The organism is Virgibacillus sp. GM2-2 (genome assembly GCF_055329585.1).
In genome coordinates, this window is record NZ_JBUZWC010000004.1 from 173,015 (window position 1) to 230,685 (window position 57,671).

59 protein-coding genes and 1 riboswitch (2 of these 60 running past the window's edge) are annotated in these 57,671 nt (G+C 37.0%); of the genes, 3 read left to right on the forward strand and 56 right to left on the reverse strand.

The features are described from left to right. From whiA to uvrB, 20 genes are all read right to left on the reverse strand, one after another. Window positions 1–313 carry the beginning of a DNA-binding protein WhiA gene (gene whiA / locus ACY9Z2_RS07310; RefSeq protein WP_463608962.1) on the reverse strand. 629 nt of this gene lie to the left of the window's left edge, so only the first 313 of its 942 coding nucleotides appear in the window; its start codon is at window positions 311–313; its stop codon lies beyond the left edge, outside the window. Window positions 314–330: 17 nt separating this feature from the next. Beyond that, entirely contained in the window at window positions 331–1,311 is a 981-nt protein-coding gene (locus tag ACY9Z2_RS07315) for a gluconeogenesis factor YvcK family protein (protein ID WP_463608963.1), read from the reverse strand. Further along, window positions 1,311–2,201: an RNase adapter RapZ gene (rapZ, locus tag ACY9Z2_RS07320; protein ID WP_463608964.1), complete on the reverse strand. Its 891-nt coding sequence runs from the start codon at window positions 2,199–2,201 to the stop codon at window positions 1,311–1,313. The genes ACY9Z2_RS07315 and rapZ overlap by 1 nt, the downstream gene beginning before the upstream one ends. 12 nt (window positions 2,202–2,213) lie before the next feature. Then, a complete protein-coding gene (locus ACY9Z2_RS07325) occupies window positions 2,214–2,687 on the reverse strand; it encodes an NUDIX hydrolase (RefSeq protein ID WP_463608965.1) in 474 nt (157 codons plus the stop codon). Window positions 2,688–3,396: 709 nt separating this feature from the next. Further along, on the reverse strand, window positions 3,397–4,347 hold the full coding sequence (gene trxB, locus ACY9Z2_RS07330) for a thioredoxin-disulfide reductase (protein ID WP_463608966.1): 951 nt from the start codon (window positions 4,345–4,347) through the stop codon (window positions 3,397–3,399). 227 nt (window positions 4,348–4,574) lie between these two features. Beyond that, a complete protein-coding gene (locus ACY9Z2_RS07335; protein ID WP_463608967.1) occupies window positions 4,575–5,594 on the reverse strand; it encodes a tetratricopeptide repeat protein in 1,020 nt (339 codons plus the stop codon). Between the two features lie 287 nt (window positions 5,595–5,881). Further along, on the reverse strand, window positions 5,882–7,543 hold the full coding sequence (locus tag ACY9Z2_RS07340) for a glycerol-3-phosphate dehydrogenase/oxidase (RefSeq protein ID WP_463608968.1): 1,662 nt from the start codon (window positions 7,541–7,543) through the stop codon (window positions 5,882–5,884). 201 nt (window positions 7,544–7,744) lie between these two features. After that, window positions 7,745–9,238: a glycerol kinase GlpK gene (glpK, locus tag ACY9Z2_RS07345; protein ID WP_463608969.1), complete on the reverse strand. Its 1,494-nt coding sequence runs from the start codon at window positions 9,236–9,238 to the stop codon at window positions 7,745–7,747. A 12-nt stretch (window positions 9,239–9,250) separates the two neighbouring features. Then, complete coding sequence (locus tag ACY9Z2_RS07350; protein WP_463608970.1) at window positions 9,251–9,790, reverse strand: glycerol-3-phosphate responsive antiterminator; 540 nt, start codon at window positions 9,788–9,790, stop codon at window positions 9,251–9,253. A 372-nt stretch (window positions 9,791–10,162) separates the two neighbouring features. Further along, window positions 10,163–10,681: an acyltransferase gene (locus ACY9Z2_RS07355; RefSeq protein ID WP_463608971.1), complete on the reverse strand. Its 519-nt coding sequence runs from the start codon at window positions 10,679–10,681 to the stop codon at window positions 10,163–10,165. Between the two features lie 3 nt (window positions 10,682–10,684). Beyond that, entirely contained in the window at window positions 10,685–11,320 is a 636-nt protein-coding gene (ppaX, locus tag ACY9Z2_RS07360) for a pyrophosphatase PpaX (RefSeq protein ID WP_463608972.1), read from the reverse strand. After that, window positions 11,295–12,254: a nucleoside recognition domain-containing protein gene (locus ACY9Z2_RS07365; protein WP_463608973.1), complete on the reverse strand. Its 960-nt coding sequence runs from the start codon at window positions 12,252–12,254 to the stop codon at window positions 11,295–11,297. The genes ppaX and ACY9Z2_RS07365 overlap by 26 nt, the downstream gene beginning before the upstream one ends. Window positions 12,255–12,792: 538 nt before the next feature. Beyond that, window positions 12,793–13,641 carry a prolipoprotein diacylglyceryl transferase gene (lgt, locus tag ACY9Z2_RS07370; RefSeq protein ID WP_463608974.1) on the reverse strand — a complete coding sequence of 283 codons (849 nt, stop codon included), beginning with the start codon at window positions 13,639–13,641 and terminating at the stop codon, window positions 12,793–12,795. An 18-nt stretch (window positions 13,642–13,659) separates the two neighbouring features. After that, complete coding sequence (hprK, locus tag ACY9Z2_RS07375) at window positions 13,660–14,589, reverse strand: HPr(Ser) kinase/phosphatase (RefSeq protein ID WP_463608975.1); 930 nt, start codon at window positions 14,587–14,589, stop codon at window positions 13,660–13,662. 241 nt (window positions 14,590–14,830) lie between these two features. Continuing rightward, the gene (locus tag ACY9Z2_RS07380) at window positions 14,831–15,190 is read right to left on the reverse strand and encodes a phage holin family protein (protein WP_463608976.1); all 360 of its coding nucleotides are present in this window, start codon (window positions 15,188–15,190) and stop codon (window positions 14,831–14,833) included. Continuing rightward, window positions 15,190–15,384 (reverse strand): PspC domain-containing protein, encoded by a 195-nt coding sequence (locus tag ACY9Z2_RS07385; protein ID WP_463608977.1) that lies wholly within the window; start codon window positions 15,382–15,384, stop codon window positions 15,190–15,192. Before ACY9Z2_RS07385 ends, ACY9Z2_RS07380 begins: the two co-directional genes overlap by 1 nt. A 26-nt stretch (window positions 15,385–15,410) precedes the next feature. Continuing rightward, on the reverse strand, window positions 15,411–16,079 hold the full coding sequence (gene bshB2 / locus ACY9Z2_RS07390; RefSeq protein ID WP_463609030.1) for a bacillithiol biosynthesis deacetylase BshB2: 669 nt from the start codon (window positions 16,077–16,079) through the stop codon (window positions 15,411–15,413). A gap of 26 nt (window positions 16,080–16,105) precedes the next feature. Further along, a complete protein-coding gene (locus ACY9Z2_RS07395) occupies window positions 16,106–16,459 on the reverse strand; it encodes a YojF family protein (protein WP_463608978.1) in 354 nt (117 codons plus the stop codon). A gap of 345 nt (window positions 16,460–16,804) precedes the next feature. Beyond that, entirely contained in the window at window positions 16,805–19,684 is a 2,880-nt protein-coding gene (gene uvrA / locus ACY9Z2_RS07400) for an excinuclease ABC subunit UvrA (protein WP_463608979.1), read from the reverse strand. 7 nt (window positions 19,685–19,691) lie between these two features. Next, the gene (gene uvrB, locus ACY9Z2_RS07405; protein ID WP_463608980.1) at window positions 19,692–21,674 is read right to left on the reverse strand and encodes an excinuclease ABC subunit UvrB; all 1,983 of its coding nucleotides are present in this window, start codon (window positions 21,672–21,674) and stop codon (window positions 19,692–19,694) included. Between the two features lie 238 nt (window positions 21,675–21,912). On the opposite strand from uvrB, the gene ACY9Z2_RS07410 reads away from it, so the two are divergent. Further along, window positions 21,913–22,668 carry a FixH family protein gene (locus tag ACY9Z2_RS07410; RefSeq protein WP_463608981.1) on the forward strand — a complete coding sequence of 252 codons (756 nt, stop codon included), beginning with the start codon at window positions 21,913–21,915 and terminating at the stop codon, window positions 22,666–22,668. A 20-nt stretch (window positions 22,669–22,688) separates the two neighbouring features. Here the strand turns inward: ACY9Z2_RS07410 and ACY9Z2_RS07415 are convergent, their stop codons facing one another. From ACY9Z2_RS07415 to ACY9Z2_RS07555, 29 genes are all read right to left on the reverse strand, one after another. Further along, complete coding sequence (locus ACY9Z2_RS07415) at window positions 22,689–23,891, reverse strand: PDZ domain-containing protein (protein ID WP_463608982.1); 1,203 nt, start codon at window positions 23,889–23,891, stop codon at window positions 22,689–22,691. Window positions 23,892–24,045: 154 nt separating this feature from the next. Further along, window positions 24,046–25,509: a S41 family peptidase gene (locus ACY9Z2_RS07420; RefSeq protein WP_463608983.1), complete on the reverse strand. Its 1,464-nt coding sequence runs from the start codon at window positions 25,507–25,509 to the stop codon at window positions 24,046–24,048. Window positions 25,510–25,843: 334 nt separating this feature from the next. Further along, window positions 25,844–27,199 carry a murein hydrolase activator EnvC family protein gene (locus ACY9Z2_RS07425; protein ID WP_463608984.1) on the reverse strand — a complete coding sequence of 452 codons (1,356 nt, stop codon included), beginning with the start codon at window positions 27,197–27,199 and terminating at the stop codon, window positions 25,844–25,846. A 42-nt stretch (window positions 27,200–27,241) separates the two neighbouring features. Next, complete coding sequence (gene ftsX / locus ACY9Z2_RS07430; protein ID WP_463608985.1) at window positions 27,242–28,135, reverse strand: permease-like cell division protein FtsX; 894 nt, start codon at window positions 28,133–28,135, stop codon at window positions 27,242–27,244. After that, complete coding sequence (gene ftsE, locus ACY9Z2_RS07435; RefSeq protein WP_463608986.1) at window positions 28,125–28,811, reverse strand: cell division ATP-binding protein FtsE; 687 nt, start codon at window positions 28,809–28,811, stop codon at window positions 28,125–28,127. The genes ftsX and ftsE overlap by 11 nt, the downstream gene beginning before the upstream one ends. A 295-nt stretch (window positions 28,812–29,106) precedes the next feature. After that, window positions 29,107–30,201 carry a C39 family peptidase gene (locus ACY9Z2_RS07440; protein ID WP_463608987.1) on the reverse strand — a complete coding sequence of 365 codons (1,095 nt, stop codon included), beginning with the start codon at window positions 30,199–30,201 and terminating at the stop codon, window positions 29,107–29,109. Window positions 30,202–30,257: 56 nt separating this feature from the next. After that, on the reverse strand, window positions 30,258–32,171 hold the full coding sequence (gene asnB, locus ACY9Z2_RS07445) for an asparagine synthase (glutamine-hydrolyzing) (protein ID WP_463608988.1): 1,914 nt from the start codon (window positions 32,169–32,171) through the stop codon (window positions 30,258–30,260). Window positions 32,172–32,428: 257 nt separating this feature from the next. Beyond that, entirely contained in the window at window positions 32,429–32,761 is a 333-nt protein-coding gene (gene cccB, locus ACY9Z2_RS07450; RefSeq protein WP_463608989.1) for a cytochrome c551, read from the reverse strand. 27 nt (window positions 32,762–32,788) lie between these two features. After that, a protein-coding gene (gene prfB / locus ACY9Z2_RS07455; protein WP_463608990.1) for a peptide chain release factor 2 occupies window positions 32,789–33,890 on the reverse strand; the annotation gives its coding sequence in 2 pieces (ribosomal slippage) (window positions 32,789–33,817 and window positions 33,819–33,890; 1,101 coding nt in all). Window positions 33,891–34,041: 151 nt separating this feature from the next. Further along, on the reverse strand, window positions 34,042–36,552 hold the full coding sequence (gene secA, locus ACY9Z2_RS07460) for a preprotein translocase subunit SecA (RefSeq protein ID WP_463608991.1): 2,511 nt from the start codon (window positions 36,550–36,552) through the stop codon (window positions 34,042–34,044). A 255-nt stretch (window positions 36,553–36,807) separates the two neighbouring features. Further along, window positions 36,808–36,975 (reverse strand): hypothetical protein, encoded by a 168-nt coding sequence (locus ACY9Z2_RS07465; protein ID WP_463608992.1) that lies wholly within the window; start codon window positions 36,973–36,975, stop codon window positions 36,808–36,810. A gap of 281 nt (window positions 36,976–37,256) precedes the next feature. Continuing rightward, window positions 37,257–37,808 carry a ribosome hibernation-promoting factor, HPF/YfiA family gene (gene hpf, locus ACY9Z2_RS07470; protein WP_463608993.1) on the reverse strand — a complete coding sequence of 184 codons (552 nt, stop codon included), beginning with the start codon at window positions 37,806–37,808 and terminating at the stop codon, window positions 37,257–37,259. 179 nt (window positions 37,809–37,987) lie between these two features. After that, complete coding sequence (fliT, locus tag ACY9Z2_RS07475) at window positions 37,988–38,341, reverse strand: flagellar protein FliT (protein ID WP_463608994.1); 354 nt, start codon at window positions 38,339–38,341, stop codon at window positions 37,988–37,990. After that, window positions 38,341–38,742, reverse strand: coding sequence for a flagellar export chaperone FliS (gene fliS / locus ACY9Z2_RS07480; protein ID WP_463608995.1), 402 nt, complete (start codon window positions 38,740–38,742; stop codon window positions 38,341–38,343). Before fliS ends, fliT begins: the two co-directional genes overlap by 1 nt. A 34-nt stretch (window positions 38,743–38,776) precedes the next feature. Next, window positions 38,777–40,300 (reverse strand): flagellar hook-associated protein 2, encoded by a 1,524-nt coding sequence (locus tag ACY9Z2_RS07485; RefSeq protein ID WP_463608996.1) that lies wholly within the window; start codon window positions 40,298–40,300, stop codon window positions 38,777–38,779. 15 nt (window positions 40,301–40,315) lie between these two features. Then, a complete protein-coding gene (gene flaG, locus ACY9Z2_RS07490) occupies window positions 40,316–40,681 on the reverse strand; it encodes a flagellar protein FlaG (RefSeq protein ID WP_463608997.1) in 366 nt (121 codons plus the stop codon). A 63-nt stretch (window positions 40,682–40,744) separates the two neighbouring features. Continuing rightward, window positions 40,745–40,975 (reverse strand): carbon storage regulator CsrA, encoded by a 231-nt coding sequence (csrA, locus tag ACY9Z2_RS07495; RefSeq protein ID WP_463608998.1) that lies wholly within the window; start codon window positions 40,973–40,975, stop codon window positions 40,745–40,747. A 3-nt stretch (window positions 40,976–40,978) separates the two neighbouring features. Next, on the reverse strand, window positions 40,979–41,476 hold the full coding sequence (gene fliW / locus ACY9Z2_RS07500; protein ID WP_463608999.1) for a flagellar assembly protein FliW: 498 nt from the start codon (window positions 41,474–41,476) through the stop codon (window positions 40,979–40,981). A 362-nt stretch (window positions 41,477–41,838) separates the two neighbouring features. Beyond that, entirely contained in the window at window positions 41,839–42,417 is a 579-nt protein-coding gene (locus ACY9Z2_RS07505) for a DUF6470 family protein (RefSeq protein WP_463609000.1), read from the reverse strand. 72 nt (window positions 42,418–42,489) lie between these two features. Then, window positions 42,490–43,374 carry a flagellar hook-associated protein FlgL gene (flgL, locus tag ACY9Z2_RS07510; RefSeq protein WP_463609001.1) on the reverse strand — a complete coding sequence of 295 codons (885 nt, stop codon included), beginning with the start codon at window positions 43,372–43,374 and terminating at the stop codon, window positions 42,490–42,492. Window positions 43,375–43,382: 8 nt separating this feature from the next. Next, window positions 43,383–44,966 (reverse strand): flagellar hook-associated protein FlgK, encoded by a 1,584-nt coding sequence (flgK, locus tag ACY9Z2_RS07515; protein ID WP_463609002.1) that lies wholly within the window; start codon window positions 44,964–44,966, stop codon window positions 43,383–43,385. A gap of 28 nt (window positions 44,967–44,994) precedes the next feature. Beyond that, entirely contained in the window at window positions 44,995–45,483 is a 489-nt protein-coding gene (locus ACY9Z2_RS07520) for a flagellar protein FlgN (protein WP_463609003.1), read from the reverse strand. A gap of 22 nt (window positions 45,484–45,505) precedes the next feature. Continuing rightward, window positions 45,506–45,772: a flagellar biosynthesis anti-sigma factor FlgM gene (gene flgM / locus ACY9Z2_RS07525; protein WP_463609004.1), complete on the reverse strand. Its 267-nt coding sequence runs from the start codon at window positions 45,770–45,772 to the stop codon at window positions 45,506–45,508. Between the two features lie 88 nt (window positions 45,773–45,860). Continuing rightward, the gene (locus ACY9Z2_RS07530) at window positions 45,861–46,283 is read right to left on the reverse strand and encodes a TIGR03826 family flagellar region protein (RefSeq protein WP_463609005.1); all 423 of its coding nucleotides are present in this window, start codon (window positions 46,281–46,283) and stop codon (window positions 45,861–45,863) included. A 41-nt stretch (window positions 46,284–46,324) separates the two neighbouring features. Beyond that, the gene (locus tag ACY9Z2_RS07535; RefSeq protein WP_463609006.1) at window positions 46,325–47,005 is read right to left on the reverse strand and encodes a ComF family protein; all 681 of its coding nucleotides are present in this window, start codon (window positions 47,003–47,005) and stop codon (window positions 46,325–46,327) included. Between the two features lie 3 nt (window positions 47,006–47,008). Beyond that, entirely contained in the window at window positions 47,009–48,412 is a 1,404-nt protein-coding gene (locus ACY9Z2_RS07540) for an ATP-dependent helicase ComFA (protein WP_491737602.1), read from the reverse strand. Between the two features lie 54 nt (window positions 48,413–48,466). After that, a complete protein-coding gene (locus ACY9Z2_RS07545; protein WP_463609008.1) occupies window positions 48,467–49,309 on the reverse strand; it encodes a DegV family protein in 843 nt (280 codons plus the stop codon). A 255-nt stretch (window positions 49,310–49,564) separates the two neighbouring features. Then, the gene (locus ACY9Z2_RS07550; RefSeq protein WP_463609031.1) at window positions 49,565–50,257 is read right to left on the reverse strand and encodes a response regulator; all 693 of its coding nucleotides are present in this window, start codon (window positions 50,255–50,257) and stop codon (window positions 49,565–49,567) included. Between the two features lie 232 nt (window positions 50,258–50,489). Continuing rightward, a complete protein-coding gene (locus ACY9Z2_RS07555) occupies window positions 50,490–51,629 on the reverse strand; it encodes a sensor histidine kinase (protein ID WP_463609009.1) in 1,140 nt (379 codons plus the stop codon). Between the two features lie 184 nt (window positions 51,630–51,813). Here ACY9Z2_RS07555 and ACY9Z2_RS07560 point away from each other — a divergent pair, with 184 nt between their 5' ends. Further along, on the forward strand, window positions 51,814–52,449 hold the full coding sequence (locus ACY9Z2_RS07560; RefSeq protein WP_463609010.1) for a YigZ family protein: 636 nt from the start codon (window positions 51,814–51,816) through the stop codon (window positions 52,447–52,449). 313 nt (window positions 52,450–52,762) lie between these two features. On the opposite strand, the gene nagB is transcribed toward ACY9Z2_RS07560, so the two are convergent. Next, window positions 52,763–53,494 carry a glucosamine-6-phosphate deaminase gene (gene nagB, locus ACY9Z2_RS07565; protein ID WP_463609011.1) on the reverse strand — a complete coding sequence of 244 codons (732 nt, stop codon included), beginning with the start codon at window positions 53,492–53,494 and terminating at the stop codon, window positions 52,763–52,765. Then, complete coding sequence (nagA, locus tag ACY9Z2_RS07570) at window positions 53,494–54,678, reverse strand: N-acetylglucosamine-6-phosphate deacetylase (protein WP_463609012.1); 1,185 nt, start codon at window positions 54,676–54,678, stop codon at window positions 53,494–53,496. Before nagA ends, nagB begins: the two co-directional genes overlap by 1 nt. Before the next feature lie 133 nt (window positions 54,679–54,811). Here nagA and ACY9Z2_RS07575 point away from each other — a divergent pair, with 133 nt between their 5' ends. Further along, window positions 54,812–55,540: a GntR family transcriptional regulator gene (locus ACY9Z2_RS07575; protein WP_463609013.1), complete on the forward strand. Its 729-nt coding sequence runs from the start codon at window positions 54,812–54,814 to the stop codon at window positions 55,538–55,540. A 36-nt stretch (window positions 55,541–55,576) separates the two neighbouring features. Here the strand turns inward: ACY9Z2_RS07575 and ACY9Z2_RS07580 are convergent, their stop codons facing one another. The 5 genes from ACY9Z2_RS07580 to tapA all read right to left on the reverse strand — a co-directional run. Then, complete coding sequence (locus tag ACY9Z2_RS07580; RefSeq protein WP_463609014.1) at window positions 55,577–56,092, reverse strand: VanZ family protein; 516 nt, start codon at window positions 56,090–56,092, stop codon at window positions 55,577–55,579. 81 nt (window positions 56,093–56,173) lie between these two features. Next, entirely contained in the window at window positions 56,174–56,503 is a 330-nt protein-coding gene (locus ACY9Z2_RS07585) for a helix-turn-helix domain-containing protein (RefSeq protein ID WP_463609015.1), read from the reverse strand. A 68-nt stretch (window positions 56,504–56,571) separates the two neighbouring features. Further along, window positions 56,572–56,712, reverse strand: coding sequence for an anti-repressor SinI family protein (locus tag ACY9Z2_RS07590; RefSeq protein WP_463609016.1), 141 nt, complete (start codon window positions 56,710–56,712; stop codon window positions 56,572–56,574). Window positions 56,713–56,733: 21 nt separating this feature from the next. Continuing rightward, window positions 56,734–56,818, reverse strand: a riboswitch (cyclic di-GMP riboswitch). 124 nt (window positions 56,819–56,942) lie between these two features. Then, the gene (locus tag ACY9Z2_RS07595; RefSeq protein ID WP_463609017.1) at window positions 56,943–57,548 is read right to left on the reverse strand and encodes an LPxTATN C-terminal sorting signal domain; all 606 of its coding nucleotides are present in this window, start codon (window positions 57,546–57,548) and stop codon (window positions 56,943–56,945) included. Next, window positions 57,538–57,671: the final stretch of an amyloid fiber anchoring/assembly protein TapA gene (tapA, locus tag ACY9Z2_RS07600; protein ID WP_463609018.1), read on the reverse strand. Its footprint extends 808 nt past the window's final position; the window shows 134 of its 942 coding nt (coding positions 809–942); its start codon lies beyond the right edge, outside the window; it ends in the stop codon at window positions 57,538–57,540. The genes ACY9Z2_RS07595 and tapA overlap by 11 nt, the downstream gene beginning before the upstream one ends.

A 57,671-nucleotide genomic window follows, 5' to 3' on the forward strand; every position in this document is an offset into this window, starting at 1 on the left:
CTTGCAAAATTCCTAGATCCGACAAAAGCTCTCGGACATCTTCCTTTAATCGAACGATATATACATTATTCTTTTTAAGTTTCATTTTACGCCTAACCAATAGTTCTACCGGCATATTGTATTGTTTCTTAATCAGCGTATAGATTCTACGTGCAATTGCAGCATTTTCCGTTTGTACATCTAGTAAGTATTCCTGTCTTGAAACAGAAATAGCTCCATTCATTCGTATTAATGCAGACAATTCTGCAAATGTGCAACAAGAATCGATTTCGATTGATGTTAATTCTTTTTTTATTTCAGATGCAAAAGACAACCCCTTCACCTCCCCGATTAACCATTTGACGGGCGTTGCTTCGTTTCATTCAAAAGAGAAAATAGTAAATCAGCAATTTTATGTGTATCGTGCCTAATCGTTGTTTGATCGTAGTTAATGATATCACCTTCAATAATGCGAATACCCATCTCAAGAAGTTTGTCGATATCATAGACTACTGGTTCTGCGTTTTCTTCCGCGTATAAATCGCGAACCTGTTTGGTAATTGGTTCATTGTGAACGATAATAGAGTCCATGCAACCATCACCAACATGATCGATTATTGCCTGAACATGCTCAGAAGCTGTGTAACCCGTCGTTTCTCCTGCTTGAGTCATGACATTACATACATAAACCACTTTACCTTTTGATGAGCGAATCGCATCATCAATTTTAGGAATGATTAGATTGGGAAGTATGCTCGTATACAGACTACCTGGTGAAACCACGATTAGATCCGCCTTTCGAATAGCTTCAATAGCATTTGGCAGAGGATTAATTGCATCTGGTGTTAGAAAAACTCGTTTAATTCGTTTGTTAGCAAGCGGGATACTGGATTCCCCAATAATTATCGATCCATCTTCCATTTCGGCATGCAGGGTCATATTTTCATTAGAGATCGGATACACTTTACCTTTCACATTAAACACGCGACAAATCTCTTTTATCCCGGTATAAAAATCCCCTGTTATCGATGTCATTGCTGCAAGTAATAGGTTTCCCATAGAATGCCCAATAAGACCATTACCATTTGCAAAACGATGCTGAAATAACTCCAGTAGCATTGGTTCCGCATCTGATAGTGCAGCAATTACATTTCGGATATCCCCAGGTGCAGGCATAGCCATTTCATTTCGAATTCTACCCGTACTTCCGCCATCATCGGAAACAGTAACTAATGCAGTTAAATGAATCGGTAAATGCTTCAAGCCTCTTAATAAGACAGGCATACCTGTCCCACCACCGATAACTACTACTCTCGGTTGATTTTCTTCCATTACGAAGATTTTCCCTTTCGTTTATCAATATCACGATGGCTGATATGTGTAATATAGTTAGATGAAAGCTGTTTGGCAAAATGTTCAGCAAGTGCAACAGAGCGATGTTGACCACCAGTACAGCCAATCGCAACAACTAATTGTGACTTTCCTTCTTTTTTATACTGAGGAAGCATGAATTGTAGCAAATCAAGTACCTTCTCATTGAACTTTTGCGTATCTGACCACTTAAATACATAGGAAGATACTTCAGGGTTTAAGCCCGTCAATGGCTGCATGTGTGAAACATAATGTGGGTTTGGTAGGAAACGGACATCAAATACTAAGTCTGCATCAATTGGAAGTCCATATTTAAAACCAAATGAAACCATGTGCACAGAAAAAATCTCTTGCTTATCATCTGTATATGCTTTCAAGATTTTTTCACGTAACTCACGCGGCTTTAAGTTAGTTGTATCGATTATTCGTTGGGCTCTTCCACGCAATTCATCAAGTACAACCCGTTCCTGTTGGATTCCCTCTAACGGCAAACCACCTACAGCTAACGGATGAGATCGTCTTGTTTCCTTGTATCTTGTAACAAGCTCCTCATTTTTTGCATCTAAAAATAAAATATGTTCATGTAACCATTCTTCTTCACCAAGAACGTCTAATGCTTCAAATAATGAGTCGAAAAATTCGCGTCCACGCAAATCCATCACCAACGCTACTTTTCGAATCGTATTTGTAGCATCACGCATTAACTCAAGGAATTTAGGTAGCAAGGCTGGAGGAAGGTTATCGACACAGTAATAGCCCAAATCTTCAAAGCTTTGTACAGCTACAGTTTTACCTGCACCTGACATTCCTGTAATGATTACAAGCTTTGTTTCTTGTTCTTGTTTTAGCATTTTGTAACCCCCTTAAAGTGTGGCTGAATCAAATCGCATGTTTAATAACTTATACTCTTTTGTGTAGGAAAAAGAACCGTATAAGACATCGTCTTTTGCTAAAACATGCTCATATATTTTTCTGTCTCCTTCTGCCATTGGTAAATCCTTAATTTTATCACGATCAACCCATTCAAGAATTCCTTCATCACAATAATCCGTTAGAATTCCATCGTATTCCGTGCAAATAAACGTAAACATCATCCATTCTTGAACAATTTCTTGTTCGTCATGAATAGTGAATGTAAATGCGCCAGCTAGCTTAGGATCAAGTAATTTCAAGTTTGTTTCTTCCCGGTATTCGCGAAGTACGGATTCCTTGATGGACTCTCCTATTTCCATTTTCCCACCTGGAATAGCGTACCAATCACGTCTCGGTTTTTTAAGTAACAACACTTTATCGTGTTGTATCAATATACAATTCGTTACACGTTGCAATATTAACACCTCTCTTAAGAGGAAGATTTTATATATTGAAGCTCATTAATTGTTGCTAAAATTTATAATAACTGAAGGCAGCTACAGAAAAACACTACGCTAGGCTTCTAGCGTGCTTGCACTAAGCCTTGCTGAATGCAGTAATCGGACCCACGATTCCTTATCTGTGAAAAATACGGGCAAATGTGGCAGTTTGCGGACTGAGGATACCTTATTTAGGTTAAAATAGGTAGAAATCATGCTTTTTTCACTGAATAAGACATCCTGTGTCCGTTAATCTTCAAAATCGCGCCTAAAAAGGCAAATAAGGAATCCTCTGTCCGCTACTGAGCGTGTAGGACAAATATAATGTAAAGCAATGTTTATATTGAGCAGTGAAGCATTTTTCTTACTCCACAGTTTACTCATTTTTTACCATAAGCATCTAATCAGTGATTCTCATACATTACTACTATTATACAATGAAAAAAATCAAACCAACAAGGATATGTTTTGCTTTTGGGATCCTAGTTGGTTCGACATGTTAGGACAAGCTTTTTGGAGCGTATTATAAACAAAAAAAGATGCACAGGTGCAGTTCACCTGTGCATAAAACTAATTTATCTATTAAAAGGGGGTCAATTAGTTAATTATATTGTACCCCAAAATTGTTGCGAACGTGTTACAACAGCGTTAAAAAGTAATTACTTTCTGCAAATGTTTCTTTACACTGAGTGAATTAGTTAGCAGACTTCATTTTTTCTAATAAATTTTCGATATAGCTTTGTGCAGATTGTGCTGCGATACTGCCATCCCCGGTTGCCGTCACAATTTGTCGAAGTTCTTTATCGCGAATATCTCCAGCGGCAAATACTCCCGGTACACTTGTTTCCATATTTTCATTTGTTGGAATGTATCCCTCATCATTTGTGATACCAAGCGTTTTAAAAGGCTCGCTTAACGGAACCATCCCTATATAGATAAATACACCCTCAGCATCAAATTCTTTTTTCTCACCTGTATTACGATTTTCAAGTGTAACACTACTTACTTTACCGTCAGGACCATTAATTGTATTCACAACTGTATCCCAGATAAACTCGATTTTATCGTTATCAAATGCACGTTGCTGAAGGATTTTCTGTGCACGTAGTTCATCACGACGGTGGATGATCGTTACTTTTTTTGCAAAACGTGTAAGGTAAACTCCTTCTTCCACTGCTGAGTCTCCACCACCAATAACCACTAATTCTTTCTCTTTAAAGAATGCTCCATCACAAACAGCACAGTATGAAACGCCACGGCCACCTAATTCTTCCTCACCACTAATGCCAAGCTTTTTGTATTGTGCTCCAGTCGTGATGATTAGTGCACGCGTTTTATATTCGTGTTTACCAGCTTTAACTAGCTTATAATCACCGTGATCTTCTACTTCCTTAATATCACCGTATGCATACTCAGCACCGAACTTCTTTGCGTGTTCAAACATCTTATTCGATAAATCAGGTCCCAAAATGTGTTCATAACCAGGATAGTTTTCTACATCCTCTGTATTAGCCATTTGACCACCTGGTATACCTCGTTCAATCATCAACGTATCTAAGTCTGCTCGTGATGCATAGACTGCAGCAGTCATACCTGCAGGTCCTGCTCCCGCGATAATTACATCAAAAATTCGATCCTCGGACATTACTAACCGCCCCTTTATTTACAATAATATTATTTTAGAGAATGTTCAAAAAGTCCAGTAAAAATGACACTTCGAATTTCTTTGTTAGCTAGCTTTTCCGTTCCTCACGTATTAATAACATACGTTCTGGTACTCAAAGCTACGCTGCCTCGAACTTCTCGGTCCTTTTTATCCTCCTTTTTGAACACACACTTTAACTTAAACCATATATATAGTATAAGATGTATTTAGGTTCGTCTAATGTTCTGCTCATTTAAGGGATGGTTTTCTTTACTCAACAATGGATGACGTTTACATCCTTCACTCCATAATTTAGCTGAAAGTTCTATTTCACCAATGTAATAAGCAGCAATACTAAACCAACGATAATACGATGGATGCCCTTTTAAGACACCTTTTGACAGCGCCTTAAATCGATTAAATGCTTCAAGGTAATATTCTGTACGCGCTAACGTCATTGCGATTTTCAATTTTTGTTGTTCATGAATAGAATACACATTTAATAGTGCATTTATGTGGGCCATGTATTGTTTATCGCCACGTTCATAATAAAAAATAGCCAAGTTAATATGAGAACACAATTCATTTGGATTTTCTTTTAAGGTATCTAATTCCATTGTTATTGCGTCATCCTGAAAGGAATTGAAGAACAATACTTGTGTGTAATCATGTTTAATCATTTTTTGGTCTGGAAACAATGCCATCATTTCTTCTAATAAGGGTAATGCTTTTTCCCATTCCATATATTCCATATGGTTAAACACGGTTTCTTGGTAAATTAGAAGCTCGTCTTCCTCTTCCATATTCCAATCGTCTTCTTCGATGTCGTCAATATCAAGCATTTCTAATAGTGTACTTGCTTCTTCTTGAAATTCACCATCAGGCTCACACGTTAAATAAGACTCTGCATATTTTTTTGCATCATTTAATAAACCTAGATGAGCATAATTATTTGCTAACAAATAATAACAGTCCGCATATTTATCACCAGTCGATTGAAGCACCTTTGTCAACAATTGGTTTGCTGCATGATAGGCTCCAATTTCCGTATATACAATAGATAATTGACATTGATACAATGGCTCAGTTGGCGCAAATTCTATCGCTTTTTTCATCCATTTAACAGCAACGTCAAATTTTCTTTTTTGAAAGGATTCTACACCCTTCGTAAAATAAAAATCACCTTCTGGAATAAAAGGGACAACATTGTTTATTAATTTATTTTGTTTCTTTTTCACGTCTTGCATGGTTATCCCCCTACTGTCAATACATACCGAACAAAGTATACCATACTTGGAACTAGATTTATAGATGGATAATCTATGGATAAAAACTAGTTCAATAAGAAAAGCGCAAGCGCCCGTTTAGAAGCGGACGCATAAGCAAGGGACCGTAGAACGCATGGTTTTAGCGTTCGAAGTGTCCATTGCTTATGACGGCAGCTTCTGGGCGCTAGAGCTAGACAGCTTTTCGTTTATACTTTCTTTGCTCTAAAAAAAGCTTTATCCGGTGTTAATTGGATAAAGCTTTTTACTTAATTCACCGGATTAACTGCTTCAACTAATAACTGATCTAATTCTTCGGTATATGCCTGTTTTTGTTCAATTGACCATTCCAAGCTATCCGTCATATAGTCGATTACAGAATCTTTGTGCGTCCGAACCCAATCTATATCAAAATATAAAGCTCCTGTCCGACGGATGAAAAAATCAACTGGCTTATACACCAACTCCTGTTCCATCCCGTACAATAACTCCGCGAAAACTAGAGGATCAATTCCAGCAAGCTTTGCTTCTTCTTGTTTGTTTTTATAGTTGGAGAATAACACGTCTATGTTTGCTCCATATTTTTGAACAAGTCTCTCTGCTGATTTTTCTTCAATTCCTTGATTAATTGCCTCCGTGACTTTATTCGTTTTAAATTCGGTGAAGCCTTTTGACCCGCCTACTTCTCCGCCCGAAATCGGTAAATTTTTTGTTAGTGAGTGGGTAAAGATAATCTGTTTTTCTTTTTTCAATTGATCAGCCACTGTATTCACTGCATGTTCTGCCATTTTTCGGTACCCTGTTAGTTTTCCTCCAGCCATTGAAATTAGGCCAGAATCAGAAATAAAAATCTCATCCTTACGAGAAATCTCGTCTGGACTTTTCCCTTCTTCTGAAATTAATGGTCGTAACCCAGCCCAGCTTGATTCAACATCGTTTTTATTGATAGCAAGCGTTGGAAACATGTAGTTAATTGCCTCCAGTAAGTAATCCCGGTCTTCTTCCGTCATAGTAGGATGTTCAATATTCCCCTCATACGTTGTATCAGTAGTGCCTACATACGTCTTGTCATCTCGTGGAATGGCAAAAATCATTCGGCCATCAGGTGCGTCAAAATAAATTGCTTGTTTTAATGGAAATCGTTCATTCGAAAATACTACATGAACGCCTTTTGTAAGATGAAGTGTCTTACCTTTTTTAGAGCCATCAATTGCACGCAATTCATCAACCCAAGGCCCTCCGGCATTTATTATTTTTTTTGCAAATATTTTTAAACGCTCACCTGTAATTTGATTCTCAACAATTGCACCGATTATTTTTTTTGCATCATTATAGATAAAATCAATCACTTTTGTGTAGTTAATTGCATGAGTTCCGTGCTGAACAGCTTTTTTCATGACCTCAATCGTTAAACGGGCATCATCGGTTTTGTATTCTACGTAATATCCCGCACCTTTTAGACCATCATTTTTAATAAGTGGTTCACGCTTCACTGCTTCAGTCGGCTTAAGCATTGTACGGCGTTCATCTTTTTTTACTCCTGCAAGAAAATCATAAACACGTAGCCCAAGGTTCGTGGTATATGGACCGAAGTTACCTCCTTTATGGAAAGGAAGCATCATCCATTCGGGGGTAGTTACATGTGGTCCATTCTCGTAAACGATAGCGCGTTCCTTCCCAACTTCAGCTACCATTTTTACTTCAAACTGCTTTAGATACCGTAACCCTCCGTGCACAAGCTTGGTCGAACGACTAGAAGTTCCTGCTGCAAAGTCATTCATTTCTACTACACCAGTTCTTAAACCTCGTGTAGCAGCATCTAGCGCAATCCCTGCTCCAGTAATCCCCCCACCAATGACAAGAAGGTCTAACTCATGTTTCGTTAGGTTATCATAAATTTCCTGCCGTCTTTTGCTAGAAAAAATGGTCATCGTCATCACTCCTCTATCCGAATTATTCCTACCTTACAAATACCCTAAATATAGCTGTTTCATGTATCGTGAAATAGAAAAAACCACAAAACGAACCAATGTACATACATTAGCGTTTTGTGGTTTCTCCAAATCTCCGACCAATTATTAACTTATTTTTAGTCTAGCATATTCCTGCTGTTAAGAAAAGAAAATAAACTCCTATTTAAATGCTTGTGCTGCCTTCACAGCCTTTTTCCAACCTTCATACAATTCTTTTCGTTCGTTTTCATCCATCTTATTATCAAATGTTTTATCAATGTTCCACTGGTCAGCAATTTCCTGTTTGTTTTCCCAGAAGCCTACTGCAAGTCCAGCCAAATATGCTGCTCCAAGTGCTGTGGTCTCATTAACTACTGGGCGTTCAACAGATGTTCCAATTACATCACTCTGAAACTGCATTAGAAAGTCATTTTTGACCATGCCGCCATCGACACGTAACGTTTTTAACTCGATTCCTGAATCAGCAATCATTGCGTCCAGTACATCACGGGTTTGATAGGCTAACGATTCCAGTGTCGCCCGAACGAAATGCTCTTTTTTAGTACCTCGTGTCAATCCGAAAACTGCACCACGAACATCACTATCCCAATATGGTGTTCCAAGTCCAACAAATGCTGGCACAACGTACACACCATCTGTAGAATCAACTGCTTTTGCTAATGGCTCACTTTCTGGTGAACTATTGATAAGTTTCAAACCATCGCGTAACCATTGAATAGCTGATCCTGCTACGAATATACTTCCTTCTAGCGCATATTCAACCTTACCATTCACACCCCACGCCAAAGTCGTTAACAATCCGTTATCAGATTTAACACCTTCTTCACCCGTGTTCATTAGCATGAAGCAACCGGTTCCATACGTGTTTTTTGCCATTCCTTTTTCAAAGCATGCTTGTCCGAACAAGGCTGCTTGTTGATCCCCAGCAATTCCTGCTATCGGAACCTCATGGCCAAAGAAATGATAATCGACAGTTTTACCGTAAACTTCTGAGGATTGTTTGACTTCTGGTAACATAGACTTTGGTACCCCTAATATTTTTAACAGTTCCTCGTCCCAAGCTAAATCATAAATGTTATACATTAACGTCCGAGAAGCATTGGAATAGTCTGTAACATGGGTTTTTCCACCAGTTAGTTTATATACAAGCCATGTATCAATCGTTCCAAATAACAAGTCACCATTCGTTGCTTTCTCTTTTGCACCGTCCACATTGTCTAATATCCACTTTACCTTTGTACCAGAAAAATAAGGGTCAAGTAATAGCCCAGTTTTGTCACGGAATGTATCATTATAGCCATCTTCTCGTAATTGGTTACATATCTCCGCTGTTTGTCTAGATTGCCAAACAATTGCTTTATAAATTGGCTTACCAGTATTTTTATCCCATACCACAGTTGTTTCACGCTGGTTGGTTATCCCAATTCCTTCTATCTGACTAGGTTCAACGTTTGCTTTCCGTAATACATCGGAAATACAGGCAAGCATGGACGTCCAAATTTCATCCGCATCATGCTCTACCCATCCTGGTTTTGGAAAAAATTGTTCAAATTCCTTTTGTCCTGTTTCAACAATTTCTCCATTATGATTAAAAAGAATTGCACGTGAGCTTGTTGTACCTTGATCCAATGACAAAATAAATGTTTCCACCATAATTCCTCCTCTTTACCATAAAGATGTTTCGGATGTAGAGACTGCAATTGCCCCAGCTTCGAGCGCTAGCTGCGCTTCATCTTGGTTGGTAATTAGTCCGCCAGCGATTACTGGAACATTGGTTTCGTTAACTAAATGTTGAATATATGTTGGTAGTAAACCCGGAAGCACTTCAATACAATCCGGTTTTACTTTTCCGATCAATGCTTGGTTATGCTTTATAGCTATGCTGTCTAATAGAAATATTCGTTGGATAGCCATGATGTTATGTTTTTTGGCTAGACCAATTATATTTCCTTTTGTCGAGATTATTCCATCAGGTTTAACCTCGTGCACCACATACTCCATTGCATACTCATCCGTTTTCAAACCGTGAATTAAATCAAAATGGATGATAATTTTTTTCTTATGACGATGTACATACACGACAAGATTTTTTAGTTGAGATAGCCTGGTTTCTAACAATACAACAGTATCATGGTCTGTGTTTATTGCTTTGTCAAAATCCTTCATACTCCGTATTGCAGGTAATATGCCAGTTGGTAAATTCAATGATGAATGCCTCCTGTATAAAATACTTCCATGATGTCTCACTCGCTGGTATCATTAGACCTAATCTTTTTTAGCAGTTATGTAAGTCTATTTCAACAAAGGTAACATAAAGTAAATTATTAAACAGATTCGTAGTCGAAGGAAATTGCGAAATAAGTGCAACGTTGATTTTCGTTACAGGCAGTCGCTTTCCGCGGGCAACGCCTCAGCCTCCTCGGAAGAAAAACACTTCCTGCGGGGTCTTCGGCTGTTGCTCGTCGTGTTGCATGTGGATTCAGAGTTGTTGGCACTCCTCGCAGATAAAGATTGCTTTTCCCGCAGGAGTCGACTGCCTTTCTCTCCAATCAACTATCCCAAAAGTAGGTAGTCCAGTTAAAATAAATCATCTTCTAAACGTTGTTCCATTTCTTCCTTTGTATAAATAACTTTCATCGGATTGCCTCCAACAAAACACCCCGTTGGCACATCCTTATGTACAAGTGTACCAGCAGAAACAATCGCTCGATCACCAATCGTTACGCCTGGAAGGATTGTTGTGTTTGCGCCGATCATCACTTCGTCACCAATTACTACATTCCCGATTCTGTATTCTTTAATCAAATACTCATGTGCCAATATTGTTGTATTGTAACCAACAATTGAATTAGCTCCAATCGTAATTTTTTCTGGAAACATCACATCTGGCATTACCATTAGTGCAAAAGCTGTTTTATCTCCTACTTTCATCCCGAGAAATGTCCGGTATAGCCAATTCTTCATTGATAAAAAAGGAGAGTACCTACCTAGCTGGATAACGATAAAATTTTTCATCACTTTCCAGAAAGATACTGTTTTATATATCTGCCACAAGGAATTTGACTTTTCAACACGATACCGTTTCGTATTTCGCATGTGTTACACTCCTACAATGGTAAATAAATCTCGCATATCCTCAAGCATATAAGTTGGATTTAACTTTTCTAGTGTCTCTCTGCCTTTAATTGTCCATGCCACTCCAGCTGTTTGCACACCTGCATTTTGTCCCGCTTCAATGTCATGAAAATTATCGCCAACCATAAGTGTCGTGGAGGCATCCGCATTAAGGTTTTTCATCGCTTTATAAACAGGTTCTGGATGCGGTTTTGGATGTGTAACATCATCAAGTGTGATAACGGTGTCAAAAAAGTTATCTAGTCCAACCAACTTTAACCCCATTGCCACACCTGGACCCATTTTTGTTGTTACGATTCCTAATTTTAGTCCTTGTTCTTTTAACTTTTTTAGTGTATCAACGACATGTGGATATGCATCAACAAAATCGTCATGATGATGTAAATTGTGTTCACGATAAGTCTGGATCATTTCCTCCGACTTATTCGGGTTAACACGATCAAACGTATCCTTCAACGTTGGTCCTATAAATGGTAATACCTCTTCTCGGGTGATTGGCAATTGATAATGCTCAAATGTATGTAAAAACGAGGCAATTATCAGTTCATTTGTATCAATTAACGTTCCGTCTAAATCAAAAAGTATCGTATGAATTTTCATTTGCCATTTCCTTTCTTTTTACCTGTTCCGGTCGTTTCCATAATAAAGAAACAATGATTGTCAAAACGATAGCAGTACTCAATCGTATTGCTAATAGTGGCCATACTGGAATACCGAGTGGAATAAAGATTAGCGTATCCTCAACAACCGCATGACATGAAACTAAAAATATCAATGCTAAGTACATATCTCTTTTTGATACACCGTCTTCTTTAACAGCCTGAATCATTAGACCAGCGCCATATGCTAATCCAATCGTAAGGCCTGCTACGAGCGTCATGGATGTATTTCGTTCCATTCCCAGCAGTTTCGTAAAAGGAGCAAGCATATTGGAGAATTTTGTAAGCCACCCTTTTTCACGTAAAAATTGCATGATAACCATGAGCGGAATAACAATTATTGCAAGTTGTAACACTGCAATTAAAGCCGTTTGTACACCATGAAATGCAATCTCATTCCAACTGTTTAAAACAGCTGGTGAATCTGAAATAAGTCCGTATTCTGCCTGCTCATTTCCTCCATTCCAAAATAGATTGATGACGACCCCAGATATTATTGCTAACGATACTCGAATTCCTCCGATAAACCAAGCACTTACACCCACTCTTGCTGCTACAGTCGACTCAATAAATAGATTGTGTGAAAATGAAAGCATTACTGCGAGAATAAAAACTTCCTTTACTGTAAAATCAAACGAAACGATTGCAGCGATTCCCGCATACAAATTTAACGCATTTCCTAAAACTAATGGAACTGCCGCTTCGCCTGATAAACCAAATAAGCCCATAATTGGACTTATTTGTTTAATGATCCATGGTAATACAGGCGTATATTGAAGAATCGTTATCAATAGGGTAATGGGAAATATAACTTTCCCTAATGTCCATGTCACCTGTAATCCCTGCTTAAAACCCCGTTGTATAATTCCGCCCAACGCCCATCCCTCTTTCTGTTTAAAAACACTTAGTTGTTACTTTGTCATTTTCGAATAGCTGTATCTATTGTTGTTTTGTCACAAAATAAGTGAACCGCGACGTAACTTGGTGCATGTACATCAAGGACCCTTTTGGGTATCGGACTGAGGATGCCTTATTTACCTTTTTCACCTTTATTTTGAGGATTAACGGACACACGATGCCTTATTCAGCTAAAAAACATGATTTTCAACTGCTTTTACCCAAATAAGGAATCCTCAGTCCGATAACAAGCGCATTTACCCTTACTTTTCACAAATAAGAGATCGTGTGTCCGCTGGCTGACACCTGCATGCAATTTTTCCGGTACGATCGAAAGTATTACTTACTTCACTAGCCTTAACCGAAGCGGAAATCAATGTTGTTGGTAACATAAGCATAAATTTTCACTATTTCGCAATATACCCCACTCGCGAAGGTAAGACAACAACATTTACTAGAAACAGGAATAATTGATTCCATACAATCTTAAATTGACTACTTGCTGTCTTTTATAAACTATTTCTTCTTTTTAGAATGTGATATTTTCGTACTGTCATAACGTCTATTAACACTTGAAGACTTTCTACGATAGATAATCAATGCAGTCGCACCTACAACAAGAATAACGGATATTAATTGTGCAGCACGAAGCTCTCCAACTACATAAAGGCTATCCGTGCGCATACCTTCGATAAAGAAACGTCCAATCGAATACGTTATCACATAGCTTAAAAATACTTCACCACGTAGTGGATTGTAACGACGTAGAATAAGTAGGAACACAAATACTAATATATTCCAAAACGATTCGTACAAGAACGTTGGGTGATACATTGTTCCGCCGATACACATTTGATTCATGATAAAGTCTGGTAAGTATTGATGAAAATTATTATATGTAGCTTCTGAAATTGGTCCCCCATGTGCTTCCTGGTTCATAAAGTTTCCCCAACGACCAATTGCTTGACCAAGAATGATACTTGGAGCTGCAATATCAACAAGTTGCCAGAAAGATACTTTACGCACACGGGCAAAAACAACCGCAGTTAACACGGAACCAATTAATGCGCCATGGATTGCAATTCCACCGTTCCATATTGCAAAAATGTCCCACCAAGGTCCTCCTGCATATTCTTCCCATTCAAAAATAACATAGTATGCACGCGCAAATATTATAGCAATTGGAATCGCAAATACAACTACATCAACAAATAAATCTTTCTTTAAGCCTAAACGATCAGACTCTTTTACTGCTAGATATAGACCGAGAAAGGCACCGAAGGCAATTATTACACCATACCAATAAATCGTTAACGAACCTAACTCTAAAAATACACGGTCTAACGAAGGTGCACTACACGTCATTTCTTTCACTCCAATCCTTTATTTATCTGTTCCTTGGTCAATCATACTTGTTAATCGTTCGGAAAATTCTTCGGCTGCATTTACACCCATTCGCTTTAAACGAAAATTCATTGCCGCAACTTCTATAATTACTGCAAGATTTCGACCAGGCCGAACTGGAATGGTTGCCTTTGGTACATTTACATCCATAATTCTCATATGTTCCTCATCCAGTCCTAAACGATCATACTGCTTTTTCTCATCCCAAATCTCCAAATGGATAATTAACGATATTTTTTTATAATTCCGCACCGATCCAGCACCAAATAATGTCATGACATTAATGATACCCAGACCACGGATTTCTAATAAATGCTCGATAAGTGGCGGCGAATTTCCAATCAGGCTATCATAATCCTCCTGACGAATTTCAACACTATCGTCTGCTACTAAGCGATGCCCACGCTTAACTAGCTCAAGTGCTGTTTCACTTTTACCTACTCCACTTTGTCCAGTAATTAACACACCGACACCATAGATATCAACGAGTACACCATGGATGGCTGTAGACGGCGCAAATTTTGCCTCTAAAAAATTCGTTAATCTACTAATAACCCGAGTCGTTTTTCTAGGCGAGTGTAATATTGGAACACCCGATTGATTTGCAGCGTCTATCATCACTTGAGGAATTTCCATATCCCGTGTTACAACTATACCTGGTGTCACATCCGTACATAAGCGAGCAAAGCGCTCTTTCTGCTTCTGTTGATCTAATTCGAGAAAATAAGCCATTTCCGTTTTGCCAATCAATTGTAAACGTTCTTTTGGATAATATTTAAAAAAACCCGTAATTTGAATCCCTGGACGTGCAATATCACTAGTTGTTATTTCTCTATGTACACCATCGTTACCAGCAACTAGTGTCAAGTTGAAATTATCTAATAAGTCTTCCGTGCGAACAATTGTCATTCTATGTCCCTCCGCTTGTACAACAAACTAACTGATTTACATTGTAGCATATATAGTATAGGTTAGAATACAATTGGACTCTAGTGTAGAAAAACCCAAGTTGGGAAAGATTTGCGCAAATAACAAAACCATTATTCTTACCACATCACCCTGGCATAATGTGTTATGGTCATTTTAAGATAAGAAAAGACCAAATCTGGATTCGATCTGGTCGTTTTCTCCACAAGTATATGCATTTTTATTATTTTCTAATTGTATCTTTAATTAGTTGATTTAGTAATATATTTAAAATAGAGATAATAATTGAAGCGATTAACGCTGTTCCGAATCCTGATATGATAAACGCATCATCCATTATTGCCTGCGTTATCATTAAGGTCACAGCATTGATCACAAATAAGAATAACCCAAAAGTCACAAACGTGATCGGAAGTGTTAAGAGAATCAAAAAAGGTTTTACGATAACATTTAAGATGGATAAAATAAGGCTAGCAACAATTGCTGTACCGAATCCATCAAGCTGAAATGAATTAAACAATTGAGCTACTGCGACCAATGCAACAGCATTTAAAAAGATTGACATGAACCAACGCAAAAACATTAGCGTATCTCCTGTTCATCAGGGATAATGATCATTGCAGCAAAATAGATAAGCAATAATACGAAAACACTCATCACTGTTAATACGACAAAAACGAGACGAACAATGGTTGAATCAATGTTAAAATACTGCGCGATTCCACCTAAAACACCTGAAACCATACGGTCTGATCTGGATCTAGTCAAACGCTTCATCGAAAAACCTCCTCGTCTTTGGTAAATCAATCATACTTCCAAATATAGAAACGTTCTTTTCCAAGTCGTTTTTTTGCTTCTTCTTTTAAATCAGAAGCAATTTCTGGATTTTCCCGAAACTTGCCTAATATCCCATCAGCCTGGGATTTATGAGCGGAAATAGCCTCCATTTTTTTATCAAAATAATCGGAAATGTTATTCGTAACATCAGGCTTTCCAAGATCGTCATAAAATGTATTGGTAATCGCTTGTGCCCATACTGTGGGACGTTCTTCAGGTTCCATCATACGAACGGCTTCAATTGCTGCTGCCCCTAACGCATCATGATCAGGGTGTACCGCATGCCCGGGATAATGTGTAATTACGAGACTTGGCTTAATTTCCTCTAATATCGTTTTAAGATTTGTTGCCACTTCTGTACGATCTTCAAATTCTAGCGTTTTATCTCGATACCCTAACATCCGAAGATCCATATCTAAAATAGTACACGCTTGGATAAGTTCTTCTTTACGGATTTCTGGAAGTGTTTCACGATTTGCAAAAGTTGGTGAACCCATATTGCGTCCCATCTCACCAAGTGTTCCACATAGATAGGTAACAGGTACACCTTCTTCACGAAATTTTGTAATTGTACCGGAAGCACCAAACGATTCGTCATCTGGATGCGGATAAATGACTACTACATGTTTCTCCATTCTATTCACCATTCCTTTGTCTGATTCTAATGCTTAAATGGGGTCTCGCTAATCTCTAACGAAACCATCAATCGTCCTTCACGATCATGACCGGCCATTAACAGTCTATTATCCTTGTCAACTACCCAATCGGTTAGCCCTTCTGCATAAATCCAACCTAAATCCATTTTCAATCCGGCTCTATACGTTTTACCATTACCGACTATCTTAGCCTGAGAAAATGTCACTTTTGCGTTACGAATATATGCGCCAACATTGTAGGCTTTATCATCAAAATGGCTTGCATACGCACCATTCGTTGTTTCTAGATGGACATAAACTTCTTTGTTACAAAATTGATCAAATAATTGTTGTACTTCATTTATTTCAATTGGCTTCATCAACATTTCCTCCCAAAATACCTTCTTTACTCACCTTACCCAAACAATGGTACATCGTCAAAATATTTGACCGGTTGAGGAACTCTAACTTTCTATCAGTATTTTCCACATGATTTGTGAACCACTCACAACGTTTCGCACATTCCAACACCTATGAACGGCTTTTCTCTTTATTCACTTGCTACTTTTTCCTTTCACTCTGCTCAATGAACAACTTTCCACGGTATCCACTTGCTACTTTTTCCTTTCCCCCATTTCATCTAAATCCAAAATCTACTTTACCACCGTTTTGAAACCTTAAATTTTACCCACAACAAAGATAGCAGGCCAATTCGGCCTGCTACTTTATTTTGAACCAACTTTTTCCTTTGCTGCCATGTCATTTTCCATTCGTTTACGATCACGTTCAAGAATTGGTTTCAAATAGCGACCGGTATAGGAAGCCTCTTGTTCTGCCACATGCTCTGGAGTACCTGTAGCAATAATCTGTCCTCCACGATCGCCACCTTCAGGTCCAAGGTCAATAATGTGATCTGCTGTTTTAATTACGTCTAAGTTATGTTCAATAATTAAAACAGTATCTCCATTATCAACTAATCGCTGTAACACAGCTAACAATCTTTTAATATCGTCAACGTGTAAGCCAGTAGTTGGTTCATCCAAAATATAAAATGATTTTCCAGTTGAACGTCGATGAAGCTCACTAGCCAATTTCACTCGCTGCGCTTCCCCACCAGATAACGTGGTGGCTGGCTGTCCTAAACGGATATAACCTAGACCAACGTCATAGATCGTTTGCAATTTACGGCTGATCTTCGGGATGTTCTCAAAAAATTCAACTGCTTCTTCGATACGCATTTCTAATATATCAGCAATATTTTTTCCTTTATATTTTACCTCTAATGTTTCTCGGTTATATCGTTTACCGTGACATACCTCACAAGGTACATAAACATCTGGCAAAAAGTGCATTTCAATTTTTATAATTCCGTCACCGCGGCATGCTTCACAACGCCCGCCTTTTACATTAAAACTAAATCGCCCTTTTTTATATCCTCTTACTTTTGCTTCATTGGTTTGAGCAAAAACATCACGAATGTCATCGAATACACCAGTATAGGTAGCTGGATTAGAACGTGGTGTTCTTCCAATTGGTGATTGGTCAATATCGATTACTTTTTCGATATTTTTAATACCATTTATTTTCTTATGCTTGCCTGGCAAATGTTTTCCTCTATAAAGTGATTTTGCTAACCTTTTATATAAAATCTCGTTTACTAATGTACTTTTTCCTGAGCCAGATACACCAGTTACAACTGTCATTAGTCCAAGTGGAAATTTTGCAGAAACGTTCTTTAAATTGTTTTCCTCTGCTCCAACGACTTCAACATTCGCTGTTTTCTTTGGCTTACGACGTTTCGTTGGTAAAGAGATATATCGCTTACCAGATAAATACTCTCCAGTTAAGGAGTTTTTATTTTTCATTACTTTTTCAGGTGTACCATTTGCAACAATTTGACCGCCGTGCTCTCCCGCGCCTGGTCCAATATCAATTAAATAATCTGCCGCAAGCATTGTGTCTTCATCATGCTCCACGACAATCAACGTATTGTCTAAGTCGCGCATCCGCTTCAGCGTTCCAATTAATCGATCATTATCACGTTGATGCAACCCAATCGATGGTTCATCTAGTACATAGAGAACACCAGTAAGTGCTGATCCAATTTGGGTAGCTAACCGAATTCGTTGTGCCTCACCACCAGATAATGTGCCCGCAGCACGTGACATAGTAAGGTAATCAAGCCCAACGTTATCAAGGAACTCTAGACGATTACATATTTCTTTTAATATCATTTTAGCTATTTTTTGCTCTTTTTCCGTCAGTTCCAAATTAGTGAAAAAATCCATCGCCTCGGTAATGGAGTAATCTGTAACCATACTAATGTGCTTATTGTTTACGAGTACCGCGAGTGCCTCTTCCTTCAGGCGATAACCCTTACATGTTGGACAGTGTTTTTGTGCCATATATTTTTCCAATGTTTCGCGAATGAAATCTGATGAGGTATCGCGATAACGGCGCTCAATATTCTTTAGCACACCTTCAAATTCGATTTCATTATCACGCACTGTTCCAAAGTCGTTCACATAACGAAAGCGAATTTTTTCTTTGCCACTTCCGTATAAAATCTTATCCATTTGATCTTTCGGAAGATCTTTTACCGGTGTCGTCATACTGATACTGTAGTGCTTGCATACACTTTTTAATAACTCCGGGTAATACTGTGAACTAATCGGCTCCCACGCCGCAATTGCGTTATTTTTTAGCGACTTGGTCCAGTCAGGAATTACTAGATCCATATCAACTTCTAAGTTTGTACCCAATCCATCGCACGTTGGACAAGCACCAAATGGGCTATTAAACGAAAAGAGACGAGGTTCCAATTCGCTTATGGAAAAACCACATATTGGACAAGCATGGTTTTCGCTAAACTGAAGCTCTTCTTCGCCAATAACATCCACAAGTAGGTTACCTTCTCCTAATGTTAAAGCAGTTTCAATCGAATCTGTCAGTCTGGTCGCAATTCCTTCTTTGACAACAATTCGATCAACGACCACCTCAATCGAATGCTTTTTATTTTTTTCCAGCTTAATTTCTTCGGTTACTTCGCGCATTTCATTGTCAACACGAATGCGCACATACCCTTCTTGCTTCAACCGCTCGAAAGTTTTAACGTGTTCACCCTTACGACCGGAAACAACCGGAGCAAGAATTTGCATCTTTGTTCGTTCTGGATATTCCAAAATACGGTCAACCATCTGTTGCACCGTTTGGGAACTGATTTCAATACCGTGTTTCGGACAGGTTGGTCTACCAACACGCGCGAACAACAATCTTAAATAATCATAAATTTCCGTCACGGTTCCAACAGTCGAACGTGGATTTTTACTCGTTGTCTTCTGATCAATCGATATTGCTGGAGACAAGCCCTCGATTGTATCAACATCCGGTTTATCCATTTGGCCTAAAAACTGGCGTGCGTATGCTGATAATGATTCAACATACCGACGTTGTCCTTCAGCATAAATTGTGTCAAATGCCAAGGATGATTTACCAGAACCTGATAATCCTGTAAGAACTACTAGCTTATTTTTGGGAATAGTTATATCAACATTTTTTAGATTATGTGCCCTGGCACCTTTAATTTCTATTGATTTACTTGGCATCTCTGTGTCATCCTTCCGCTTTTAATTCAAGTAATACATCACGAAGCTCTGCTGCTTTCTCAAAATCTAGTGCCTTGGCAGCAGCCTTCATTTCTTTTTCCATATTTTCAATGACTTTTGCTCGTTCCTTCTTCGTCATCTTAGACAAGCTCTTCGATTTTTCTTCATACTCAGTTTGTTCTTCGGCTGCAATTGTTGCACGTATAACATCACGAACATCTTTTTTAATTGTGGTCGGAGTGACTCCGTGTTTTTCATTGTATGCAAGCTGCTTTTCACGTCTACGATTTGTTTCATCAATCGCAACCTGCATCGACCTCGTATTTCTATCTGCGTACATGATAACCTGACCTTGTTCATTACGGGCAGCACGACCCATTGTTTGAATTAGCGATCGTTCTGAACGTAAGAATCCTTCTTTATCAGCATCGAGTATAGCAACTAACGATACTTCTGGGATATCGAGACCTTCTCGCAACAAGTTAATACCTACTAGTACATCATATTTCCCGACCCGTAGATCGCGAATAATTTCAATACGTTCAAGTGTCTTAATTTCGGAATGGAGGTACGCTACCTTTATACCTAGTTCTTTCAGGTAATCAGTAAGATCCTCCGACATCTTTTTCGTCAATGTCGTAACAAGTACACGCTCGTTTCGCTCTGTTCGCTTGTTGATCTCACCTATTAAGTCATCAATTTGCCCTTCAATTGGACGAACATCTATTTTAGGGTCTAACAATCCAGTAGGTCGAATAATTTGTTCGGTCATCTCTGGTGTATGCTCCAATTCGTATGGTCCAGGAGTTGCCGAAACATAAATAAGCTGGTTTGTTTTCTTTTCAAACTCATCAAACATGAGTGGACGGTTATCCAATGCTGATGGGAGTCTAAATCCATGGTCGACTAGTACTTGTTTACGTGCTCTATCCCCGTTATACATTCCTCTAATTTGTGGAAGTGTTACATGGGATTCATCGACCACTACCAAAAAATCTTCTGGAAAATAGTCGAGTAATGTATATGGTGTTGATCCTTCTTCTCGAAAGGTCAGATGCCGTGAATAATTTTCAATTCCAGAACAGAATCCCATCTCTTTCATCATTTCAATATCATAGTTTGTTCGTTGTTCAATCCGTTGTGCTTCTAACAATTTATTTTCAGAACGTAGCTCTTCCAATCGTTCTTTTAATTCCTGTTCAATGTTTTCGATAGCTAGTTTTAGTTTTTCTTCACGGGTAACGAAGTGGGATGCTGGGAAAATAGCAATGTGCTCACGGTCACCAACAATTTCACCAGTTAACGCATCTACTTCACGAATGCGGTCGATCTCATCACCAAAAAACTCAATACGAATACAGTGCTCCTCTTTTGAAGCAGGAATTACTTCAACTGAATCTCCTCGTACACGGAACGTACCACGCTGAAAATTAATATCGTTTCTCGCATATTGAATATCTACTAGATCACGTAACAATTGATCTCGATCCTTTTCCATCCCCATACGAATAGATAGAACTTGACTACCATAATCTTCTGGCGATCCTAAACCATAAATACATGACACACTTGCAACGATTAAAACGTCACTCCGTTCAAACAAAGCGGAAGTTGCCGAATGTCGAAGTTTATCAATTTCATCGTTGATACTCGCATCTTTTTCAATAAACGTATCGCTAGATGGAACGTATGCTTCTGGTTGATAATAGTCATAATAACTAACAAAATACTCCACAGCGTTATTTGGAAAAAATTCCTTGAATTCACTATATAATTGACCTGCTAATGTTTTATTATGAGCAATCACAAGTGTTGGTCTATTTATTTCTTCTACAACATTGGATACGGTAAATGTTTTACCCGTACCTGTTGCACCGAGTAGTGTCTGATGATGCTGTCCTGCTTTTACGCGTTCAACTAATTCTTTTATCGCTTTTGGCTGATCCCCGCTTGGTTTATACTGGGATACTAGGTCAAACGTATTTATCACAAAGCAAGCCTCCGTTCTGATTGTTTCTACTATAATCTAGTTTATCACAATTGTTTCTTTATTTTAACATAAACACGAACAAATATTCGATAATTTTGTTTTTCAATCTACTATTCATAGTACCCATTTTTCATTGTTAAGAATCGTTCACAAAGGTTTCACGTAGAATAAATTGTTTCCGTACGTGTAATAATCTATAATCGAACTAGATTATACAGTTTAAGAAAGGATCCTTCATATGAAAAAACTATTTTTTGTACTACTAATTTCCTTGTTGCTTAGCGCATGTGGAACTAGTACTGATTCTTCTTCAGATAAAAGTAATGCAAATGGTGATACCATACAACCAATTAAGGCAAACCTAGAAGTTCCAGAAAAAGCAGCGGTAAATGAAGCAGTAACATTGTCCGTTACGATTACTCAGGGTGAAAATCCTGTTGATGATGCAAGTGAAATTGAGTTTGAAGTATGGAAAGATGGAGCGAAATCGGAAAGCAAGATGATAAAAGCACAACACCAAAAAGAGGGGACATATACAGCTGAGAACACATTTGACCAAAATGGAGTTTATTTTGTCCAATCACATGTTACAGCACGAGATATGCACACAATGCCTAAAACAAAAATAGTAGTTGGTGGAGTAGATAAAGATACCTCAGAATCAGCAGATGAAAAGAAAGCAACGGATGAACATCATCATCATGGCCAAACAAAAATGGACTTACAATTTCCGGAAACAATCACTGCTGGTAAACCTGCTCCATATACAGTAACGGTAACACATAAAAGTAAACCATTAGAAAATGCGCTTGTTCGATTGGAAGTGTGGGAAGATGGAAGTAACAAACATCAGTACATCAATCTAAACGAAACAGAAACCGGTACGTATAAAACGGATATGACGCTTGAAAATCAAGCCCTTTATCATATTACCGTTCATGTTGAAAAAGAAGACATTCATACACATAAAGAATTGAAAGTAGAAGTTAAATAACATGAAAGAAAGCATCAGCCTTATTGCGGACTGATGCTTTCTTTCATGTTATTTTGACGGTGGCGATCTTTCACAAAAACTAATCCAAGTTCATGATGGTCGTTCTGATAGAATGCACTTTGCAGTATCCGGGCCTCTCCAGCAGTATCAATTACTTCTAGTTTAAAAAAGGCACCGCTCCTTTGAAGCGCTTGGTAGAACTCAGTCACATCCTGGATTGCCTGTCCATTTACTTTACTGATTACTTCTCCAATTTGAATTCCAATTCTTTGAGCAGGTGTATTTTGAATAACAGCAATAACCATTACGCCACGACGATTTAGATTAAAAAAAGCTGGTTTTTGACTGTCCTTAACACGGTGTTGAAACGAAATAAATTCGCGTCCTATTATTGCGACAATAGCCGAGACAATTGATAACGGCCAATAAACATAACTTCCCACTGCAAGTAGCAATACAATTATTGCTAAAAAGGTAACCTTTTTTCCAATAGTTTTTGCAGCTTTATCTGGTAATTCACCTTTAACCACATGGTCAAATCCTAGAATAAAGGGAAATAATAACAAACTGTACGTTTCTCCGTTTATCGAAACATACGGCCAATAATCTGCAAATGGAGTAATTAATCCGGTCGGTACGAATGTAAAAAAGGGAATAACACTTATTTTCTTAAGATGGTGCAAGCCAATCCATTTTCCTCTCGATCCAAATATTAAATCTGGATAGGTTTCTTCCTGATTTGTACGAGAAGTAAGAATTGCTTCAACAAATAGTAATAGGCCGAGTAAAACGGCAATACCTACAAAATTAATATCTTGAAAAAGTTCTTCCGAAATGTACGATTGATATGGAATGATAGTAGGGATAAATAATAGCAATAAACTAGTAATACCAATTGTATAACTTGGTGAAAGCAACGTAAATCTAAGCGTCAAACTTAGGACTATACTTATTAAACTAAGTAAGGCAAATGTTTCATATGAAAATACAATTCCAACTCCTACAGCTATTCCAGTTAGGATAACTCCAGCAACAATAGAGGTAGTCCAGGTACCTTTCCATTCAGAAAAAACATTTACAATTTTAACCCCAAAATTTTTACGTTCCCGTCGAACTCTACGTATTCCAGCTAGTATAATTAATAAAATAACCCAGTAGGTTAATGGATTAATAAACAACTTCCCAATAGCTTTTGCGATTTCAATTAACCAAGACTCACCCATTCGTGATCACCTTCCAACGTTGCTATCTCTTAACTTTAACTATTCGCCATAAATCGCTATTTTCCTGCATAAGTAGATTTAGTTCAAAAAAAATACTAATTTTATATTTCTTACCGATTACAAATGAAATCCGCGAGAGCCCCCGCGGATTTTATTAATATAGGCTATTTAATGCTTTTTCAAGCTGTTTATCGTCTTTTCCTTCTCGAATCTTTTCAACAACTTTCGTTTCAATCAAGCCAGCTGTTTCTTTGTTAACTTCACCTGTCACAGTTAAATCATTATCCGATTGAAACTGTTTAACAGCTTCTACTGTTTCTTTGTTGAAATAGCCGTCATTTCTACCTGGATCATACCCTAAACCACGAAGCATTATCTGGATATTTTCAATTTTTTCGCCAGTATGATTATATGTCAGTGGTTCTTTTATTTGTATTGGGTTTGTATAGAAATAATCTGGCTGTTCTACTTTTATTGTTGGCTTAACGCCCTTTTCATGAATCCAATTACCTTCTGGAGAAAGCCATTTGTAGAACGTTAACTTAATCGTACTGCCGTCCCCAAATGGTATTGCTTTTTGGACGGTACCTTTTCCGTAACTTGTTGTACCAACCACATCATAACCAGCTTCTTTCATTGCTACAGCCAAGATTTCAGACGCTGACGCACTACCTTCGTTAATTAAAACGCTTATTGGGTAGGGCTTTTTCTCTTCTAATTCGGAATTATATGGTGTTTTATTTCCCTTTCCGTCCTCAATTTGAACATACGGCATATCCTTTGGAATAAATTCTCTTAAAATTTCTTCAACAGCGTTTAGTAAGCCTCCAGGATTACCACGAACATCAATTACTAGACCTTCCATGCCTTTTTCTTCTAGGTCTGCTAATTGCTTCTTAAAATGCTCAGCTGTTTGTTCCGAAAACGTTGTTATTTCAATTACACCAGTTTTTTTACCATCTATCGTTTTCATTTCAGAATACACAGTTTCTAATGGTATGTCATCACGTGTTATCGTTACATTAAATGGTTCGGAAACACCAGGTCTTTTTACTTCCAAAACAACTTCAGTACCTTTTTTGCCTCGAATTTTCTCAACAGCTTCAAAAAGGTCGAGTCCCTGTAAACTTTCATCATCCACACTAAGTATTTGGTCATTGGGACGTAAACCTGCTTCTTCTGCTGGTGAATCCTTAATCGGAGCAATAATTGTAACGGTTCCATTTACCATACTTACTTCTGCGCCTATTCCCTCAAAGGAAGATTCAATTGTATCGTTAAAGTTCTTCATTGTTTCGACGTCCATGTACGTACTATAAGGATCTTCAAGTGTATCTAACATCCCTTGAATTGCTCCTTCGATTAATTGCTGATCTTTCACATCTTCTAAGTAATTTTGCTTTATTAGTTTATAGGCTTGGACTACTTTGTCCATGTTTTCGGGTGTACTAGCTGGAGTTTTTGACTCCCCACCTTCATCTAAACCTGGTGGTATAATTTTTTTGGTTTCGTTAACAACGTCGCCTTGTGCTAATTGAACTCCAAAATATGCACCGCCAAATCCTACGATTAAAGCTGCAACCAACACTAGGACGATGTGTTGCGTTTTCAATTTCATTGTTTCACCCCTATTAACATTGGATTAATAGCGAACCCAATAATCGTTTAGAAAATATTCATGTTACTATCGCATCGTACCAATTCACATTGTTCGCAAACATGGTTCATCGCATATACTTATTGGCTAAATCGGTAGCTGCGCTTATATAGACTTTTACTTCTCAATCAGTGTTTAGAATTACTTGACTTATCGCCATGCTTTAATGGTGAAAGTCTTAGTTACCCTTATACTGATATGATGGTTTCCTATCAGTGAAAAAAAGGCATCACACCGTAATGTGCGATGCCTTTAATATTATAGTTTATGCTTCAGAATTGCAAATACATGCAACTTAATTTAAATAATTCGATGGGTTAACAGAACTTGAAAAACCGTTATATTGTCCAACGTGAATTTCAAAATGCAAATGAGAACCTGTTGAGCGACCAGTGCTTCCCATGTAGCCGATAATCTCACCTTGCTCTACATATTTTCCTCCACCAATGGCAGTACCAGACATATGTGCATACAATGTAGTGTATTCTTTTCCGTTCACTTCACCCACAACCATAACGTGATTTCCATAAGACCAATGTAGATTAACTGGCATAGCGTATCCGGAGATTGATGCACGGATTGGAGTTCCTATTGAATTACCAATATCAATTCCTCCATGCACTGACCGAGCTCCTGTGAATGGATCAAATCTTACTCCATAATTTGAAGTACGGCTCCCAGCTGCTGGCCAAATAAATCCACCTGTATTTGTTTGTGCAACAGTTTGTAAATCTTCACGATCTTGGCTTTGCCCTTGCTGGGCCGCTTCTTGAGCTGCCTGTTCTCTCGCTGCTTGCTCACGTGCTTCTCTTGCCTGTCTAGCTTTTTCACGAGCAATTTCTTGAAGTCGTTGAATCTGACCTTTTGCAGCCTCTAATGATCTTTGTAGCTTCTGTTCCTGCTTGTGCAACTCTGCTTCTTGCTTTTCTAGATCCGCTTTATTTTCTTGAAGATTAGCTTGTTCTTTTTCTAGCTCAGCCATCAGATCCTTTTTCTTATTTATTTGATCATCTAACTGCTCTTTTAATGACACAAGTTCTTGCTTCTGTTCTTCAAGTGCTTCTTTTTTCTTAACAACTTCATTTTTCTTCTCTTCTAGTTCTTTTTTCTCTGCCATGTGTGTTTCCATAATACTCTTGTCTTGATCCATAATCGTATTTACTGCAGAAGAACGACTTACGAAATCACCAAAGTTTTGTGAACCAAGAATTACTTCTATGTAACGCATGTCACCACCATTCTGCTGGATCGTGCGCAAACGTTCTATTAATAATGCCTCACGTTTTTTAATACTATCCTGTAATTTTTTAATTTCAATTTTAAGTTGTTCAATTTCTTGGTTAGTTTCCGTGATCTGGCTTTCTTTCTTTTGGATAGAAGATCTTGTTTCTGTTAATTTTGCATTAATCTTGTTTATTTCTTGCGTTACTTTTTCTTGATGACTTAAATTTTTATCAATCTTACCAGTAGTTTCTGCTTTTTTGTTCTTTACTTCATTTTGTTTTTCATGTAATGAGTCTTGTTTCTCTTCGATTTCATTTACTTTGTTTTTTGCATCTTCAATTGATGATGCAGATATAGATTGCCAGTTTAAGAGAGAACTAGACAAAACCAATACGGTAATTAATACATAAGAAGCAATTCTATTCATCTCATAATCCCCTTTTCTCCTATTACTTTTGTTTGGCTGAATTTAAACTTTTAGGAACTTGCGTACACTCATAACACTTCCCCAAATGCCAATCAGTGCTCCTATTGATAAAATTATTAGTGAAAGCTGCCATGCAAAAGGATTGAATGGTAGAATCTCAACGAAACTAAATGAAATTTTGCCACTTACATAAGTGTCAAGGTAATAATAGCCACCTAGTACGGCTGCAATTGGTATTACTGAACCTAAAACACCTAGTAGCATTCCTTCAATAAAGAATGGCCATCTAATAAATCCATTCGTGGCACCTACAAGTTTCATAATGCCAATTTCTTTGCTTCGTGCCATGATTGTAAGTTTAATTGTGTTGGAAATAAGGAATATAGCAGTAAAGACTAATCCTGCAATTAGTACTAATCCGATTGTTCTTGCATATTTATTAAATTCAAATAGGCGCTGAACAACGTCCTTACCGTAATTAACTTCCTGAACCGAGTTTAATTGTCTGATTTCCTTTGCAATAGATATCGTGTCAGTAGGATCTTGTGCTTTTACTACATATACATGGTTTAAAGGGTTATCTTGCTGAAACAGTTGCCAGGACTCCCCTTCCTTCCCCATGCTTTCGATTAACTTGTCCAATTGTTCATCCTTCGATGAGAAGTCCACATTTCCTACGCCATTAATTGATTCTATTTCATTACCAAGTGTTGTTATTTGCTCTTCATTTGCAGTAAGGTCGATAAGTACATTTATCTGAACATCTTCTTCTATTTCTTCAGCCATCTGATTTAAATTAAACATGAGGGCGAGAAACGCTCCAACTAAGATAAGTGTCGTCGTTACTGCACCGACAGATGCGACTGTCATCCAACCATTTCTAAAAATATTCTTTACGCCTTCGCGGAGGTGTCGCTTGATTGTTCTAAATTTCATATCCGTATTCACCTCTATGCTCATCACGAACAATCAAACCGTCTTCGACTGCGATAACTCGTTTTTTGATCGTGTTAACTATTTCTTTACTGTGTGTTGCCATAATAATCGTTGTACCGCGTGCGTTAATCTCTTCAAATACACGCATAATGCCCCAAGAAGTGTCAGGGTCTAAATTTCCGGTTGGTTCATCTGCAATTACAATTTTGGGATGATTGACAATTGCTCTTGCAATCGAAACACGCTGTTGCTCTCCACCGGAAAGTTCGTCAGGTAGGAATCTAGCCTTATTTTTTAAACCAACCAACTCTAAAACATCCATTACACGCTTTTTAATATTACGAGGAGATTCTTCAATAACCTCGAGAGCAAAAGCAATATTCTCATAGACTGATAGTTTTGGAAGCAGTTTAAAATCCTGAAAGATAACTCCTATATCGCGCCTGATATAAGGAACTTTTTTCTCTTTAATCGAAGTCATATCTACATTGTTAATGACAATAGTTCCAGTCGAAGGCTTAACTTCTCGGTACATTAACTTAACAAAAGTTGATTTACCGGCCCCACTTGGTCCAACAATATAAACAAATTCCCCTTGTTCAATTTCTATATTTATTCCATTCAGAGCAGTGACTCCGTTGGAATATGTTTTATATACATCTTTCATTGTTATCATATATGTATCACCTTTTGTTTGTGTTGTTTAGTATCTGAGTTGCAAAGTTATTCTTAGAAGTATCTTTTGAACACAACACCCTTTACCTTTAATATTTCTACTTTTTTTGCGTAATTCTTTTATAGTATAACATCTTTCGTCATAAATTTTGGGTAAAAAATATTACATTTGTATTTCAAATACAGCTAATCTATTACTTTATTGTATTATTCTGTAATTTATTGTAATTTATTGATCGATTATACATTTAATTGGTAAAGTAAAATGCCCCCGTTAAAATTTAACAGGGGCACATCTATTTATCTGACTTAGTAATTATTAAAGCGTGTTGACCAGCAGCTTTGTAAACAGAGAAAAATTCATTTTTATCATATGAAACTTTACCTTTTAACGGATCCATTACATGTACAAGGTTCCTATTATATCCTGTTAATACAACTGTATGGGAGTTGCTGATAGATTGAAATGGTTTATTCGTTTCATAGAGATACCAATTCATACCGGCCCGAGGATTTTTCATATCTGTTGTTGTCCAGATTATTACTGGTATACCTTTATTCAGTATATCTATGATTTTATTTTTCTCGCTTCCGCTAATATCAATCACTATATGGTTTCCGTCTACAGAATTAATATATTTTGTTGCCGCTTCAATAACAGGTGGCGCATAAACATAAAAACCATTTTTACTTCGAGCGTTCCCACCATATGCTTTATTTGGATCTGGACCAATCAGTTTTTCTCCTTTGCGAATAAATGGTCTTTTAGGTATATAATTATCTGATATTTTCACCTTATTGACATTATACCCAAAATGATTAAGGGTGCATGTCAATGCTGTAGCCTCACAGCCGTTTGGCAATTCTGGTTTCTGTAAAATTTCTACAACATCAATATTTAATTCCTTAATATTGACATTATTATTTTCATCCAACTCGTACTCTTTTACATAATTGGGTACATGATTTTTAATGCTAATCTTATTTTCCTTATCATTTAAAGTAATACTGTAATCCGTTTTATTAATAATATAAGGTTGTTTAACGGTAACCTGCCGGACAATGTAGGAGGAATTATTATCAAGCTTTACTGATGTAGCCTTACCAAATTTATTGGTTGTTATTACATCCTTTATTTCTTTGGATTCCACTGAAAATATTTGAAATTCACTACCTTTTAATGGAATTCCTTTAACCCCATCAATGTTTATAATAGTCAACTTTCTTTTTTCGTTTTCAGTAGTTATTAATGAAATGAATCCCTTAATTTCTTCAGCAACATTTTTTTTAAAAACATCCACATTAGCTAATAAAATCGTCATAATCAAGATTAAAAACAATAAGGAATTCCTTAATACTAACCATAAAGTATAGTTTCTAATATTAATCATATCCCTCTTAAAATCTGGGGTACCCGATGATTTATTCCAACTACAACACCTATAATTTAAACAGGTATAGGATCTTTTTCTTCATTTCTACCTTTTAATATTTCTATATCATTTACTTCTTGATTTAATTCGATAAAATACTTATTATACCAAACTAAAAACACATATACTGTCCAAATATAACGCTGTCGATTAGCCTTTCCAGTATAATGTTCATCGAGATATTGAATCAGTTGATTGGTGTGGAAAAACATATTTGCAATTTCTGATTCAAACATTTCCTTTACTAGATTATAGTATTTTTCTTCTCTCAACCAATGTCTGATAGGAACAGGAAATCCGACTTTTGGTCTGTTTGCCCATTCATCAGGTAAAACCTCTTTGGCCGCTGTCCGAAGCGCATATTTTGTATCAAGGTCATTTACACGGTACTTTGCAGGTAGTTTTCCAGCAGTACCCATAACCTCTTTATCTAAAAATGGAACCCTCAACTCAATAGAATGAGCTGAGCTCATTTTATCAGCTTTTAATAAAATATCCCCAGGGAGCCAATGTTTAATGTCAATATATTGCATTTTGGTTATATCATCTTTATTTTTAACTGTTCTGTACGAATTCTCAGTTATACTCTGTGCCGATGGAGCATTTTTGAATTCTTCTTTTAAAATATCTCTCGCATCCGCTTCGTCAAATATCTTTGCCTGACCAATAAACTTTTCCTCTACCTTTTGTCCACCTTTTACTATAAAATTAGTGATTCGATTTGTAGGTAGAGATTGACTAACCTTCGACAAAATACGTCGAATTAAAAATGGTATTTTTTCATATTTTTCCATTGATTTGCTTGTCCTATACCACTCATACCCTCCGAATAACTCATCAGCACCTTCTCCTGATAAAACAACTGTAACATGTTTACTGGCTAACTCTGCTAAAAAGTATAAGGGTACAGAAGAAAGATTAGAATGTGGCTCATCCATATGGTATTGAATCGTCGGGATAGCCTCAAAAAATTCATCAGCAGTTATTAGCTTCTTATGATTTTGGATTTTTAATATGTCAGATAGATCTTTTGCAAGATTTGTCTCGTTAAAAATCCCTTCATGATCTTTAAACCCAACTGAAAATGTATTATTCGGTTTTAAAAGTGCTGTCACATAACTTGAATCTATACCTCCAGATAAAAATGACCCCACATTGACATCACTTATTTTGTGGTAGTTAACAGATTCCTTCATTGTTTTTTTAATTTCTGCTACATAATGATCTAAATCATTGCTTTCATCATCAAAGTTCGCATCCCAATAAGTCTTAATGCTTATTTCACCATTTTTATAAAGCATATAATGACCTGGTCTTAACTTATATACACCCTTAAAAAAGGTTTCGTCTAAAACTGGATATTGGAATGTTAGATACGGTTTTAATGCTTCATTATTAAATTCCTTAACAAATAAAGGGCTTTTTAGGAAAGATTTGATTTCTGAACCAAATATAAAGGAATTGTCTATTGTGTTTTGTGTATAATAAAGAGGTTTTATTCCAAAAAAATCTCTAGCTATAAACATAACTTCTTCGTTAGAATCCCATATTGAGAATGCAAACATGCCTCTAACCTTTTGTAAAATATTGACACCATACTCCTCATAGCCATGAATAATTACTTCGCTATCCGTATTGCTACTGAAAACATGCCCCTTTTCAATAAGGTCTTGCATTAATTCTTGGTAGTTATATATTTCCCCATTAAAAATAAGTACAATGCTTCCATCTTCATTGTACATAGGTTGATTTCCTTCAGTAGACAAATCGATTATTTTAAGTCTTCTAAAACCAAGCGTCACTTTATCATCTGAATATATACCATCACTATCCGGACCCCGATGTTCAATTGTTTTCATCATATCATAGATTGTTTTTGATTTATTTATTTCAACTTTACTCCCAGCAAACCCAACAATTCCGCACAAATCTATCACCTCATAATTGATATTTTTCAATATTCATTCGCATTATTACTGTACCATGATAATAATGTCATAGATTAAAAGTGTTAATTTAAGGTACTATAACTTTTATTTTATTTAAGATTCTTTTATTTTGAGAAAATTAATGCTAAATACCTATTAAATTTTATCAGTATTTGTCTTTTTATGTCAATATGAACTTAGGGTTATAGAAGTTATTTCCATAAAAAAAGTCAAACAGGATATATCCCGTCTGACTTTTATTTCTTCTGAGCAAGCCATGAAGCTAATAATTCTACTTTATCACCTTTCACAACATCAGCAGGCATTTTTCCTTTTCCGTTTTTAATGATGTCCGCAATCTCTTCTTGCGAATAACGTGAGCCCACTTTTGTTATATCTGGTCCTGCCCCACCACTTAAATCAGAACCATGGCAATATGCACAATTGTTTTGATAAACTTCCTCCGCTTCACTCATTCCAGTTGTATCTTCATTAGCACCAGAAGGTTCGTTACCAGCTGTATTATTTCCTCCACAAGCACTCAGCACGATTGCTATTCCAAATAAGCTTGTAATCATCCATTTTTTCATATCTGGAACCTCCACTTATATTTAATTTTACTTAATTTGCGCTCGTAAGTAAGCGTCAATAAATGGATCAATATCTCCATCCATTACACCTTGAACGTTACCAACATCCAAATTTGTGCGATGGTCTTTTACCATAGAATATGGGTGGAAAACATATGAACGTATTTGGCTTCCCCAGCCAATCTCTTTTTGCTCGCCACGGATATCATCTAATTCTTGTTGCTGTTTTTCCAATTCTAATTGATATAGCTTAGACTTTAACATCTTCATTGCGTGTGCTCGGTTTTTAATCTGTGAACGTTCCGATTGACAGGTAACAATGACATTTGTTGGTAAATGTGTAATACGAATTGCGGAATCAGTCGTGTTGACATGTTGGCCACCCGCACCACTTGCTCGGTACGTATCGACTTTAATATCTTCCGTTCTTATTTCTACTTCAACATCATCCCCAAATTCAGGCATAACATCACATGAAACAAATGATGTATGTCTACGTCCAGAGGAATCAAATGGAGAAATACGTACAAGACGATGAACACCCTTCTCCGCCTTCAAGTAGCCATATGCATTGTGCCCTTTAATGTTTAACGTAACACTTTTAATTCCAGCCTCATCGCCTGGTAAGTAATCTAATGTTTCTACTTTAAAGTTTTTCGTTTCCGCCCAACGTTGATACATACGAAGTAACATACTTGCCCAGTCCTGCGATTCAGTTCCTCCAGCTCCTGGATGTAATTCGAGTATGGCATTGTTTGCATCATAAGGATCACTTAATAACATTTGTAATTCAAAACCATTAATATCTGAACGAAGCGATGTTAATTCTTTCTCTAGTTCTTGAAAAAGTTCTTTATCTTGTTCTTCTTTGACTAACTCATAGCTAACTTCACTGTTTTCCAATCGTTCTTCTAATTCTTCAAATCCATTTACATATTCTTTTATTCCATTTGTTTCATCAATTACTTTTTGTGCTGCTTGCGGATCATCCCAAAAATCGCCTGCTGTCATTTCGAGTTCTAGCTCGTTTATTCGTTCTTTTTTTACATCTAAGTCAAAGAGACCCCCTAAAGTCATTGATGCGTTTATTCATTTTGTCCAGATCATTTCTTATTTCTGCTAATTCCATCATGCTCACCTCTGAAATAAAAATTATTTTTGATAACTTGGCTTAGCTTCAAGATTTAATGGCGAAATCCTAAGTTTCCCTTTTACGGATATTGAATCTTATATTCCCTGTCAGTGCAATGAAAACACTCCCAAACTTTGGGAGTGTTAACTTATTTTCCGTGACAGTTTTTATATTTCTTTCCGCTTCCACATGGGCATGGATCGTTCCGCCCAATGTTTTCTTTCTTAACGTAAGGTTTTTTCACCTTATTCTTACTATCATCTCCGCCACCAGAGACTGCTTGCGTATTTTTCACTACCTCTTGGCGTTGTAGATTTTCACGAATTTGTGCCTTCATCACATATTTCGAAACTTCTTCCTCAATGGCAATGACCATTTGTTCAAACATAGCGAAGCCTTCTGCTTGGTATTCCTGTAATGGATCATTTTGTCCGTAAGCACGAAGGTGTATACCTTGACGTAGTTGATCCATTTGGTCAATATGGTCCATCCATTTTGAATCAACCGTACGAAGAAGAATAACTTTTTCAAATTCACGCATCTGCTCTGGCGTCAATTCTTCTTCTTTTTGATCGTATTTAACGTTAACTTTATCCATTATCGTTTCAATTATTTCTTCGGTATCCTTACCTTCTATATCTCCAACACTAATATCCTCGGAGTCTAATAGATTACCGTGTACGTAATCGATTATTGCTGAGAGTTCTTGTTGTTCCTCATCCTCATACATGTGTGATTTCACTACACGTTCAACTGTTGCTTTCATCATTTCTTCAATGATTTCACGGAGGTTTTCCGAATCAATTACATCAAAACGTTGTTTGTATATGATTTCACGTTGTTGACGTAGTACATCATCGTACGATAGTACTGTTTTACGTGCGTCAAAGTTATTACCTTCTACACGTTTTTGAGCTGATTCTACAGCTCTTGAAACCATTTTACTCTCGATTGGTTGCGTATCATCCATTCCAAGACGTTCCATCATATTTCGTAGATTATCGGAACCAAAGCGACGCATCAAGTCATCTTCCATTGAAAGATAGAATTGTGACATCCCTTGGTCTCCCTGACGTCCGGCACGTCCACGAAGCTGATTATCGATACGTCTTGATTCATGACGTTCAGTACCAATAACAGCTAATCCGCCTACGTCTAATACGCCTTCACCGAGTTTAATGTCTGTACCACGACCTGCCATATTCGTCGCAATCGTTACAGAACCTGGTTGTCCAGCATTTTCAATAATTTCCGCTTCACGGAAATGGTTTTTTGCGTTTAAGACATTGTGTTTCACACCAGCTTTTTTCAACAGCTGTGAAATTAATTCTGATGTTTCTACTGCAACAGTACCAACTAGTACTGGTTGTCCTTTTTCGTATCGTTCTTTAATATTCTCTACTACCGCACGGAATTTTCCTTCCATCGATTTATAGATCATATCTGCTTTATCATCACGAATAATCGGTTTGTTCGTTGGAATCGCAATTACATCCATCGCGTAAATATTACGGAATTCTTCTTCTTCCGTTTTCGCTGTACCAGTCATACCAGAAAGCTTCTGATACATTCTAAAGAAGTTCTGGAATGTAATAGATGCGAGTGTCATGCTTTCATTTTGGATTTGTAGTCCTTCTTTTGCTTCAATTGCTTGATGAAGGCCATCACTATACCGGCGCCCCTTCATTAAACGCCCAGTAAATTGATCGACTATGACTACTTCGCCTTCTTCTACTACATAGTCCGTATCACGATGCATGGAAGCATGCGCCTTCAATGCTTGGTTAATGTGATGTGTTAACGAAACATTATTTAAGTCAAATAAGTTTTCAATCGCAAAGTATTTCTCTGCCTTATTAATTCCTTCTTCGGTTAGCTGTACACCTTTTGTTTTCACATCATACGTATAGTCTTCTTCATTTTTCAATGTTGAAACGAATCCATTTGCTTGTTGATACATGGATGCAGACTTTTGTGCACTTCCTGAAATAATGAGGGGTGTTCTTGCCTCATCAATTAAGATCGAGTCTACCTCATCAATGATGGCAAAGTTTAATGGACGTTGGACCATCTGCTCTTTGTATAAGACCATGTTGTCACGTAAGTAATCGAATCCAAATTCATTATTCGTACCATACGTAATGTCGCAATAATAAGCGTCACGTTTTTCATCTTTTGTCAGTGCATTACCATTTAAACCTACTGTTAAGCCTAAGAATTGATAAAGCTCTCCCATTTCTTTAGCATCACGATCTGCTAAGTATTCGTTAACAGTGATAATATGGACACCTTTTTCTGCAATGGCATTTAAATAGGCTGGCATAGTTGAAGCTAATGTTTTACCTTCACCTGTTTTCATTTCGGCAATGTTTCCTTGATGAAGTGCAATTGCACCCATCAGCTGAACAGGAAATGGTCGCATTTTTAACACACGCTTTGAAGCCTCACGCACTAATGCATAAGATTCAACCAACATGTCATCTAACGTTTCTCCATTTCTATATCGTTCTTTAAATTCTTCTGTTTTTTTGGGAAAATCTACATCTGATAATTTTTCATACTCTGGCTCTAATGCTTCAATCTTATCTACAGTTTTTTGCAATCGATTAAGCTGTTTTTGGTTACCATCACCAAAAATTTTTGTTAATAATCCAGGCATAATAAACGCTCCTCAATATTGTTCAAATCATTATTTCCTACTATTGTCCACCATCAATAATAACACTTTATAAACACTCATGACAACTATATGAAAAGCCGAGAAGGCTGTTTGCCATAGAGATTTAAAAAGTAACGAACTGGTTTACGACTTTCTATGTAAAAAAGAGTTACTCGGGGATGAGTAACTCTTTTCGAGTGAGGTAAGTATGGAGGTTATTGCGGGATATTGGAAGAGACACATAATCGGGGAGTTTTAAAAAGAATGATTAAGTGAATATTCCTGTTTATTTTGTGCCTCAATTAAATCAGAAAGCTTTCGATTTGTTGCTGCGATAATAACGAGTAATTGCGTTATCGTTTCTTCTTGTTGTCTTACTTTAATAGCTAAATCATTAAACGTGACGCACCTTTGATCATTCACAATCATCCCCCCTTCTATATGGCATACTTACTTATATCACATAAAATAGTTGGAAGGCTAATTGCCGTTTTCTGAATTTGGTACTCTATTCGACAAAATTTTTAATACATATTATTAGGTGTTGCCATAAAAATGCCAAAATCATACAAGAAAGGTGACTTATTTAAGTCCAAATTCCAAATTTGGTAAAACGTTTTACAAAATTCGACAACAAGGAAAGGGAATTCCTTCATAAAAAAACGACCCCAATCGTGATTATTGGGATCGTTGATTTATATAGTTTAACTGTTTGGTTCAATAATTCCGTAGCGTCCATCTTTACGTCGATAGACTACATTCGTATCACCAGAAACCGCATTCGTAAATACATAGAACGCGTGTCCTAGCATATCCATTTGCAGTACTGCTTCCTCGGAATCCATTGGTTTTAAATTAAATCGTTTTGTTTTAACAATTTCAATTTCATCTGTTTCTTCTTCAACTTCGAAAGGTTCTTTTTCAAGCTCCGCGAAAACATGTTTTGCTGCACCGTTTTGACGAGACCTACGATTTACCTTTGTCTTATATTTACGGATTTGTCTTTCCAGTTTATCCACCACAAGGTCGATGGCAGCATATAAATCAATGTGCTGTTCCTCTGCACGAAGCAATAAGTTCGTCATTGGAATGGTTACTTCAATTTTCTGCTCATCATTATAGACACTTAAATTTACATGTACATCAGAAGTCGGAGGTGTATCAAAATACCGTTCTAATTTACCTATTTTCTTTTGAACGTAGTCACGAATCGAACCTGTCACCTCAATATTTTCTCCTCGAATGTTGTATTTCATAAAAGTGTCCTCCTTTCATCCTTATGTATTTAATATTCAACAATACCCCGTCTAATTCCTGCCTAAACTAAATAAAAATTCCGAAAATCATGTAGAAATTTGTCGATATTTCGCAAAACCTATGTATACCAAGGGATTTAAGCATATGAAAAAACTCCTGTAAAATTCAGGAGTTTTCGCTATTTTTTACTATCCATAAACATTCCATCATTTGTACGGACGTCTTTATATGGATTGACATAATTTTGATTTGATTTTTTTTGTTTTTTTAGCTCTTTCATTTCTACCTTTAATACATTTAGAACGTCGGTCATCATCACTTGAATTCTTTCATTCATCGCAACGAGTTCTTTACCTAATAACTTTTCCTCATCAGTAAAAGGAGGGTTTACTTCTTTCATTAATCTACTTCTCTGATCAATAAACAGATTAATTTGTTCAATAACCATCTCACGGTTTTTAGAGGTAACAGGTCCATTCAACAATTCTTCTAGTTTTCTACTAACCTCAACTAATTCTTCTAATGCACTCATTATACTTGTGCGCCTTGCGCATACTGGTTTTGACGAGTTTTTAAGATAACCTCTTTCCACGTATCTCTAAATTCAATGGCGAAAGATAATGCCTCGTCCAGAGATGATGGGTCGTTCTTTACATTACCTTCCTTTAGTTGATATAGCATATATTCATATAATGGTAGCATTTGATTGGAAATTTCAATTTCCGGATCCAACGTCAGCATCAGTTCCTGTATAATGTTTTGTGCCTTTTGTACATTTACATTTTTTGCTTCAAAGTTGTTTTCTTCCAAATTCTTTTTAGCTTGTTTAATAAACTTGATACATCCGTTATAAAGCATCATCGTTAATTCTGCTCCAGAAGCTGTGTTTACAGCGTTATCCTGATACGTTTGATACTGTTTATTCAACGTCATCGTTTCACTCCTTTAAAAATCTTCATAATGCTAATTAAGCACCGCCGAACTGAGACATTAAATAAGCGGATTGTTGATTCATACGTTGAATCGCCTGTTCCATAGCGGTAAATTGACCCCAATATCGATTCTCAACACGCACGAGTCGATCCTCGAACGCAGCTATTTGTTCATCTAAATCTTTCATTCGCTTACCTAGCGTATAGTTTTCAAGTGTATCTGTACCTGCGCCAGCTCGTTCTTCGATTTTGTTTCCAAAATTTTCAATTGTAGTCTCAAGCCGGTGGATTATTCCTCTACTCGCATCTTGCGTATCATTTGAAAATAACTTTTGAACATCATCAGGGTTTTCCCGTAAAGCCTCTTTTAATTCTTTTTCATTTACAATCAACTTCCCGCCATCCGAATAATCACTTGAAGTGGTAATACCAATTTGGGTTATAGAAGTAAATTCTCCACCAGTATTAACATTTGAATACCAATCACGTCGCATCGAAAACATGCCACTTTCAATAATGGACTCATTTCGTAATATACCACTCTTAGCTTTTTCTTCCCAAAGCTCAATTTGTTCTTCCGACATTTCTTCTTTTTGTTTATCCGTTAACGGTTTATACTCTCGATAGATTTCTTCCTGTTGTGTTTCGTTTAGCTTTTCAATCACTTGGTTGTATTTATCAACGAACTTCATGATGGAATCAAACGTTGCTTGAACGTTGTTGTCAACAGTTAACTTAGCTGCACCATCTGTAACACTTTTAAATTCGAAATTAATTCCATTTAAGGTGTAGTTATTATCTTTTGATTCAATAGTTAACCCATTATTATATGTAAATTTAGCGTCTTGTCCACCCTTTTCGAGTAAATTACCATTTGCATCTGTCATTTTCATATTCAATGTTTGGGTAAAAAATTCGTTTTCCCCATAAAAGATTATTTCTGCACCACTATATTCATAGTTATCATTGTAATTACCTGTACGTGTAGTCTCTAAAACTACTTTATTTGATTGCGGATCAAAAAATGCTCGGACATTGTTGTCTGCTTTTGTTATTTGGTCTAAGACATCATTTAATGTGTCATCTTTACTCACCGTAAATGTATGAGTCTGTCTATTGCCATCTTTATCATACGTGTAAAATGAAAAGTCACCAGTTGGAACATTTGCGCCAAACTGAGACTCCAAAGTTGCATTTGGGTCAATATCGGTTCCATTAAGACCGCTTATAACACCACCAACATTAATTGCTGATTCTGCAAGTCGCTCTACTGAGATTGAATACGAACCATTCGAAGATTCAGCCGTTGCGGTTGCTGTGACAGCATCCTCCTGTGTGGAACTTACAGATTTCGCATTATAAGTAGAACCTCTTTCCATCTCAAGGGTCATATTCTCTAATTCAAATAGTGATTTATTAATATCGCGATATGCATCACGTTTCCATGTCAATGTTGTTCGATCTTGCTCCATACGGTCTAATGGCATTCTTTCAGCTTTCATTAATTTTTCAACAAGCATATCTATGTCCATACCTGTTGCTAATCCACCAATACGCATATGTTCTCAACTCCCTTAGATCTTTTCATCCACCAGTAATCCCATAAATTCAGCCATTGCGGCGTACATATCTAGCATTTTTTTCGATGGAATTTCCTTGATTACTTGTTCTGTGATCGGGTTTATCACGGTTACATAGTAATCATCCAATTTTTCATGATAGACAAATCGAATATCTGTTTGCAACGATTCAATGAATTCATTTAACTTCGAAGTTACCGTTTCAATATTCTCTTTGTCTACCATTTCTTCATCATGAAGTTCTATTTTTTGATCTTGACTATTGTTTTCATTTGCCCTATTTGCTGTTGATGTATGTAACTTGTTGTATGTTTCACTTTGCAAGGGTTGGGAACTAGTTACTACTTTCTCAAGCCTCATTGCCCAAGCAACTCCTCATACTTTATTTTCTTTTATATCGGCACTTATTACCGCATTGTTAAACTATTTCTTACCATTCTTATTTCCTAAAAGTCCAATCAAATCAGCTGATAGATTTGCAGCTGCACTATTTTGTTCTTGAATCTCTAAATATATTTCCTTACGATGAATGTCCACTGACTTTGGTGCGTCTATGCCAAGCTTTATCTGGTCACCTTCTATTCCTAAAACCTTTATTTCTACTTCTTCTCCGATTTGAATGGATTCATTTAGCTTTCTTGTTAGTACTAACATTGACTAAACTCCCTTCACTTCAGAGGATTTAGGTTGATTAATTGCAGTCTTAGTCGAATAGTTTTCGTTGTTTAATATAAACTGTTTTCCCCTATTATTTGTTGGATTTATGATTATTGGCGCCTTCAAATTCAACGTGCTTTCTTCAAAAGGATCGTTTACAGTTACGATGGAAAACACAGTAACATCTTTTTCTTCTTGAATTACAAGAATTTCTTTCACATTCTCATTGAGCTCAAACGTATATTCATGCATGAAGTTATATGGATTTGTGATGACAAATGCGATTTCAGGTGTAGATGCAGATTGTAAAATTTGAAACACTGGATTCCCTGGCAAATCCAATAGAACAAACTTTGTTTCCTCGATAAAACCTGGCAAACCACTTGGGAAACTAATTAGTTGCTCATCATCGATTACTACTTCACCTAAATATTTAGTATTAATTTTCATATTGACATTCCCTTCTTTTATACCGTCTTGTATAAAACTAGTTGCCATAAGAACTATATATCAACAAGTCCCACCTGGAAATAGTTCGAACCGGATCGGTAACGGACACAGAAGCCCTTATTTTTACTTTTCACGCCTGTTTTATATGTTGATCGGACACAGGATACCTTATTTAAGTGAAAACAGGTTGTAATCAAGTTTTTTTACTGAATAAGGCATCGTGTGTCCGCGAACAAACACATTTGCACCAATTTTGCTCAAATAAGGTCTCTGGTGTCCGCTAATTTAATTTAACTACTAGTCAACTTGCCTTCAAAGAAGTCATTCATAAACTGTGAAATTTCTGCTGCTAGTTTACGTTCCTAACTCTTTAGAAAACTTGGCCAATCGCCAACCCCTAAGGCTTCAAACTATACTTTTATATCCGTGTTAAAAAGATTCACAAAATCTATTTTTAAGCTTTGATAGTTTTGCATATTGACATCTACTGAGCCTTTTGTATATTCAATTTGAGGCTTATGCGGTTCTGCTTCAATAATAGGTTTATTTACATTTACATTGATGGATACTTCAGCTGGCTGATAATTGATTTTCACAGCTGACATAGATGGGATAAACTTTATACCTAATTTTTTTGGATCATCAAACGCGTTTTGCATTGCTTGACTCACAATGGGATTCCCTTTATTCTCAATTCGCATTAAGGCATCACCTTGTTGCACACGCCGAGATGTACCTTCGTTAGCAGCCTGAAGTCCCTCATTTGCAAATTTTTCAATCAGTTTAAAAACGTGCAGGAGATTCATATCTTCCCAAGCTTTTGTTTGATTGATATCTAGCTTGGACGGAGTAGTGTTTATCCTCATTTCAGCTTTTGGTTGCTGAATTGATAAGGAGGCTTCCGGTTGTCTTATTTCTAACTTTCCGTTCATTTGTTGAATATTAATCCGCGCCATTTGCGATTGTATTCGGATTTGAGGTAATTGCATAAAATTTCCCCCTCTAAAACGAAAACCCTGACCCACCAATAGTAATAAGTGATCAGGGCTATGACGTTTATTTTAACGTAAGAAGTCTAATAGGGTCGGTTGAATGATACGAGATCCAGCAGACAATGCTGCACGATGTATGCTTTCTTGCGTAATTAACTTAGTTATAACCTTCTCATAATCGATATCTTCATTCTCAGACATCATTCGTTTTGCATTGATTTCTTGTGAGCCTAATCGATCTTCAATTAATTCAAGGCGGTTCATTCGTGCACCTAAATCAGCTCTAGCATTGATTACTTTGTCAATGCTGCCGTCTAATGTACCAATACTATTTTCAATTTCCGTTTGATTGTTTTGATCAAGGGCAGTAATGAATTCATCAATTTTTCCAAACAAGTCAGCATTGAATATTTCTGAGCCTGCTACATTTGCTTGAAGCTTTGTCCCACTTGAAACTTCAATCATGACTGGACTGCCATCTTGATTAAAGGTTAACCCACCATTTACCTCATCCATCGTAATCGGTTTTGCATCCGTCTTTGTACCATTAAAAATATACTTCCCATTTACGTTTGTATTAGCAATATCAATGATGTGTTGTTTTAACTGCTTTACTTCTTTCATGATATTTTCACGTTGTTCTGGTCCATACGTATCATTACTAGCTTGGACCGCCAATTCACGCATTTTTTGTAAGGCTTGTGTTGCTTTATCCAAAGCTGCATCTGAACTATCCATCCAAGTATGAACCTCGTTCGTGTTACGCTGAAATTGTTCAACTTCGATAACCTGGGAACGGTAATTCATACCTTTCATTGCGATAACAGGGTTATCAGAAGGTCGGTTTATCTTTTTGCCTGTTGAAAGTTGTTCTAGGTATGTCCCCATTTTAGAATAGCTATTGGATAGGTTATTTAGCATATTACTCGATAACATTCCTTGTGTAATTCGCATTTCTTACCCTACCTTCCTACAATACCCAAATTGTTAATAATTCGATTTAATAATTCATCTGCAGCTGTTAAACTACGCGCAGCCGCATTATACGCATGTTGAAATTTAATTAAATTTGCCATTTCTTCATCAAGTGACACAGAACTTACAGACATTCGTTGGTTTTCCACTTGTGATTTAAGAATAGAAGTGTTTTCAGCCATACGATTCGCTTCTTGTGCATTAACACCTAAATCCCCTATTAAGGATTCGTAAAAAGATTTCACAGATGTATTCTCACCAAGATCGGCCAACGGTGTTTCAAATACATCTGCTAAAGCTGCTGCGTTAGCACCGTTTCCAAGATCCCCCTCAACTCCTGCGGTAGGATCTAAGTCTTCACTAGCGGCAATTAAGTCAGGGTTTTCGATAATATCTGGATTTACTGTTATAGTTCCCGCAGTAATTGATCCTCCTGAAGTTGAAGTGAAAAATGCTACACCAGCATTACCTTCTAAATCTACACCCTCACCGTGCACACGGTTAAACTCCGTGGCAAACTCAAGCGCCATTTTATCCAAATTTGCTAGTATGTCTGTATATGTACCTTTTAAAGAACCATCAGCACTTTCATAACCATACGAATCGATAAAGCCTTTCAGTGAGCCAGTCACTTTCGTAAAGTCGATAGCTGTACCTGTACCATTAACTATTTCTCCTGTACTTTCATCCACCTGACCAACGGTAATACCTGTCACCACTTTAGAAGCAGTATCAGAATAAGATACCGAAAACGCTTGATGTGTACCGGTTGTACCATCTACTAGTTTTATAGGTTCACCGTTCACTTTCAATGGTTCGCCTGTACTATCAACTAATTTAATTGTAGCAACACCATCAGCAATTGCTAACGAACCGTCGCTACTTTTAGAATAATCAACTTGGATACTAACAATACTCGATAATTCATCAATTAATCGGTCGCGCTCATCGTATAAGTCATTTGGCAAATAGCCATTCGTTTCAATATTTTTAATTTGTTGATTTAATGCATCCACTTGACTAATTAACGAATTGGCGTCCGTGATAGATACATCTATCTGATTATTTAAATCTTCTCGCATGGAGTTTATGGAATCAGAGAAATAATTAAACGTCTCTGCCACTGCAAGTCCCCGTTGGGCTGCTACAGATCGTGCTCCAGAATTCTTAGGGTTAACTGATAAATCTTGAAGTGATTGCCAAAAATGGTCCATCGTCTTTGCTAAACCATTTTCAGACGGTTCATTAAGTAGCCCTTCCATACGACTAAGAGCACTTGAAACAGTCGAATAGTAACCTGCCTTACTATTTTCCTCGCGAAATTGATAATCCAAGTATTCATTTCTAATTCGCTGTACAGAACCAGCTTGAACTCCTGTTCCTATTTGCCCTGGTATTTGAGGACGATTTCTGGATACAGTAGGGAATGGTGTTGTTGTTTCAAAATTCACGCGTTGTCTTGTATAGCCTGGTGTATTGGCATTGGAAATATTATGACCTGTAGTATATAAGGCTGACTGTTGAGCAAATAAAGCTTGTTTTGCCATCTCTAGACCGTGAAAAGTACTCATTCAAATAATCTCCTCTCAAGGGAAAGCGTTATGCTTTGGAATCAAATACCGATCGTTTCGTTGATTCCGTATCTTTTTTGTTTCCATAATTTAGTTTATTAATCGACGGATTCATCAAATCCAATGACAATTCAACAAATTGTAATGACTGATGTATAAGCGCCTGATTCAGCTGTTCTTGACGCTTAAGGTTTGTTACAGCATTTGTTAATCTAGTTGTCACTTCCGCTAATACCGCTTGCTGATCTTTATCTGCTAGGTGCTCTAACATTGTTGTTATGGTATGATCATCCGTTTGTATATCATTTGTTCTAAACCACTCTTCTACTTCGTTTAAGCGTGCAGTTTCTAGTTGTTCCAACGCTTGTACATGCTTTCGTTCTTTAACTAGTAGAGATTGTAGTTTGTCCATATCGCCATCTTTAATCGTGACAGTTTTTTGTTCTGAAACCGATAAAAGACTTTCATGTAACATGACAAGCTTTTCTAACGATTGAATAATAGTTTCTAGGGACAAAATTTCGTCCTCCTCTATAGCTCTATTGTTGTTTCGTCCAGAAGGATATCATTTTTTGAGCTGTTTTTTCATAATTCACCTTATACTCGCCAGATTCAACTGCATTCTTGATTTTTTGAACGTATTCAGCGCGTTCACCACTAATCTTTTCATTACCTTGTAGTTGTTTAGCTTCATTTGATATCTGTAATTGATCTTTACCAATCAATTCTTTATTGACGTCTACTTTTTTTTGAATTTGATTTTTGTATGGATTGAAATTTGTATGGTTCGTTCCATTAATTTTCATACTATCTCTCACCTCTTTTTTTGTTCTTATACCCGTTAACTTTCCAGTTATATCTTATATCGGTTGATTCTTAAAAATGTAAAGGAGATTAATTATCCTTCTTGAAAGAATAATAAATAGCCGATTGTTTGTTTTCCTCGTCTGCCAGTCTCGTTGCCCGCTCTTCCTTGCGTGTTTCACTATCGAGATCACGCTGTAAAGCTTCTGAACACTTGGCACAAATTTTCCCAGAATTGATTATTCTGTCACACGTTTCACATTGGTAGCCAAGCTTTGGAAATTGAGAGGTTAAAAGACGTTTCTCTTTAATAAACTTTGTAATCGTCTTCTCGCTAACACCAGTTTCTTCCACGATGTCCAATAATGTTGCTTCTCTGTTTTTTCTCATTCGTAAAAATTGACTAACCGTTCTAAATGCTTTTTCCTCTTCATCAAAGCAGTTCCTACAAATATCACGAATTGTTTTTACGAACAATTCATCACAGCGAGTGCAATTTGCTAATTCACCCATTTATAATTCTCCTCATCATCCATTAGTATAACATACAGAACCTATCCTCTGATTAATGTCAACGCATACACAAAAGGACATCCCGCTTCCCTTAAAAGCGTTGCTGCATGCCGTAACGTTGTACCTGTCGTATATATATCATCGACAAGAAGAACTGATTTATTAACTGTTTCAGTTAGGAAAAATGGATTTTTAGACATCACTCGCTCTTTGCGCGTTTTTTTCGATTGTTTTTCACTATGAATACGTGTCAAAAGCTCTTTGGTTTCAATTGGTAAAAAATTCGCAAGCATGGTTGCTTGGTTGAATCCACGTTCACTCAACCGTTCCTGACTTAATGGAATAGGAACTGCCACCATATCCGTGGATAGTTTCCCAAAAATAGTATGAAAGTGATCTTTAAATAAAGGTTTAAATACTTCGCCCAAACAATAATCGCCACGGTATTTCCACTTCGTTACCACCTCTTTTATATAGGGGTTATAAGAAAAAATGGAATGATTTCTAACGATAACGTCTTCTTCGAAATGATTTTTCCACTTTATACAATCTAAGCACGTGGTGTCTTCAGTAGGTCGACTACATATTGAACATCGCGCTCCACTGATTACGTTCAGTCTCTCTTCACAATTCATACAAAGTGCTATTTTCCTTGGCAATAGGATAAAATTACTCCACGTCATAGTAGGAATTATTTCTTCATCACACCACAGACATTCCATTAACTAAAACCCTCCTCTTTTGTTCATTAACTTAATGGATTTTATTGCACGGATTATTGCGTTCGTTTTCCCATCATGAAAAAACACCACTTCACCTGTTGGATCGTCAAGGCTCCGGCCAGCTCTACCAGAAATTTGTACTAACGCAGCTTCATCAAAAACTTCATGACCAGCATCGATTACAGCAACATCAACAGAAGGAAAGGTTACGCCACGTTCCAATATTGTGGTTGTTATTAGCATGGAAGTTTCCTTTTTTCGGAACTGCATTACTTTCTCTTCTCGATCCGTGTCCGATGCGTAAACAGTAATTAAATCGTTCTCAGATGAAATCACACCATTTGCAAGGAGTATTTTTAGCAATCTTTCTCGCATTCGTGTTGCAAGTTTAATTGTAGGGACAAAAATTAAGAGTTGACGATCTGGATTAGCTCGTAATCCTAGCCAAGTAAAAAATGCTTTTGGTGGGATGTTTTCTTGCAAGTTTTTTCTTAATGAAAAACTCATTTTCATGGTTGGAACAGGTAGCGGGTTACCGTGAAATCGAACTGGCACAAAAGTGTGCGGCAGCTTGTTGCTAGCAATTCGTTTTTGGTGGTTTTTACGTGGAGTAGCAGTTAGGTAAATCGTTGTACTATTTTTCTTTACTGAACGAGCTGTAGCGTATGGCAATGAAGGATCCGCGTGAAATGGAAATGCGTCGACCTCGTCTATAATCATTACATCGAATGCGGTTTGAAAACGAAGAAGCTGATGTGTTGTGGCTAAGATTAGTTGTGCTGTACCATCATTGTCTTTACTACCTCCATATAATCCTTGGATAGGTATGGACGAAAAAGCGTCACAAAATCGTGGCAACAATTCCCGGACAACATCAGCACGTGGTGTAGCTAAACATATCCTCTTGCCACGCTTTAATGCCTCTGTTATACCTTGATACAGCATTTCCGTTTTCCCTGCACCACAAACTGCCCAAATAAGCTGTTCTTTTTCCTGCTTGATAATTGCTTGGGTGATTCGTTCACTTGCGAGCAGTTGTCGTTCTGTAAGTTCTCCACTCCAAGTACAAGGGTTTTCATGCTTCGGCCAATTAGGAACCTCACCTGTCCAGTTATACAATGGCTCGCATTCGATAACTCTGCCCATTTCGATACATTTACGGCAGTAAACGTGTTCGCTATTACAATAGTGACAGGGTAGAAAACCGAATAAGGAGCGTTTTGTATTATTACATCGTTTACATTGAAAAGAATGAAAAATTTTAGTGATGGAAGGAAGTGCAGTGAACTTCTTTTGTGATAGTAGCTGTTGGAAGGATTGTTCATCAATTGAAATTTCATTACGCAATAATAGCTTTCCAGTGTAACGCTTTATAAGGAGAGAGGAATCAGAGGGGGTTAATGTCAACTATTTACACTCCAATCTAGTGTAGAGCTATCGCATGATAGCTCTACTAAATTATTATTTCGTATACCAACCAATACCAATAGAACCTTGTCCTAAATGAGTACCGATAACCGGGCCAAAATAGCTGATCTGACAATCTAACGTAGGATGCTTTCGCTCCAGATCATGTTTTAAATCTTTCGCCCCTTGTTCACAATTACCATGAATAATTGCCACTTTTAGCGGTTTTCCTTTATTGATATCTTCCTCAAGTAAACCAAGAATTCGATTAAGTGCTTTTTTGCGGGTTCGTATTTTTTCAAAGGGAACAATCTTTTTGTCCACAAAATGTAAAATCGGTTTTACTTGCAACAAGCTTCCTACAAATGCCTGGGCACCATTTAGTCTGCCACCCCGTTGTAAGTTGCTTAGATCGTCAACCATAAAATAAGCACGCATCGTTTCTTTCATTTGTTTAAGACGGGTGATAATTGATTCAGGAGTAGCATTTTCTTTAGCCATTTTAGCTGCTTCTAACGCGTAAAAGCCTTGTGGTAGACAGCTAATTTCCGAATCAAACGGGTATACTGTGATGCCATCAACCATTTCTCCGGCACTAACAACTGCTTGGTATGTTCCACTTATGCCGCTTGATAAGTGGACTGAGATTACTGCATCATATTCAGTTGCAAGTTCTTCTAATTTTTCAACGATATAACCAATTGAAGGCTGTGACGTTTTTGGTAAGTTCTCTGCATTTGCAACCATCCGGTAAAACTCATCAGTAGTTAAATCTATTTCTTCTTGATAAGAGACTTCGCCAAAAACAACACTAAGTGGTACCATATGTATCGATTCGTTTTCCCGAATATCTTTCGGAATGTATGCTGTACTATCTGTCATGACAGCAACTTTCATATATATTCACCTCTATTAAAAATCATCCAACACTATACTATCTTCTTTTATTATATCTTACATGAATGATAGTGAAATTGCACCTTCAAAATAGGTATGTTAATTACTGTTGCATATTTCTATTTGTATACTCTCGCGCAGTCGCTTTCACCACAGCGGTGTGTTTCAATAAGTAAAAATATGCCCTGACACATGATGTATCAGGACATAATAGGAATTACAGTTTAGTTGAGGAACAAAAACAAATTGTTTGTATTAAATAATCTCTACCCATCCTTTTCGGATTGCAGCTACAACGGCCTGGGTTCGGTCATTCACATTCATTTTTTGAAGGATATTACTAACATGGTTTTTCACTGTTTTTTCACTGATATACAATGAATCCGCTACACCGCGGTTACTTTTTCCTTCAGCCAATAACTGTAATACTTCACATTCGCGTCGTGTTAACAAATGCAATGGTTTACGATAATCGGCTCCTATATCAGATCGGTTTGCGGGAGCCTCTTTAGCTAATCTACGAAATTCTTGAACAAGATTATGCGTCACACGTGGGTGGAGATAAGATCCTCCTTCACTTACCACTTTGATTGCTTCGATTAGTGCATCTGAATCCATTTCTTTCAACAAATAACCCTGTGCTCCAGTTTTTAATGCATGCGTAACGTAACTTTCATCATCATGAATAGATAAAATAATCACCCGTGTATCAGGGTAATGTCTAACTAGATTTGCAGTAGCCTGCACCCCATTCATATCGGGCATATTTATATCCATCAACACAACGTCAGGCTTATGCTTAGCCACTAATTGCGCTGCAACGTTCCCATCATCACCTTCTGCGATTATTTCAAAAGAAGATTCAAATTCTAGTATTCGCTTAACCCCTTCACGAAAAAGTTTATGATCATCTATTAACACAATTTTTGTAAGGTCTTTCTTTACCATCATATTTGTTCCTCCTACAATGAATTCTGTGACTAGCTTCAGCTACTACTATTAAGCAGTTGCCTTCACTTTTCTATTTCTTATCTATCTTTCCCTATTACATAGATGATTTCATTTTTCTTTTTATATCGGTATATCACCAGTATACATAAAGTTTTGTTTCCATGGACTAGGAATTATTTCCTAACTTTCCTAAGTCTGATAATTCTGATTAAAATAATTTGGTGAAAACCTATCTTTCTTTATGTGAAACGCTAATAAAAATAGCGGTACCTTCATTAATGATCGAGTTAATCTTAAATGTTCCGTCAAGCATGTCAACTCTCTCTCGCATACCAATTAACCCAAATGAATTATCCGTTTTTATGTTAGGATCAAAGCCTCGGCCATTATCCTTGATTATCATTACTAAATTATTTCGTTTCATTTCCAATTTAACAACTATATGTGTTGCATCTGCATGCTTGATTGAATTTTGGACAGCTTCTTGTACTAATCTAAAAAACGCTACTTCATACTTTTGATTAAACCGTTGTTCTTTTCCAATAGAAACAAATTCAATTTTAATCCCCGTATATTCTGCAACGTTAGCAATATATTTTTTTAAGGTAGGCGCTAAACCTAAATCGTCTAGAGCCATTGGACGTAGGTCGTAAATAATTCTACGTACCTCGTATAAAGACGACCGAACCATCTTACGCATGGTACTAATTTCTTTTCTTACATGATCGATATCACCTTCGCGAAACGTCCGATCAACTATCTCTGAACGAAGTAAAATATTTGCAAGCATCTGGGCTGGTCCATCGTGAATTTCCCTTGAAATCTTTCTTCGTTCTTCCTCTTGAGCTTCAATTATTTTTAAACCAAACTCATGTTTTTCTTTTGCATTTTCAATCAATTCGTTTACTTGCCTAAAGTCATCGTTTAAATAGGTTAGGATTACCGTAATTTTCCCAGCCAATCCCTCCGCACGTTCAATTGTTTGATCTAATACGAGTAAGCGTCGTTCCAAATCGTCTCGCTTTGCTCGTAACGCTTTTTCTTGCTGTTGTAACATTGCGAGGTCTGTCTGCATGGCATGGGTATTTTCATAGACTTGGCGTATTTCCTGCTCGGAATAGTTTTCAAAGTATTTACTAACCTCTGACAGCTTTTTTCTGGAAAAACGAACCTTTTGTTCAAGCTGTTCCCCGTTATTGATATGCTCAATGACTTGATTCTTCGTTTCTAGTAATTCTTGCGTTAGTAATTCATATTCTTTACGAGATTCTTCACTGATATTAAAAATCTCGTCCTTGCTGTTTTCAACAACTTCAATCATCTCATCAATAATTCCATCCAAAGCTTTTTCAGATTGTTTTATTACCATTTTTTTCACCAACCTATGTGTATATACATTCGAGATTCATTACTTTTTTAATAGGGTCTTTTATCACACTTAATGGTATATTATTCTTTTTTCTAGTAAAAAGGTATAGGTTTTAACTTCCAATTCTTTATTTCCGTCTATACCCGCTTTATAATAATGTTAACCAAGGAGGTTAAATTACGTTATGCTTTCTAATTATTATACCATTAAACAAGAAGGAACAAGTCAAATTGTCATTCAAAAGTCCCGATTTATTGGATATGTGAAACGGGTGGAAACGGAAGAGAAAGCTCAAGCATTTATTGAGGAAATAAAAAGTAAACATAATGACGCAAATCATAATTGTTCTGCGTATATGATTGGCGAACATGACCAAATACAAAAAGCAAATGATGACGGCGAACCAAATGGTACAGCCGGAGTCCCCATTCTAGAGGTAATAAAAAAACAACAACTAAAAGATACGGTTATAGTGGTTACTCGTTATTTTGGAGGAATAAAACTAGGCGCGGGTGGATTAATTCGTGCTTATGGTGGAACTGCTTCTGAAGTAATTAAGGAAACTGGTGTTGTGGAGAGGCAGTTAATGCAAGGTTTTTTAATCACAGTCGATTATGGTCTAATTGGAAAATTAGAAAACGCATTTCGTACCTCTGACCACGTTTTAGCCAAAATCGATTACCTTGACCAAGTAATTTTTCATATGTATGTAAAAACAGAAAGAGTAGAAGAATTCAAGACTTGGGTCATTGATTTAACAAGCGATCAGGCGAAATTAGAGGAAAATGACTATAAATACGTTGAGATAGATGTACACTAAAAACCAGTAGAAGAGGTAATGACTCTCTTTATAAAATTTGTTCCTGAGTAATGAAGGTAAGGTTACGAGTCGACAAATTGAAATGAACGGACGTCAGGTACCTTATTCGAGCAAAATTGAGCCAATTGCGCCTGTAAGCGGACACAGGATGCGGTATTTAGTAAAATAAGCCCGATTTATCCAGTTTTTAGCTAAATAACGAATCCTGAGTCCTCTTAACTCCAAAAATAGGGGTGAAAAGTAAAAATAAAGGCGTCTGTGTCCGCTACTGAGTAGTCTCTAGCCTAACTATGACAGATGAAATACATCGCATTTATACCTTTATTTTCGTTAATGCCATTTCATCAGCAACAACGGTTACGTGGGGATGCCTCTGTAGTATAGATGCAGGAAAACTTTCCTGTATTTCTTCGTTGATGAAAGAATGCATTGCATCCGCTTTTCTTTCTCCTGATACAAGAACAATAATTTCCTTGCTTTTCATAATTGTATCAATGCCCATCGTGATTGCTTCTTGTGGTACTTCATCGATACTGGAAAAAAATCTAGCATTTGCCCTACGTGTTGATTCAGCTAGTTTTACGATATGCGTTCTACTGCTAAAGGATGTGCCTGGCTCATTAAATCCAATATGTCCATTTGTACCAAGCCCTAAAATTTGTACATCAATATGACCATTTTCACGGATAAGCGTTTCATAATCGGTACACTCTTTTTTTATATTACTTGTATTCCCATTCGGAACATGTACATTTTTACTTTCAATATCAATATGTTGAAAAAAATGCTCGTGCATATAAAAATGATAGCTATTTGGATCTGTTTTTGGTAATCCGATATATTCGTCGAGATTAAATGTTGTTGTTTGTTTAAATGATAGATTTCCAAGATTATATGCATGGATCAATTTTTTATATAGTCCTTCAGGGGTCGAGCCAGTTGCTAAGCCTAGTACAGGATTTTTCAACTGATTCATTTTTGTTATTAGGATATTACAAGCCATTTCACTCATTTTCACGTAATCGTTGACCCTGATTATTTTCACTAGGCTGAAACCTCCTTGTACGCAATAGTTCCACGGCAAATGGTATAAGAAATGTTTAATGAATCGTCTATTAATAACAGATCGGCGTCCTTTCCAACTGCAATACTTCCTTTTCTATCGAAAATTCCAATCTGTTTTGCTGGATTAATAGAAGCCATCGTAATCACATCCGTTAGCGTTACTCCTGTCAGTTGAAGCATGTTTTTGACACCATCGACCATTTTTAAGATGCTTCCAGCTAATGTTCCATTGTTTAATAATGCCCGGTCCTCTGACACAGTAACTTCTTGCCCACCTAGCTCGTAGTTACCAGCTTGTAAGCACTTTGCACGCATTGCATCCGTTATAAGAATCAATCGTTCACTGCCTACATTATCATAAATAAGTTGAAGCATCTCCATTGAAACATGGATTCCATCTGCAATTAATTCAGCACGTAATTCCTTTAATTGGAATACCGACCCTACAACCCCAATGTCACGATGATGGATTCCGGACATGGCATTGCATAAATGTGTAACTTGATCTACACCATACTCAATTGCCTGTTTCATCGTAGCAAAATTGCAATCGGTGTGACCGGCTGAAACATTTACTTCTGCCTGTTTTGCTGCTTTTATAAAAGCACCATCTAAATCGTGCTCAGGCGCCATTGTAATGGTCTTAATTTTATTGTTTGATAACTTTTGCCATTCCTGAAAAAGATTACAATTTGGTCGTAAAATATGGTGAACTGGTTGTGCACCTGCTTTACTTTCTTCGATAAACGGTCCTTCTAAATGGATTCCTACCACTTCAGCAAAACCCGGTTTATTTGTATAGTTAGAGACATTCTCAAGTACAGCCTCAATTGATTCTTTTGGTTGGGTAATCGTTGTGGCTAAAAAGCTAGTCGTCCCCTCTTTAGGTAAAACTTCAGCAATCGTATCGAGAGCAACCTCTGTCGCATCCATCACATCAGCACCGTTAGCTCCGTGAATATGTCCATCGATAAAGCCTGGAAGCAAGTTTTTTCCCTTTCCATCAATGACTACTGCATTTTGTGGGAAAACTTCTGGAGTTTCATCCTTTTGATAGATTGCACGGATTTTTGAATTTTTCACTACCAAACAACCTTGTTCAATTATCGTTGTTTCCATGTATAGGGTCGCATTATGAATGATTAATAGTTCAGCTTTATTCATCACCAGTCAATCCTTTCTATTCTGTTACGTTAGCACACAAACATATAGTTGTCTATACATTAAGGTATGTGTATACAACCCTAAGCATGTTTGTTAAAATCAATATAATTTACAGGTTCGGAAGGAGATACACATGATTAACAAAAATTCGCCTTTACCAATCTATTATCAACTTGAAGAGAAAATACGATTACTTATTCAAACAGAAGAATTAAAGCCGGGTGAGTTGTTACCATCAGAACGGGAGTATGCAGAACGGTATAATATTAGTCGTATGACGGTTAGACAAGCTATTACCAACCTTGCTTCTGAAGGATTGCTTTATCGTCAAAAAGGGCGTGGCACATTTGTTTCTGAAAAAAAGTTCGAACAGGATTTGCAAGGGTTAACAGGCTTTAGCGAGGATATGCGAGAAAGAGGATTAACACCGTCCAATCAATTAATTAGTTTTCAACTACTAGAAGCAAGTGAACGAATTGCTAATATCTTACAATTGAAAATTGGTGAAAAAGTTTACGAGATTAAACGTATCAGATATGCCAACGAATCCCCTGTCGCAGTGGAAACCATATATACACCGCAACAAATCGTTGGGGGATTGACAGCAAAAAATATTGAAGAATCGTTCTATGATTATATCGAATCAAAACTAAATCTCTCAATTGGTTATGGTGATCAACTAATCGAGTCAGCATTAGCAAATGCATTTGAAATAGAACACCTTCATGTAAATGAAGGCGATCCTATTTTGTTAATGCAACGTACAAGTTATCTTGATGATGAAAATGGCACTCCGCTAGAATATGTAAAATCTGCTTACCGAGCAGATAAATATAAATTCAAGCTGCAGATGCGTAGATGATGCAAGGCTTATCCACCGATATGTGTCGGTGGATAATTATGAAATTGGACGATATCTTGTCCAACCTTTATTCTTATGTCGATACGTAACCCATCCGAAGATAAGAAGCCATGCAAGGAATGCACCAAACATATCAAGTCCAACATCACCAATGTAAGGAGTCCGATTTTGCGTAAAACCTTGATGGATTTCATCTGATATCGCATAAAAACTTGTTAAGATATACGAAGCGCCTAGACTTGCTTTAAATGAAATTCGTAGCGTTTTTTTACAGGCAACATAAAATAAGCACATGAGAATAAAATAGACCGTGACATGCGCACCTTTTCTCACAAAAAACTCTACGAATCCCTCAATGCCTAAAGCCGCGACACTTACTTCGGATTGATGATAGGTAAATACAATGTTGTCAACAAAAGGAGTCAGAAACGAAAAATTAAGATATTCCGATAAAAATGGTTTGATATCCTGTTCTTGATATGGTGTCGCAGAAGAATAAAAAATGACACCCATCCATGCAATTGGAAGTAACCAGTATGTATACTTTTTCATGAAAAATTCCCTCACCTTACTAATTTTGTGCATGAAAAAACCGTATGCCAATTCAGCTCTACGGTCAAGACAAAAATTCAGTTATTCTTGTTTTTTTCTCCATTTATTGAATTCAAGATATTCTTTAAACTGTTCCTTTGATACCCCTGATTCCATTGCTTCTTGCACAATTTTTAACCACTCGTCATCCAATTGTTCATCTATATTAGTAGTTTGATCATCACGTAGTATATCGTTAACAGTGACACCTAATACAGCACCGACTTTTTCAATAAACTGGATCGATGGGTTCGACTGGAGATTCCGTTCTATTGAGCTTAGATATGACTTAGCCACTCCAGCTTTTTCCGCAAGTTCAGATATAGACATATTTTTATCTTGGCGCAGTTGTTTTATTTTTTCACCGATCAAGAGACACACACCTACCTTTAGTGAAAGTATATCACAAAAAAGTGTGTGGTTCTATATAAAGCACAACTTTAATGATTAATAGTTTCATCTTTTTTTGACTCGCTTAAAAACGACCTAACCTCCTCTGTTGTTATTCCAATCTTTTTTGCCTCCTGTAACAACTTAACCCATTCGCTATCAAGACCTGTCTGCTTCACTATTTTTATCATTGTTAGCCCCCATTTAGTGTTCCAGGTAACCCAGCCGCCGTAGCATTAACGCCGTAGACCTGTGATTTTGCGCCCTTACTTTTCAATAAGTTTGCCCTTTTCTGAGGAAACAATTTTTACTACTACTATTGTACTATATGCTTCCCAATTATAGGGTGTCTTGTTTTGTCATATTGCTACTAGTTTTGTAAAGAATAATTAGAATTTATGAAAAATATGTCCTTTGAGCGCTATTCCAACCGTTTCCTTCGATAACTCAATAGCGTGATACCACTTATTGTAATTAGCACAATTCCAATTAATAGATACGTAAACATTGAACTTGCTGTATCCGGCAAAGTGTTACCAAACCCTCCACTTGCAGCAGTTGCAGCGCCTGTTGTGTAAAGACGTAATTGAAATTCAGCCTTCAATGCCTGATATTCATTACCTAAACTTTCAGGAATATCTACTCTAAAATCTAGTTCATCCACTTCGCTTGCTTCGATTGTCCGCATTTCCAGTTCTGTGAATTCACGTAGTTTTCCTTCGTATAACACCTGATCGTCTAATTCAACTTTCAACAACAGTTGATTATAAAATTTTTCAGAACCGCTTAAGAACGCACTGCTCATACCATATTCAGCACTTGTTTCTCCATTATTAGTGACCGAATATGTCTTCGTTACCCAGTCTCCAGGTTTCAAGTTTTCCACATTAAAAAGTATATCGTTTGGCATTCCGTCGATAGCTACCTCTCCACTTGTAGCAGATACCGATGCAATTGGTATAAAAAATATCGTCGTAACCAAAATGAAAGAGAATATAAGTGTATACCAACGACGTTTATGATTCATCTGTATCACCCTCATTTACTTCAGAGTCAGGGACTTCCTCTTTAACTGCTTTTGTTTCTATCTTTTTCTGCTCTTCTTTTGGTTTCGATTCGTTTGGTTGTTTTGTTTCTGGTGGTACTTGTT

Excerpts from the sequence above, each read along its gene's own strand:
- ACY9Z2_RS07560 (WP_463609010.1), top strand. The coding sequence starts at position 51,814 with ATGCTTTCTAATTATTATACCATTAAACAAGAAGGAACAAGTCAAATT.
- ACY9Z2_RS07535 (WP_463609006.1), bottom strand. The coding sequence starts at position 47,005 with ATGGAATGTCTGTGGTGTGATGAAGAAATAATTCCTACTATGACGTGG.
- ACY9Z2_RS07355 (WP_463608971.1), bottom strand. The coding sequence starts at position 10,681 with ATGCGAAATACGAAACGGTATCGTGTTGAAAAGTCAAATTCCTTGTGG.
- fliT (WP_463608994.1), bottom strand. The coding sequence starts at position 38,341 with ATGAGTGCATTAGAAGAATTAGTTGAGGTTAGTAGAAAACTAGAAGAA.
- ACY9Z2_RS07590 (WP_463609016.1), bottom strand. The coding sequence starts at position 56,712 with ATGATAAAAATAGTGAAGCAGACAGGTCTTGATAGCGAATGGGTTAAG.
- fliS (WP_463608995.1), bottom strand. The coding sequence starts at position 38,742 with ATGACGTTGAATAAACAGTATCAAACGTATCAGGATAACGCTGTAAAC.
- ACY9Z2_RS07420 (WP_463608983.1), bottom strand. The coding sequence starts at position 25,509 with ATGAAATTGAAAACGCAACACATCGTCCTAGTGTTGGTTGCAGCTTTA.
- glpK (WP_463608969.1), bottom strand. The coding sequence starts at position 9,238 with ATGGTGGAAACATTTATTTTGTCATTGGATCAAGGTACAACAAGCTCA.
- flaG (WP_463608997.1), bottom strand. The coding sequence starts at position 40,681 with ATGAGGCTTGAGAAAGTAGTAACTAGTTCCCAACCCTTGCAAAGTGAA.
- cccB (WP_463608989.1), bottom strand. The coding sequence starts at position 32,761 with ATGAAAAAATGGATGATTACAAGCTTATTTGGAATAGCAATCGTGCTG.
- lgt (WP_463608974.1), bottom strand. The coding sequence starts at position 13,641 with ATGACGTGTAGTGCACCTTCGTTAGACCGTGTATTTTTAGAGTTAGGT.
- ACY9Z2_RS07575 (WP_463609013.1), top strand. The coding sequence starts at position 54,812 with ATGATTAACAAAAATTCGCCTTTACCAATCTATTATCAACTTGAAGAG.
- ACY9Z2_RS07530 (WP_463609005.1), bottom strand. The coding sequence starts at position 46,283 with ATGGGTGAATTAGCAAATTGCACTCGCTGTGATGAATTGTTCGTAAAA.
- ACY9Z2_RS07410 (WP_463608981.1), top strand. The coding sequence starts at position 21,913 with ATGAAAAAACTATTTTTTGTACTACTAATTTCCTTGTTGCTTAGCGCA.
- flgK (WP_463609002.1), bottom strand. The coding sequence starts at position 44,966 with ATGAGTACTTTTCACGGTCTAGAGATGGCAAAACAAGCTTTATTTGCT.
- ACY9Z2_RS07395 (WP_463608978.1), bottom strand. The coding sequence starts at position 16,459 with ATGAAGCCAATTGAAATAAATGAAGTACAACAATTATTTGATCAATTT.
- ACY9Z2_RS07485 (WP_463608996.1), bottom strand. The coding sequence starts at position 40,300 with ATGCGTATTGGTGGATTAGCAACAGGTATGGACATAGATATGCTTGTT.
- ACY9Z2_RS07385 (WP_463608977.1), bottom strand. The coding sequence starts at position 15,384 with ATGAAGCGTTTGACTAGATCCAGATCAGACCGTATGGTTTCAGGTGTT.
- ACY9Z2_RS07415 (WP_463608982.1), bottom strand. The coding sequence starts at position 23,891 with ATGGGTGAGTCTTGGTTAATTGAAATCGCAAAAGCTATTGGGAAGTTG.
- flgM (WP_463609004.1), bottom strand. The coding sequence starts at position 45,772 with ATGAAAATTAATGGAACGAACCATACAAATTTCAATCCATACAAAAAT.
- trxB (WP_463608966.1), bottom strand. The coding sequence starts at position 4,347 with ATGTCCGAGGATCGAATTTTTGATGTAATTATCGCGGGAGCAGGACCT.
- hprK (WP_463608975.1), bottom strand. The coding sequence starts at position 14,589 with ATGACAATTGTTCGCACGGAAGACTTATTAGATAATTTCAACTTGACA.
- rapZ (WP_463608964.1), bottom strand. The coding sequence starts at position 2,201 with ATGCTAAAACAAGAACAAGAAACAAAGCTTGTAATCATTACAGGAATG.
- secA (WP_463608991.1), bottom strand. The coding sequence starts at position 36,552 with ATGCCTGGATTATTAACAAAAATTTTTGGTGATGGTAACCAAAAACAG.
- ACY9Z2_RS07335 (WP_463608967.1), bottom strand. The coding sequence starts at position 5,594 with ATGCAAGACGTGAAAAAGAAACAAAATAAATTAATAAACAATGTTGTC.
- ACY9Z2_RS07555 (WP_463609009.1), bottom strand. The coding sequence starts at position 51,629 with ATGGTAATAAAACAATCTGAAAAAGCTTTGGATGGAATTATTGATGAG.
- ACY9Z2_RS07550 (WP_463609031.1), bottom strand. The coding sequence starts at position 50,257 with ATGGTAAAGAAAGACCTTACAAAAATTGTGTTAATAGATGATCATAAA.
- ACY9Z2_RS07505 (WP_463609000.1), bottom strand. The coding sequence starts at position 42,417 with ATGCAATTACCTCAAATCCGAATACAATCGCAAATGGCGCGGATTAAT.
- nagA (WP_463609012.1), bottom strand. The coding sequence starts at position 54,678 with ATGAATAAAGCTGAACTATTAATCATTCATAATGCGACCCTATACATG.
- hpf (WP_463608993.1), bottom strand. The coding sequence starts at position 37,808 with ATGAAATACAACATTCGAGGAGAAAATATTGAGGTGACAGGTTCGATT.
- ACY9Z2_RS07315 (WP_463608963.1), bottom strand. The coding sequence starts at position 1,311 with ATGGAAGAAAATCAACCGAGAGTAGTAGTTATCGGTGGTGGGACAGGT.
- ACY9Z2_RS07580 (WP_463609014.1), bottom strand. The coding sequence starts at position 56,092 with ATGAAAAAGTATACATACTGGTTACTTCCAATTGCATGGATGGGTGTC.
- ACY9Z2_RS07380 (WP_463608976.1), bottom strand. The coding sequence starts at position 15,190 with ATGTTTTTGCGTTGGTTCATGTCAATCTTTTTAAATGCTGTTGCATTG.
- flgL (WP_463609001.1), bottom strand. The coding sequence starts at position 43,374 with ATGCGAATTACACAAGGAATGTTATCGAGTAATATGCTAAATAACCTA.
- ftsX (WP_463608985.1), bottom strand. The coding sequence starts at position 28,135 with ATGAAATTTAGAACAATCAAGCGACACCTCCGCGAAGGCGTAAAGAAT.
- ftsE (WP_463608986.1), bottom strand. The coding sequence starts at position 28,811 with ATGATAACAATGAAAGATGTATATAAAACATATTCCAACGGAGTCACT.
- ACY9Z2_RS07340 (WP_463608968.1), bottom strand. The coding sequence starts at position 7,543 with ATGACCATTTTTTCTAGCAAAAGACGGCAGGAAATTTATGATAACCTA.
- ACY9Z2_RS07545 (WP_463609008.1), bottom strand. The coding sequence starts at position 49,309 with ATGAAAGTTGCTGTCATGACAGATAGTACAGCATACATTCCGAAAGAT.
- uvrA (WP_463608979.1), bottom strand. The coding sequence starts at position 19,684 with ATGCCAAGTAAATCAATAGAAATTAAAGGTGCCAGGGCACATAATCTA.
- ACY9Z2_RS07425 (WP_463608984.1), bottom strand. The coding sequence starts at position 27,199 with ATGAATAGAATTGCTTCTTATGTATTAATTACCGTATTGGTTTTGTCT.
- ppaX (WP_463608972.1), bottom strand. The coding sequence starts at position 11,320 with ATGAAAATTCATACGATACTTTTTGATTTAGACGGAACGTTAATTGAT.
- bshB2 (WP_463609030.1), bottom strand. The coding sequence starts at position 16,079 with ATGGAGAAACATGTAGTAGTCATTTATCCGCATCCAGATGACGAATCG.
- ACY9Z2_RS07440 (WP_463608987.1), bottom strand. The coding sequence starts at position 30,201 with ATGATTAATATTAGAAACTATACTTTATGGTTAGTATTAAGGAATTCC.
- fliW (WP_463608999.1), bottom strand. The coding sequence starts at position 41,476 with ATGGCAACTAGTTTTATACAAGACGGTATAAAAGAAGGGAATGTCAAT.
- ACY9Z2_RS07595 (WP_463609017.1), bottom strand. The coding sequence starts at position 57,548 with ATGAATCATAAACGTCGTTGGTATACACTTATATTCTCTTTCATTTTG.
- csrA (WP_463608998.1), bottom strand. The coding sequence starts at position 40,975 with ATGTTAGTACTAACAAGAAAGCTAAATGAATCCATTCAAATCGGAGAA.